The organism is Pseudoalteromonas sp. NZS71_1 (genome assembly GCF_015864305.1).
In the GTDB taxonomy this organism is placed as follows: domain Bacteria; phylum Pseudomonadota; class Gammaproteobacteria; order Enterobacterales; family Alteromonadaceae; genus Pseudoalteromonas; species Pseudoalteromonas arctica.
On record NZ_JADYXM010000019.1, the window covers coordinates 1 to 57671 of the forward strand.

50 protein-coding genes and 1 pseudogene (1 of these 51 running past the window's edge) are annotated in these 57671 nt (G+C 38.0%); 35 read left to right on the plus strand and 16 right to left on the minus strand.

Going from position 1 to position 57671, the window contains the following annotated elements:
• Both I6F43_RS18500 and I6F43_RS18505 read left to right on the plus strand, forming a co-directional pair.
• Nucleotides 1–263: pseudogene (locus I6F43_RS18500) on the plus strand (transposase); the annotation flags it as partial.
• Between the two features lie 440 nt (nt 264–703).
• Entirely contained in the window at nt 704–1147 is a 444-nt protein-coding gene (locus tag I6F43_RS18505) for a hypothetical protein (protein WP_024598369.1), read from the plus strand.
• A gap of 254 nt (nt 1148–1401) precedes the next feature.
• Here the strand turns inward: I6F43_RS18505 and I6F43_RS18510 are convergent, their stop codons facing one another.
• The 5 genes from I6F43_RS18510 to I6F43_RS18530 form a co-directional block, all read right to left on the minus strand.
• Nucleotides 1402–2004, minus strand: a complete 603-nt coding sequence (locus I6F43_RS18510) for a hypothetical protein (RefSeq protein ID WP_024598370.1) — start codon at nt 2002–2004, stop codon at nt 1402–1404.
• 351 nt (nt 2005–2355) lie between these two features.
• Nucleotides 2356–3057: a metal-dependent hydrolase gene (locus tag I6F43_RS18515; RefSeq protein WP_197103507.1), complete on the minus strand. Its 702-nt coding sequence runs from the start codon at nt 3055–3057 to the stop codon at nt 2356–2358.
• 162 nt (nt 3058–3219) lie between these two features.
• On the minus strand, nt 3220–4848 hold the full coding sequence (locus I6F43_RS18520) for a sensor domain-containing diguanylate cyclase (protein ID WP_197103509.1): 1629 nt from the start codon (nt 4846–4848) through the stop codon (nt 3220–3222).
• Nucleotides 4835–5281, minus strand: a complete 447-nt coding sequence (locus I6F43_RS18525) for a hypothetical protein (RefSeq protein WP_165726070.1) — start codon at nt 5279–5281, stop codon at nt 4835–4837. The genes I6F43_RS18520 and I6F43_RS18525 overlap by 14 nt, the downstream gene beginning before the upstream one ends.
• A 2-nt stretch (nt 5282–5283) precedes the next feature.
• The gene (locus I6F43_RS18530; RefSeq protein WP_197103511.1) at nt 5284–6546 is read right to left on the minus strand and encodes a hypothetical protein; all 1263 of its coding nucleotides are present in this window, start codon (nt 6544–6546) and stop codon (nt 5284–5286) included.
• 472 nt (nt 6547–7018) lie between these two features.
• On the opposite strand from I6F43_RS18530, the gene I6F43_RS18535 reads away from it, so the two are divergent.
• From I6F43_RS18535 to I6F43_RS18550, 4 genes are read left to right on the plus strand one after another with little or no spacing between them, the layout of a single operon-like run.
• Complete coding sequence (locus tag I6F43_RS18535) at nt 7019–7735, plus strand: ABC transporter ATP-binding protein (protein ID WP_231614112.1); 717 nt, start codon at nt 7019–7021, stop codon at nt 7733–7735.
• On the plus strand, nt 7735–9183 hold the full coding sequence (locus I6F43_RS18540) for an ABC transporter permease (protein WP_197103515.1): 1449 nt from the start codon (nt 7735–7737) through the stop codon (nt 9181–9183). The genes I6F43_RS18535 and I6F43_RS18540 overlap by 1 nt, the downstream gene beginning before the upstream one ends.
• Nucleotides 9180–10493, plus strand: coding sequence for a DUF3526 domain-containing protein (locus I6F43_RS18545; protein ID WP_197103517.1), 1314 nt, complete (start codon nt 9180–9182; stop codon nt 10491–10493). The genes I6F43_RS18540 and I6F43_RS18545 overlap by 4 nt, the downstream gene beginning before the upstream one ends.
• A 24-nt stretch (nt 10494–10517) precedes the next feature.
• Nucleotides 10518–12629: a TonB-dependent siderophore receptor gene (locus I6F43_RS18550; RefSeq protein WP_197103519.1), complete on the plus strand. Its 2112-nt coding sequence runs from the start codon at nt 10518–10520 to the stop codon at nt 12627–12629.
• An 84-nt stretch (nt 12630–12713) separates the two neighbouring features.
• On the opposite strand, the gene msrA is transcribed toward I6F43_RS18550, so the two are convergent.
• Complete coding sequence (gene msrA, locus I6F43_RS18555) at nt 12714–13313, minus strand: peptide-methionine (S)-S-oxide reductase MsrA (protein WP_165735155.1); 600 nt, start codon at nt 13311–13313, stop codon at nt 12714–12716.
• Nucleotides 13314–13606: 293 nt separating this feature from the next.
• Between msrA and I6F43_RS18560 the strand changes: the two genes are divergently transcribed.
• A complete protein-coding gene (locus tag I6F43_RS18560; protein ID WP_024593951.1) occupies nt 13607–13801 on the plus strand; it encodes a CPXCG motif-containing cysteine-rich protein in 195 nt (64 codons plus the stop codon).
• A 58-nt stretch (nt 13802–13859) separates the two neighbouring features.
• Here I6F43_RS18560 and I6F43_RS18565 read toward each other — a convergent pair whose 3' ends face one another.
• Nucleotides 13860–14060 (minus strand): hypothetical protein, encoded by a 201-nt coding sequence (locus I6F43_RS18565; RefSeq protein WP_007586727.1) that lies wholly within the window; start codon nt 14058–14060, stop codon nt 13860–13862.
• Between the two features lie 107 nt (nt 14061–14167).
• Here I6F43_RS18565 and I6F43_RS18570 point away from each other — a divergent pair, with 107 nt between their 5' ends.
• The 3 genes from I6F43_RS18570 (at nt 14168) to I6F43_RS18580 (ending at nt 16341) form a co-directional block, all read left to right on the plus strand.
• Nucleotides 14168–14650, plus strand: coding sequence for a GNAT family N-acetyltransferase (locus tag I6F43_RS18570; protein WP_197103521.1), 483 nt, complete (start codon nt 14168–14170; stop codon nt 14648–14650).
• Nucleotides 14651–14817: 167 nt separating this feature from the next.
• A complete protein-coding gene (locus I6F43_RS18575; protein WP_024593948.1) occupies nt 14818–15429 on the plus strand; it encodes a MarC family protein in 612 nt (203 codons plus the stop codon).
• A gap of 30 nt (nt 15430–15459) precedes the next feature.
• Nucleotides 15460–16341: an alpha/beta hydrolase gene (locus tag I6F43_RS18580; RefSeq protein WP_197103523.1), complete on the plus strand. Its 882-nt coding sequence runs from the start codon at nt 15460–15462 to the stop codon at nt 16339–16341.
• Nucleotides 16342–17114: 773 nt separating this feature from the next.
• Here the strand turns inward: I6F43_RS18580 and I6F43_RS18585 are convergent.
• Entirely contained in the window at nt 17115–18323 is a 1209-nt protein-coding gene (locus I6F43_RS18585) for a porin (protein ID WP_197103525.1), read from the minus strand.
• Between the two features lie 638 nt (nt 18324–18961).
• Between I6F43_RS18585 and I6F43_RS18590 the strand changes: the two genes are divergently transcribed.
• The 5 genes from I6F43_RS18590 to I6F43_RS18610 all read left to right on the plus strand — a co-directional run bounded on the left by I6F43_RS18590 (nt 18962) and on the right by I6F43_RS18610 (nt 26269).
• Nucleotides 18962–20551 (plus strand): ABC-F family ATPase, encoded by a 1590-nt coding sequence (locus I6F43_RS18590; protein ID WP_076915491.1) that lies wholly within the window; start codon nt 18962–18964, stop codon nt 20549–20551.
• Between the two features lie 161 nt (nt 20552–20712).
• Nucleotides 20713–21195, plus strand: coding sequence for a 5-(carboxyamino)imidazole ribonucleotide mutase (gene purE, locus I6F43_RS18595; protein ID WP_197103527.1), 483 nt, complete (start codon nt 20713–20715; stop codon nt 21193–21195).
• A gap of 2 nt (nt 21196–21197) precedes the next feature.
• On the plus strand, nt 21198–22349 hold the full coding sequence (locus I6F43_RS18600; RefSeq protein ID WP_197103529.1) for a 5-(carboxyamino)imidazole ribonucleotide synthase: 1152 nt from the start codon (nt 21198–21200) through the stop codon (nt 22347–22349).
• 119 nt (nt 22350–22468) lie between these two features.
• Nucleotides 22469–23632 (plus strand): endonuclease/exonuclease/phosphatase family protein, encoded by a 1164-nt coding sequence (locus tag I6F43_RS18605; RefSeq protein ID WP_197103530.1) that lies wholly within the window; start codon nt 22469–22471, stop codon nt 23630–23632.
• Nucleotides 23633–23764: 132 nt separating this feature from the next.
• Entirely contained in the window at nt 23765–26269 is a 2505-nt protein-coding gene (locus I6F43_RS18610; RefSeq protein ID WP_197103531.1) for a S9 family peptidase, read from the plus strand.
• A gap of 92 nt (nt 26270–26361) precedes the next feature.
• Here the strand turns inward: I6F43_RS18610 and rrtA are convergent, their stop codons facing one another.
• Entirely contained in the window at nt 26362–26955 is a 594-nt protein-coding gene (gene rrtA / locus I6F43_RS18615; RefSeq protein ID WP_197103532.1) for a rhombosortase, read from the minus strand.
• 97 nt (nt 26956–27052) lie between these two features.
• Here rrtA and ggt point away from each other — a divergent pair, with 97 nt between their 5' ends.
• The 3 genes from ggt (at nt 27053) to I6F43_RS18630 (ending at nt 31547) form a co-directional block, all read left to right on the plus strand.
• Nucleotides 27053–28831 carry a gamma-glutamyltransferase gene (gene ggt, locus I6F43_RS18620; protein ID WP_197103533.1) on the plus strand — a complete coding sequence of 593 codons (1779 nt, stop codon included), beginning with the start codon at nt 27053–27055 and terminating at the stop codon, nt 28829–28831.
• A gap of 142 nt (nt 28832–28973) precedes the next feature.
• Nucleotides 28974–30668, plus strand: a complete 1695-nt coding sequence (locus tag I6F43_RS18625; RefSeq protein WP_197103534.1) for an NAD-dependent malic enzyme — start codon at nt 28974–28976, stop codon at nt 30666–30668.
• 153 nt (nt 30669–30821) lie between these two features.
• Nucleotides 30822–31547 (plus strand): SIMPL domain-containing protein, encoded by a 726-nt coding sequence (locus I6F43_RS18630; RefSeq protein WP_197103535.1) that lies wholly within the window; start codon nt 30822–30824, stop codon nt 31545–31547.
• A gap of 134 nt (nt 31548–31681) precedes the next feature.
• Here the strand turns inward: I6F43_RS18630 and I6F43_RS18635 are convergent, their stop codons facing one another.
• Entirely contained in the window at nt 31682–33028 is a 1347-nt protein-coding gene (locus I6F43_RS18635; protein WP_165728638.1) for a DUF2254 domain-containing protein, read from the minus strand.
• Between the two features lie 153 nt (nt 33029–33181).
• Between I6F43_RS18635 and I6F43_RS18640 the strand changes: the two genes are divergently transcribed.
• The 14 genes from I6F43_RS18640 to I6F43_RS18705 all read left to right on the plus strand — a co-directional run bounded on the left by I6F43_RS18640 (nt 33182) and on the right by I6F43_RS18705 (nt 48031).
• Nucleotides 33182–33553 carry an MAPEG family protein gene (locus I6F43_RS18640; protein ID WP_007586689.1) on the plus strand — a complete coding sequence of 124 codons (372 nt, stop codon included), beginning with the start codon at nt 33182–33184 and terminating at the stop codon, nt 33551–33553.
• Nucleotides 33554–33567: 14 nt separating this feature from the next.
• Nucleotides 33568–34200 (plus strand): sulfotransferase, encoded by a 633-nt coding sequence (locus tag I6F43_RS18645; RefSeq protein WP_197103536.1) that lies wholly within the window; start codon nt 33568–33570, stop codon nt 34198–34200.
• Nucleotides 34201–34247: 47 nt separating this feature from the next.
• On the plus strand, nt 34248–34820 hold the full coding sequence (locus I6F43_RS18650) for a tRNA-(ms[2]io[6]A)-hydroxylase (protein ID WP_007586685.1): 573 nt from the start codon (nt 34248–34250) through the stop codon (nt 34818–34820).
• A 213-nt stretch (nt 34821–35033) separates the two neighbouring features.
• Nucleotides 35034–36953 (plus strand): pilus assembly protein N-terminal domain-containing protein, encoded by a 1920-nt coding sequence (locus I6F43_RS18655; RefSeq protein WP_024609061.1) that lies wholly within the window; start codon nt 35034–35036, stop codon nt 36951–36953.
• Complete coding sequence (locus tag I6F43_RS18660; protein ID WP_197103537.1) at nt 36950–37627, plus strand: tetratricopeptide repeat protein; 678 nt, start codon at nt 36950–36952, stop codon at nt 37625–37627. Before I6F43_RS18655 ends, I6F43_RS18660 begins: the two co-directional genes overlap by 4 nt.
• Nucleotides 37628–38000: 373 nt before the next feature.
• Entirely contained in the window at nt 38001–38390 is a 390-nt protein-coding gene (locus I6F43_RS18665) for a hypothetical protein (protein ID WP_010552792.1), read from the plus strand.
• Between the two features lie 97 nt (nt 38391–38487).
• Complete coding sequence (locus tag I6F43_RS18670) at nt 38488–39255, plus strand: hypothetical protein (RefSeq protein WP_007586678.1); 768 nt, start codon at nt 38488–38490, stop codon at nt 39253–39255.
• A gap of 6 nt (nt 39256–39261) precedes the next feature.
• Nucleotides 39262–40560, plus strand: a complete 1299-nt coding sequence (locus I6F43_RS18675) for a CpaF family protein (protein WP_197103539.1) — start codon at nt 39262–39264, stop codon at nt 40558–40560.
• Nucleotides 40553–41428: a type II secretion system F family protein gene (locus tag I6F43_RS18680; protein ID WP_197103541.1), complete on the plus strand. Its 876-nt coding sequence runs from the start codon at nt 40553–40555 to the stop codon at nt 41426–41428. The genes I6F43_RS18675 and I6F43_RS18680 overlap by 8 nt, the downstream gene beginning before the upstream one ends.
• Nucleotides 41425–42240, plus strand: coding sequence for a type II secretion system F family protein (locus I6F43_RS18685; RefSeq protein WP_007586675.1), 816 nt, complete (start codon nt 41425–41427; stop codon nt 42238–42240). The genes I6F43_RS18680 and I6F43_RS18685 overlap by 4 nt, the downstream gene beginning before the upstream one ends.
• A gap of 9 nt (nt 42241–42249) precedes the next feature.
• Entirely contained in the window at nt 42250–43416 is a 1167-nt protein-coding gene (locus I6F43_RS18690; RefSeq protein ID WP_165721889.1) for a hypothetical protein, read from the plus strand.
• Nucleotides 43413–46283, plus strand: a complete 2871-nt coding sequence (locus tag I6F43_RS18695) for an ATP-binding response regulator (protein WP_197103543.1) — start codon at nt 43413–43415, stop codon at nt 46281–46283. Before I6F43_RS18690 ends, I6F43_RS18695 begins: the two co-directional genes overlap by 4 nt.
• A 37-nt stretch (nt 46284–46320) precedes the next feature.
• Complete coding sequence (locus I6F43_RS18700) at nt 46321–46746, plus strand: response regulator (RefSeq protein ID WP_024589369.1); 426 nt, start codon at nt 46321–46323, stop codon at nt 46744–46746.
• 460 nt (nt 46747–47206) lie between these two features.
• The gene (locus tag I6F43_RS18705; RefSeq protein ID WP_197103545.1) at nt 47207–48031 is read left to right on the plus strand and encodes an alpha/beta fold hydrolase; all 825 of its coding nucleotides are present in this window, start codon (nt 47207–47209) and stop codon (nt 48029–48031) included.
• Between the two features lie 420 nt (nt 48032–48451).
• On the opposite strand, the gene I6F43_RS18710 is transcribed toward I6F43_RS18705, so the two are convergent.
• The 6 genes from I6F43_RS18710 to I6F43_RS18735 all read right to left on the minus strand — a co-directional run bounded on the left by I6F43_RS18710 (nt 48452) and on the right by I6F43_RS18735 (nt 55309).
• Nucleotides 48452–49411 carry a sugar-binding transcriptional regulator gene (locus tag I6F43_RS18710; RefSeq protein WP_002960874.1) on the minus strand — a complete coding sequence of 320 codons (960 nt, stop codon included), beginning with the start codon at nt 49409–49411 and terminating at the stop codon, nt 48452–48454.
• Between the two features lie 248 nt (nt 49412–49659).
• Nucleotides 49660–50661, minus strand: coding sequence for an ABC transporter ATP-binding protein (locus I6F43_RS18715; protein WP_197103547.1), 1002 nt, complete (start codon nt 50659–50661; stop codon nt 49660–49662).
• 10 nt (nt 50662–50671) lie between these two features.
• Nucleotides 50672–51502 (minus strand): carbohydrate ABC transporter permease, encoded by an 831-nt coding sequence (locus I6F43_RS18720; RefSeq protein WP_024589367.1) that lies wholly within the window; start codon nt 51500–51502, stop codon nt 50672–50674.
• A gap of 2 nt (nt 51503–51504) precedes the next feature.
• Nucleotides 51505–52377, minus strand: a complete 873-nt coding sequence (locus tag I6F43_RS18725; protein WP_007377153.1) for a carbohydrate ABC transporter permease — start codon at nt 52375–52377, stop codon at nt 51505–51507.
• 146 nt (nt 52378–52523) lie between these two features.
• A complete protein-coding gene (locus I6F43_RS18730) occupies nt 52524–53828 on the minus strand; it encodes an ABC transporter substrate-binding protein (protein WP_197103549.1) in 1305 nt (434 codons plus the stop codon).
• 152 nt (nt 53829–53980) lie between these two features.
• Nucleotides 53981–55309 (minus strand): hypothetical protein, encoded by a 1329-nt coding sequence (locus I6F43_RS18735; RefSeq protein ID WP_007377151.1) that lies wholly within the window; start codon nt 55307–55309, stop codon nt 53981–53983.
• Between the two features lie 529 nt (nt 55310–55838).
• On the opposite strand from I6F43_RS18735, the gene I6F43_RS18740 reads away from it, so the two are divergent.
• The 3 genes in view from I6F43_RS18740 to I6F43_RS18750 are tightly spaced (at most 13 nt apart) and all read left to right on the plus strand, a layout consistent with a single transcriptional unit that may run on beyond the window.
• The gene (locus I6F43_RS18740) at nt 55839–56222 is read left to right on the plus strand and encodes a response regulator (protein ID WP_007582739.1); all 384 of its coding nucleotides are present in this window, start codon (nt 55839–55841) and stop codon (nt 56220–56222) included.
• A gap of 13 nt (nt 56223–56235) precedes the next feature.
• Complete coding sequence (locus I6F43_RS18745; protein ID WP_002960884.1) at nt 56236–57141, plus strand: AAA family ATPase; 906 nt, start codon at nt 56236–56238, stop codon at nt 57139–57141.
• 6 nt (nt 57142–57147) lie between these two features.
• Nucleotides 57148–57671, plus strand: partial view of a DUF58 domain-containing protein gene (locus I6F43_RS18750; RefSeq protein WP_197103551.1) — the 5' portion only. The gene runs 463 nt beyond the window's last position; the window shows 524 of its 987 coding nt (coding positions 1–524); its start codon is at nt 57148–57150; the stop codon falls past the right edge of the window.

Consider the following 57671-nt stretch of genomic DNA (forward strand, 5'->3'; position numbering starts at 1 on the left):
TTGAGCTTAAATCGTACCTTGAACTTGTTGAGCTAACAGGGCGAATAATACGAGAGGATAAGCGTGGGCATATTGATAATATGAACCTTCCTTTGTTAGAAAGGCTTAATATATCCCCAGAAAACTGGTTAAAACTCACCACACAATTTACGCGCGTATTCCATGGTGCAGTAGGTAGGCCCACTTCACAAGCAAGTTACTGTGAAAATTTAAAGCGTAAACGGCGATCAAATATTAGCAATTGCGAAAAGCTACTCGCATAAAACTTAAGCTACTCAATAAAACTATTCAGTAATAAATCACAACTGCATTATGCAGTTATTTTCATGCGTGTAACTTAGGTTTAATATGGCTAATGACTCATTTAACGGATGAAATAAAGTAACCCAGTAATAAAAGATAAATTCTTAACCTGAAGAGCGAATTTTTTGGCATAGTTTTGTTTGTTCAATTAAAGTGGCTGTCTAGTTTAGTCGCTAGTTTAGTCGCTGATGGTTAGAATTAAAGCCAGCGACTTGGAATACATTTTTTGCCAAATCAATTGATAATGTGCTAATTTTCATGACGGACGTTCCCTTTTAACTGAGTGAGTTCAATTACCAGTTTGGCGCATTGACGCCGTTTTGGGGAGCGTCCATCTCATCAGCCATCTTAAATTTCAGCTTAGTCAGCAGTGCAGAGCAAGTTTTCGGAGTATTAAAAAATGGACTTTGTTATATGCTTAATTTTATTTTTATTGTTCTATATTTTAGTCAATTATATCCAAAGCATTATTGGGTATTACCCTAAACTAGCTAGAGAATATAAAACGGATTTAATTATTTCTGATTCCTCACTTTTAAAATCAAGCAGTATGTACTTGACGAATGTGGCAGATATTTCTCGTGAGAAAAACAGTGAATATCGGACTTGGCTAAATATCAAATCATTTCAGCAAGGTATATTTATAAGCCAAAAACGGATGTTGATTCTACTATTTCCCAGGAGTTTTTTAATACCATGGGAGCAAATTAGTTTAATAAAAGAAAAAACTAATTTTCTTAAAAATCAATATCTTTATAAAGTCGAATGTAAAAAAGAACCTGTTTATATCATTACGAAATTCGATTTATTAAAAAGCGTAAGTAACAAGAATTTACGAGAATAAATGAAGTCAAATCTTGACTTCATACACCAAAGCTTAACTGAGTTAAATCGCTTTGATATAAGCCATTATCCTCTTTAAAAGCGAAGCGCCTCATATCCTCTTTGTTAATTAGTCTTTAGATTACTAAGAGGGAACAAACTAGGAATGCACTAAGCGTATACTTTAAACGTAAAACATCGGCGAATTAGATCTCTAATATACGCTGATGTTTATAACTTATTTAAGTAAGCACATTACTTGTAAGGTATTAAGCCTCAGTCTGCTTTACGGTAAAGGCTTATTAAACATATTGCTAAAAGTAACGTTGCAATCATGCCTGAAGCGCCAGCAACAGCTGATGGAAGGAATCCATCACGGCCAAAGGTAATTAAAATACCATTGGCAAGCATTGCAACTCCGCCAGCTAAGGCTGTAAGTCCGCCAATTGCTTTGCCGCCTTTAGCTATAAAAGACAGGCCAAAAACAAGAGCTGCTAATCCCAATAATAATTTAGCTGCGTAGTAAATCATGAATGACAAAGAAACCACGCCACCAATTAAAGGTTGTGCGCCTTCTACTGTGCCCGCAACTTTTCCAAATGTAGAAAACAAAGTAAGGCCAATACTCACCTGTACTATGTTAAGTACTGCGCTAAACGCGATAGCCGACCAGCCTAGTTGGGCGTTTTTTGCTTGCACCATAGATGTCCCTGCAAAGGCAACAAGTAAAGTAAATACCAGCGCTTCTAGCCCCCAAGCCACCTGCCTTGAAAAACTAATTTCTGCACTATAAAGGACAGAATAAATACCCTGTGATATCGCCAATACCAATAATAACGATGCTGTAATTAGCATGGTGCGTTTATTCGTAAATTCCATTATTTACCTCTTATAATTTTATATTTAATGCTTTAAAAAGATTCGACAGGTTTGAATACGTCAAACAGGAAGCTTTTTAGCTAATTAGCTTTTACACTTAGCCTATAAGACAGGTAAAGCTATTTAATTATTTCACCTAAACCTATAAAAGTATTAATTAATAATAAATAGGCTAAAGCTTTGGATTTTTAACCCAAAATTAAATTGGTAAAACTGTTTTGATTCAAGCCATTTATGCCCTCTAAAAGCGCAGCGACTAATTCCCTCTCAGTAAATCAACGTTTAACTATCTTAATTATCAAAAGGGTATTAATTTTGAGTATGTGGTTAAACGGCTTAATACTTACTGCGTTAAGATAAAAACGTAAAATGAGACCAGTCACTTAACGCTGTAATAGTTTGCTTTGTAGGGGGCGCAACATAGATTAAACCTGCAATGGCAATAACTGATGCTAGCGTAATTAGCTTATTATCGAAGTCGGCTATTTTTAAAGCTGTTCCGAAAGAACGTTTAATGGTGACATTGCTTAAATCTACACTGTAAATTTCATCCAGCAATAAATGAATTAATCCGCCTAATAAAATAAACCCACCCGTTAACCAGGCAAAGACAGCTGCTTGTGTGGTTGATTGGTCATTCAGTTTCCATGTTACTTGAGTCGTTAATAGCGCGCATAACAGTATAAATAGTAAAGAGTGGCAACTACCTCTATGTACTGTGATCCATTCAAAAATTGGTCTAATAATATATTTCATAAATCCGTAAACCAATAATGGCACTACGATTAACTCGATAAAGCTAATTTCAATAATGAGCTCGGTGGTTATGTAATGCAGTACCAGTAATACAGCGCTGAGTGCGAATAAGTTAAAAATAGTATCGAGTGATGTTGAGTTATCTGAATCTATGTCGGGTAATAAGCCGCCGATTGAGCCTAAAAACCATAACCAGAGTGCGCCCTTTAATTCAATATGTCCTGCAGATAATAAGGTGGCTGAGGCTAAGCCTGTGATGATTACGGCAGTATTAAGATGAGTATTGAAGTTTGCCATTGTATCTCTTGATGGGAAAAAGTAGGGCATTCTATCAATTGAAAAGTTTATTGTTCAATGTTCTTTAAAAATTGGGCTTAAATAACCTTGGCTCTGCTTATAAATCACTCTCTAGTAGCCATTTTTAGTGCTAACTGCGTTGAAAGAGCTCAATTAACCATCTTACTTTTTAAACTCGTCATAAAATGCAATTTGCCCTCGACCTGTTTCTTTTACGTGGTAGAGCATTTTGTCACCATTGATCATTAATTCGAGTAGCTCTTCACCATCATTAGGGCCTACTGCAATACCAATGCTTGCACCCACGGTGCATGTTTTATTTTGTGAAATATAAATGTCTTGTTGTAACTCATTTAGCAAAGCGATTGATTGCTCACGCGTGGCTGCTTTGTTGTAGGTATTAACCTGCCTTGCAACTATAAACTCGTCACCGCCTAGGCGGATGCATATGTCGGTTTCTTGGTTAAAGTGCTTTTTAAATCGGTATGCTATTTCAATAAGTACTTTATCACCGGCTTCGTGGCCGTAGGTGTCGTTAATGGGTTTAAACTTATCTAAATCAATCATCATTAGTACTAGGTGCTGATTGTGTTTAATGCACTCGCGCAGCGCTTTTTTAAGGCGTTTTTCACCGGCTCGGCGATTAAGTAAATCGGTAAGTGGGTCGTGATCGGCTTCAAAGCGGGTTTGAAATTCGCGTTCGGCGCGCTCAGTTACATCATGTAAAATCACTTCAACTAAGTGTTCTTGATGAGCGCTTCGCTTTGTTTCACGTTGCTCTGTTAATCTAACAAATAAGCAGTGCAACCAAATGGTTTTATGGCCCACTTTGCACTCTATATCTAGGGTTGCTTGTGGCGGGTTTTTATCACAACGTATATCTGCAAGTAGGTTTTGTAATTCATCAACGTTATTTAACAGAGCAGGAAAGTGCAAGGTTGATAATTCTTCTTCGCCGGGTACGGTAAAGTAATGTTTAAACGCAGGGTTAAAGGTGGTGATAATATTTTTGTCATCTAATAAACAAATACCGGCGCTGGCTTGTTCAAAAATAAGTCTAAATTTAGCTTCTAGTTCTTGAGTTTTTTTACGAAGAGATTGCTCATTACTAATGGTTAGCTTTAACTCATGCATTAAGGCGTTTATACCTTGCGTTAGCCTGCTTATTTCGTCTCGCTTACCTTGCTTAAACTCTAGCATTGTCATGGTTTCGGGATTGGTAGGGTCAATTGTCGCAAAGCTGTCTGTTAGGTTTTGAATAGGCTGAGTGAGCCATTTGCGTACAACCAGCGACACAAAAAAAGCGATGACGATTGATTGAATCAGCATTAAAATAAATTCTTTTATAAGTGATGACTGTGCTTGTTGTTCAATAAAGTTATCGTCGGGGTATATGGCCAGTACACCTATAAAAGTGTCTTCTATAAAGGGGTGAACTAATTTAATTAAAACAGCTTCTTTTTTCTTGTTAGTAGAGCCACTTGCAATAAATAAATCCATTTCTCCTTTTGGGTTTACCTCTCCTTCTAAGCTTGCGCCTTGCACTAGATCATTACTTAGCAGGCCATTAATAATTTCTTGGCTTAATTCACGGTCGTTTAGGTAGGCTGCTATGGCGGCTGTTTTTCCCATTGTTTGTGCTAACTGCTGCACGAGTAGGTAATTGGTGTTTTTCTTTTCTTTAAGACCCGAGTAATAAGAAAGTGTTGACGATACTAATGTAACTACAATGGCGACAATTGCGATTGATAGAGCAACGCGTACGTAGAGTGCTTGGCTAATTTTTATCAAATGTGTATACCACTTTTACTGCGTCTGTAACTTGCGATTGAGGAATATAACCAATTGCAAATTGTGATGCAGCTATTTTGTTTAACGCATCTTCAACGGATGTTGACGGTGATGGAGGCTTTGCACGCCCTGAAAATAATAACCTTGCCCAATAAGCATTAATTTTTTGCTCATCTTTGTTGACTAGTTGCAGGTAAAAATCATTTTTTAATGTTGATTGCGCCGGTAAATCAAGTGGCTTAGAGGTTTCACCATCAGGAAACGTTAAATAACGGCCCATGTAAATATCAATAACTTCGCGCTTAGACAAGGCGTTAATTGTATTGCTTTTATTTACCACTACTACAAACTCTGTAGATTTGGCATTAACACTAACAAGCAGCAGGCATAGCGGCAGCAACACATAAAGGAGTGAGTTACGATAGCTCATCATTGTTAAAATACCATACTAGCGTTCAAACTGAGCATATGTACTTTGTGGCCTTTGTCGACATCGGCAGGATTACTAAGACTCCATAAACCCGCGCCTTCGGGCTTTATATCAAAGCGGTCTAGTTGAGCTTTTAGCGCTAATCGCTCCGACAGTTGCCATTTTACACCTATGTTAATTGAATGCTGATGAACATAAGGCACCTTAATAGCAGCCTGTGTTGCAAGTGCTAGCTGTTGTATTGGTTCTGAAATTTGATCGGGTATGCCTGGTGAAAAAACAGGTTCGTTTACTTGTATAACATCGTGACGATTTTTTGCTGCTGAAAAGCTAGTGTAAAATATTGCATTGTTTACCCTATAACCAGCGCTAATATAAGTATTGAGTACTGATGGAGCTATTATCCAATCGGATTCCGAAATACCTACTTCAGATTGAATAAGCCAATTATTATGATCGTAGGTTAGTCCAAACGCCGCGTATTCTATACTGTGGCCTTTGGTATTAAATTTGTTAGATATCGTTTGTGCTTGTGGCCATATACTTTGTGGTACTGCGTCTAGTAAGGCTAAAAAATCATCCAATGAGGTTAGCGTATAGTCACCAAAATCAGATTTAGATAAAGAGAAACGTGCGGTCCATGCGTCTAGTGAATAGGTTGCACTAAAGGTGGTTAAATTATCAAAATCAATAAAAAAGTCGTCATTATAGGCTTTTAACTTTGCTGTAGAGCTTCCATATGCGAGCTTTAAACGTAAAAAACCTTCATCAATGGCTTTACTGTATTCAATATCCACACCGTCGTAATTTCCTGCAATGTTTGCAAAAGAGTAGTATTCGTGAGGAGGGCGGATCCACAAATAGGCGTATCCTACATAAGGATATTCGGAGAGTAAGTAAAGGTCGCTGTTTAGCCTGCCAGCACGAATAGCCCAATGGCGTGAGGGGCGGTAACGTACAAAAGCGAGTTCTAAAAAGTTATCAAGACTTTTGAAGCTATGATCTTGTACTACTACTTGAACCACAGAGTCCCAATTTTTTGAGAGCGATATATTAGCTTGCCCACCTAAAATTGAATCACGCGTTGCTGAAAAGCCTGTATCGTTTTCGTTTAAATAATTAGATGCAAAGGCGATATCTGAATCGTCAGTGTAACTGAGTGTTAAAGATGCAAAACCACTAAATTGCACGTCTACTTCATTTGCATCGCTTTTATTAGCAGCAGAAATTACCAATATGGCTATGGCAATTGTACCTCGGAACAACATGTTAGCGCTTATTTTTATGATATGGATAATAAAAAGATAGCACATTTTTTAAAATTACCAACTTACCCAACATAAGATTTTACCAAAGGCGTTAGCATGGTAAAGCTAAAAAAATTACACTCTTTATTCTTGGTTTTTAATTTACGTTAAATTGTAAATAAACACACATAACACCATCATAAATTCCACTTAAAAGTGGCTATTTAAGTTGCTTTAATTTTACCTCCTAAAGTAATAATTTATTAACTAAGTAACCTATTAACTAAGTAACCGTAATTATCTTATTTGTTAACTATTGGGATGTTATATTGTTGCAATTGGCATTTGATATAGTATAACATTCACGCCATCTAATTTCCCTAAATAGAGTTTGAGTGTGACAGCACCTACCGCAATTAATAAAACACCAACAATTGCCCCTAAAACTTTTGATAAACAACTTAGCAATGCAGACGCCGTCCTGAGTGATGCGATGATTGAAGTGAGTTCTTTAAATTTTAGTATTAAAAATAACGCTATTTTAAAAAACTTAAGCTTTAGTGTGGCTGCAGGTGAGGTTTATGCGCTACTAGGTGGTAATGGTGCGGGTAAATCAACCACGTTAAAAACGTTACTTGGGTTTAATAAACCAACCGAAGGCTCTGTAAAAGTAGCGGGTAAAGAGGTGAGTAAAGCGCTTGATTTTGTGCGAGGTAAAACAGCGTATTTGCCAGAGTCGGCTACGTTATATCCGCATTTAACTGCTCGTGAAAATATTGAATATTTTTTATCACTCGCTGATATTAAAAAATCAGATGAGCAAATTAACGCGGCTTTTAATCGTGTTGCACTGCAATACGATGCGTGGGATCGCCACATGCAAACTTATTCAAAAGGCATGAGGCAAAAAACAGCAATTGCACTTGCGATACTGCGTGAAGCTCCGATATTTTTACTAGATGAGCCTACATCGGGCCTAGACCCTGTTGCCATTGATGAATTTAATCAACTTGTACGTGAACTTGCATTAACTGGTGCGACCATTTTAATGGTTACCCACGATGTATACGGTGCCTGCCAAGTCGCTAATCGAATTGGTTTACTTAAAAACGGTGAGCTGGTGGGAGAGTTTGATGCGCCCCAAAGTGGGCGTATTGATACCGAGCAAGTACACGCTGCATTTGGGCATCACGCTAATAGAGGTGCTTAATGAGTATAAATAACTTTTCTAAGGTGGTGATTGTTGCCAAAGATGAGTGGCGTTATTGGCTTCGCTCAAAATTAGCAATGACCGTGCTTGCTATTGGTTTGGTGCTCACGGTTGCTTCGGTGATTGTAACGGCTATTACCATGATGGAGCTAAGCCACACACGGCATGAGTTACAGGCAACTAGCGATAAAAGCTTTGTTGATCAACCCGACCGTCATCCACACAGAATGGTGCATTATGGGCATTATGCATTTAGAACGCCTTCACCACTTAGTACGCTTGACCCGGGTATTGATGCCTACACAGGCAACTCTATATTTTTAGAAGGGCACAGACAAAACAGCGCAATGTTTGCAGATAGTCGCCAAGGGACTGCATTAACTAAATTAGGCAGTTTAACGCCTGCATTTATTGTGCAAACACTCGCACCTTTATTATTAATATTAATTGGCTACAGCGGTATTAGCCGAGAGCGCGAATCGCAAACGCTTTCTTATTTGTTATCGCAAGGTACATCGGGTGTAACGCTAATTGCAGGTAAAGGATTGGCGCTACTTTCTGTTGTGGGCTTAATTTTAACTCCGCTTACGGTATCGGCTTTATTTACGGTTGCTGCGGGCGAAAGCTTACTGGCAGTTGTAAGTTTTGTTGTTGGCTACGCTTTATATTTAACTGTGTGGGTATTACTGATTTTACTGGCATCGAGCGTGTTTAGTAAAAACAGTGGTAGCTTTACCGCACTTGCCTTTGTGTGGATTTTACTGTGTATTGTTATGCCACGCGTAGCAAGTACCAGTGCCTCAACAGCTGTGCCATCTGCCGGTAAAATAGAAACAGACTTTGCTGTAAAAGCACAACTTAGAAAATTAGGCGACGGCCATAACGCAAACGACCCTGCCTTTATGCAATTTAAACAATCACTTCTTAAAAAGTACAACGTTAAAAGTATAGATGAGCTACCCGTTAATTTTAGAGGATTAGTAGCCAGCGAATCTGAAGCAAAATTGACTAACGTACTAAACAAATTTGCCCAGCAACGTATGCAAGCTGAGCTTAAACAAACGAAGGTATCTCGTTATTTTGGTTGGGTTTCACCTATGGTGGCTATTCGGTCGTTATCGATGATAGTGGTAGGGACGAGTATTGAAACTCATCACCGCTTTTTGCGTGAAACCGAGCAGCTTCGTTTTGACTTTGTGCAAGGGCTTAACAAAGTTCATGTAGAAAAGCTTAGCTACCAAGACGATATGAACCGCAATGCCAGTACCGAAGCGACTAAGCAAGCTCGTGTCAGTGCACAAAATTGGCAAGTACTGCAAAACTTTACTTTTAATATAGATAACGCACAAGTGAGAGCGCAGCGAAGTATCCCTGCATTTTTACAGTTATTTATTTGGATTGCAGTGCTGTTAGGCGGTATTAAATTTGTAGGGAAGCGTTTGTTATGAGTTATGTATTAAAACAACTTGCGCGTGAATGGCGTTTTTTACTTCGTCAAAAATATTTAGTGATATTACTAGCATGTACATTTGCTATATCGGGGTTTGCAGTTTTCAGCGGCCTTAGTGAGGTAAGCCAGCAACAATATACTATTGAGCGTTTAAAAACGGCTGATTTAACTGAATTAGCTAACGTACAAAATAAATACAGTGATGCTGGTTCGCTTGCCTATTACAGCTTTCATTTAACGTATTCAGCACCTTCAAATTTAGCGTTTGCTGCTTTAGGCGAGCGCGATATTTATCCGTGGAAACACCGCTTAAATTTACTTGCCCTAGAGGGACAAATTTACGAGAGCGATTCACAAAACGCAGAGCTAGCGCAGGCAGGTAAAATTGATTTTGTATTTGTAATTAGTGCATTAGCACCGCTGATAGTTATTTTACTATTTCATGATTTATTTGCTAATGAGCGAACAAGCGGTAGGCATGACCTATTAGTGACTACGGCTAAGTCGTACTTTGCATTATGGGGGGCGCGTATAGCTGTAAGGTTAATAGCGGTAATAGTGTGTTTAATGTTGCCATTTTATGTAGGTACATTGCTTAGTCATTCGGCCCTTGCTGATGTGGGGTTTGTTACTTTTATATGTGTAATTTACATTGCGTTTTGGACTTTGCTTAGTGTGTGGTGGGGCAAAAATGCCAATAGTGCGCCGCGTGTTGCTTCAACATTAATCGGTTTTTGGGTGTTAGTTGCCTTTATTATTCCTATTTTAGGCGATTTAGTTATAAACAAAACGGTTCACTCACCAAAGGGCGGCGACATTGTGCTTACTCAGCGTGAGGCGGTTAACGATGCATGGGACTTACCAAAGAAAACCACAATGGATGCTTTTGTAGCATCAAATCCACAGTGGAAAGATCATGTTGATATGCAAAGCGAGTTTGAGTGGAAATGGTATTACGCATTTCAGCAAGTTGGAGACGAAAAAGCAGGTGAACTTTCACATGCTTATCGAGATGCAGCGCATACAAAGTATCAACTAGCGGGGATTGTATCGTGGTTTTCACCACCACTATTGCTACAACGCAGTTTTACCCGATTGGCGAGCACTGATGCTTTAGCTGCATTTAGATATGAATACCGTATGCGAGGATTTCATAAAAGTTTGAGGGAGTTTTACTACCCTTGGCTGTTTATAAAAGGCAACCCACCTAAAGCTGCGCTTAAGAGTATGCCTAGCTTTAAAAAAACAATGCTTAATGAGACGGATGAGCCTGACGTTACAGGCGTTAAGCTAAAAGAAAATTTATGAGTCAACTAATTAACAAGGTTTATAATGAATACCAATAAAAATGGGCTAAAGCTCAGCTATTTAAGCGCATGCTTAGTCAGTTTGTTTAGCAGCCACGCTATGGCTGCTGAACAAACCCCAAAGGATGACAGCGTAAATAATAGCCCTATAGAAAGATTGGCAGTGATTGGCTCGCGCCAAGCTTATCAAGGTAATTTTAGCCCTTTAGAAACACCGCAATCAGAATTAAAAATAGACTTAGAAGCGCTTGAAAACGCAGGTGCGATAAATTTAAATCAAGCGCTTGATTTATCGGCATCGGTAGCGCGTCAAAATAACTTTGGTGGGCTTTGGAATAGCTTTGCGCTACGTGGCTTTGTAGGCGATGAAAACTTGCCAAGCAATTACCTTGTTAATGGGTTTAATGCCGGGCGTGGTTTTGGTGGCTCACGTGATTTGTCGGGTATTGAATCGGTTGAGGTGTTAAAAGGTCCACGTGCTGCTTTATTTGGCCGTGGTGAACCTGGCGGTACAGTAAATCTCGTTACTAAGCGCCCAACGTTTGATACAAGCGGCGAGCTAAAGCTAAGCGTAGGCAGCTTTGACACCTACCGCGCTGATGTAGATTACACCACGCCCCTTAGCGACGACGTAGCAATTAGACTGGTTGGTTTTTATGAAGACGCAAAAAGCTTTCGCGATACAATAGAAACAACTAAACAAGGCTTTAGCCCATCAATAACATGGAATATTAATGATAATAGCCAGCTAATATATGAGCTTGAATACAGCGACCAAGAGGTCCCTTTTGATAGAGGCGTATTAGCCATAGATGGCGAACTTGGTTTAATACCACAGAGCCGCTTTTTAGGTGAGCCAGGTGATGGCCCAATAGAGGCTGACGTACTTGGCCATCAATTAGAGTTTATTCATGACTTTAATGATAATTGGAGCGTATTGCTGGGCGCTAACTACCGTGATACCTCGCTTGAAGGGTTTGCTACCGAAACTGGTTTTGATGGCGTGATTGATGGCGAAGTAAATCGCTTTAGGCGCTACCGTGATTACAATGCAAAATATCAGGTATTTAGAGCCGAAGTGACAGGTAATTTAGAGGTTGCAGGGTTGGATCACCGTTTAATAATTGGGGTTGATTCTGATAAGTTCGAAAATGATCAATTTGTTCTTCGTGTACGTGGCGATCAGTATATAAATGTTTTTAATCCTGTATATGGAGCGTATGAGTTACCTACGCCAACGGCCAATACCGATAAGTTAGAAGTGCAAGAGTCGTTAGGTGTATTTATACAAGACCAAATAAGCCTAACCGATAAGCTTGATGTACGTATTGGTATACGTTTTGATGACTACCAACAAACACTCAATAATCGTTTAGCTGATACACAATCAAAACAAAATGAGTCACGTGTTAGCCCCCAGTTAGGTGTTGTGTATGAGGCGAGCGAGTTTGTATCTTTTTATGCCGCTTATGGCGAAAACTTTAGGCCTTTATCAGGCACTGATACAAATGGCGATGGGTTTGAACCAAATCAATCTACTTCAACAGAGTTAGGGGTTAAATTTACTTTAAACGATGGCGCTTTATTTGGCACTATCGCGATGTTTAAAGTAGAGCAAGACAACATGCTGGTGGTTGACGATCCCACTGCATTTACTTTTGCTGCAATAGGCGAAGCACAAAGCAAAGGCATAGAGATTGATATAAACGGTGAGCTAACGGATGATGTAAGCCTATGGTTATCGTATGCGTATGTTGATGCAACTATTGAAAACTCATTTTTTGATGCTAACTTTGGCTATACAGTAGAAGCGGGAAGCTCTTTATTAAATATTCCTGAGCATCAATTTAGTTTACAGCTAGTTAAATCGTCTGAGTTATATGGTAAAGCCGTTAAATTTGGTGGAGGCTTGGTTTATGTAGGCTCACGAAACGGCTTTTTTGGTACCGATTTTGAGCTGCCAAGTTACACAACAGCGCGTGTATTTGTTGATGTTGATGTAACTGAGTCAATTGGCATGCGTGCAGAGGTAGACAATCTGTTTGATGAAACCTATTACACTAACTCATTTGCTGATGCGTGGGTTCAACCGGGGACACCGCGTAGCGTAAGGTTAAGTGCGACTTTTAAGTTTTAAACGTACACATTAAAATCATACAAATGAAAGGGCTGCTTTTTTTAAGCAGCCTTTTTTGTGACTTAAGACGTTTAATAATAAATACTAGTGGGTTGCTCTGTCGCCCCAAATATCTTCTAGGCGGCTATCGCGACCACAACGCCAACGATAGGTGTTGTAACGGATTGGGTTGTTTTTGTAATAATCTTGATGAAAGCTTTCTTTTCCTTTAATAGGGTAAAAGGTACTTGCGTTTAGTATTGGTGTAACCACAGTTTGATTAGGGAACTCGGCAACTACTGCAGCTTTTGTTTTTTCAGCTAATTTACGTTGTTCGTCGTTTTCAACAAATATAGCACTTAAGTAACTAGGGCCTTTATCGCAAAATTGGCCTCTGGCATCAAAAGGATCAATATTAACCCAGTAATGATCAAGTATGCCTTTGTAGCTTACTATGGCTGGGTCGTAAGTGATTTCTACGGCCTCGTAATGGCCTTTATGATTACCATTGTACGTTGGATTTTTAAGTTTACCGCCAGTAAAGCCCGATATTACATCGGTTACGCCTTCTAGTTTTTCAAAGTCGCTTTCCATACACCAAAAGCAACCACCGGCTAACACGGCTTTTTCGGTTTTAGCTGCATGAGTAAATGTGCTAAACAATATTGCGGCAGATGTTAATGCGAGTGCGAGTGATTTTTTCATAAAATTATCCACCTGTGGAGTGAGTTTATAAATGCTTGTAAAGTTAGACCCGCTAAATGCTAATACTATTTCATTGTAGAGGCATTGTATTATCAGGCTAACACTTATCTATGGTGTAAAATAATGTGCTTAAATGAGTTTTATAGTGTTAGGGCTTGTCGTTAGATCACTTTATAAGTGAGCAGCATGGTTTAATTAGTTTAGCCATATAAGCGTCATTTAATGGGGTGTTGAATTATGCTGGCTTGTTCATTAAAGTGACAACATTCGAGATATAAATTAGCAGGTGATAAATGAACCAGTTAACTGAAAAATCAATAAGCTGCCCTTATTGCGGCGAAAGTATAGAAGTATTACTTGATGCAGCAGATATTGATGAGCAATACATAGAAGACTGCCAAGTATGCTGTAAGCCTATTTCGTTTGTAGTATTTGAAGATGAAGATGAGTTAAACGTTAATGTTTACAGTGAAGACGAAGCGTTTTAATGAGTTAATTAGATATGAGGCTGCAATTTTGCAGCCTTTTTAATGCGTATGTGTTTGGTTAGCTATTTTGTTCTCGCGCTAGTTGGTTAGGGAGAAGTTCTTCTACTATTTCGCGTGCTGGAAGTGTGTAACGTGTGCCGTCAAACATTACTGAGGTAAACTCGTTAATATTAGTAATGCCTGTTAAGGTCCAGCCTTCGCCGCGCTTTGGGCAATATACTGTGGTAGTGGGTTGTATTACTTGAAAATCGTCACTCATTACGTTCTCTTACTCTTTTTGCTTTAAAGATAATGCTTGTTAATGGGGTATGGTAAGTTAATAATGCCTGCCCATAAAGAGCTAATTTAACTAACCACTTAAATAAAATGTTTAATACCACAAAGCTTGAACGCGTTACGCTGCGTTTAATTACCCACAAACACGCTGCGTGTTTATTTAATATTTTAAACCACCCGCATGTGTCAGAATTTAACGACTACGAAACACCGCTCAGCAAAACACAAATCAAACAATTAATACAAGATGATATTAGTGCCTATTACGAAGGCGAAGTGATTAGAGTTGCAATTGAACATAATACATCTGGAAAGTTAATGGGTACTTGTGGGCTTTATAATTTAACACCGTGTAAAAGTAGTGCGTTTATAGGATTTGAGCTGCACCCCGACTTTTGGGATAAAGGCGTAATGTTTGAAGTAGTCACCGGTTTTATTGAAACGCTACTTAAGGATATTCCGCTTAAACATTTATCGGCTGAGGTGAGTGCACACAATGCACGTTCACATAATTTACTTATTAAGTTAGGTTTTAGTTTAAGAGAAAATTCTATTTGGCATAAATCACTTTAACGAATGACGGCAATTATAAGTGCTTATCTTTTTTCAATCCTGAAAGGTCAACGCCTCCAAGTGTAAATAAAATACAAAAGATAACGGCTTTCTATTATAGTTAAGCGTAAGCAAATGAATTTGTTACCCGTGTTTTATTAAATATTTACGCTTAACAAGGATTTTATATGCTAGAAAAACTATCTCAAGATGCGCTTGTTATTTGGGCAACCATTGACCCCATAGGCACTATGGCGCTGTTTGCTGCGCTTACTTCTCATTTAACAGATCAACAACGTCGTAAAACAGCCTTTAAAACGGTGCTTTACGCTGGTTGCGTACTATTGGGTTCTATTTTAATAGGGCAGCTAATACTTAATGCGATGGGAATTAGGTTGGTGTCGTTTCAGTTAGGGGGCGGAATTATATTGTTTTTGTTTGGCCTGCAAATGATATTTGGAAACGATTCTAACAAAGCTAAACAAGACCCCGATCACGATATAGCAGTGTTTCCGCTAGCTATACCTGCAACAGCAACTCCAGGCGCTATTTTGGCGGTGATACTACTTACCGATAACCACATACACCCAATTACCACACAAATAGGCACAGCGCTTGTTACACTTGGTGTGTTGGGTATTACATTAATACTATTGCTGCTTTCGGGTAAAATAATTAAGCTTATTGGTACTGGCGGCGCGTCTATTTTAACGCGTGTGATGGGGATGATTTTAGCCGCGTTTTCGGTTGAGCTTATTATGACCGCGCTTGAAATAAAACAATGGGTTAAGCTCGATTAAATAACTCCTAAACATTTAAAGGAATGCCGCATGGCAATAAAAATAACAAAACACTATTTTATTAATTTAAGTTTAGCCGTAGTAATTTTTGCTATCGGTATTTTAGCCATACGTTATTACAACCATTATGTATCGGCTTATACAGATGTAACAATTAACTCAAGCGTGCTTGATGAGTCGCGCAAAGTGTTTATAAGATTACCTGCTAATTACAATCCTAAAAAAGCGTATCCGTTAATTATTAAAACCGATGGAAACTTTAATTTAGATACATGGGATAAAGCACTTACAAAACAAGCTAAGAACGAAAAAGGGGATAAGGCTATATTGGTGTCTATTCCTAATTTATTTTTTACAGATACACGTAATCGCGATTTAGTGCCTCCTTATGCTCGCCAAGATGTAAATACACAAGCGCGACCAGAGGGAGAAACACTTATAGAGCCAAATGGTGAAGCCGACAAGTTTTTAGCGTTTATTGAAACTGAGTTATTCCCTTATTTATCAGCAAAATATAAGCTTAGTAATAACCGCGTATTAAGTGGTTTTTCGGCCGGTGGCAGCTTTGTACTTTATGCACTGCATACAAGGCCTGAACTGTTTAATGGCTACTTTGCATTTAGCCCAGCGGCTTGGTATGACGATATGACAGTGGTTAATAATGTAGAAGCATTTTTAACTACTCAAGCAAATAAAATTAAGTCGCCTACTTATTTATACCTTTCGGTGGGTGGAGCAGAGCATCCGTTAATGTTAAAAGCGTTTGATAATTTAGAGTCTGCTTTAACAGCAAATCCTAATAATAACCTTGTGTGGCAAAGCGCTATAAACGAAGGTGCTGAGCATTCAGATAATCCAACATTGAGTGTATCAAAGGCATTAGCTGGTTATAGTAAGTTTATTAAAAAGTAGGTTAGATAGGTTTAACCGGTGGCTGTATGCATATACAGTTACCGGTGTTTTAACTATTTATGATAACGAATCAGCTTCATAGCACTTTACTTAGTTTAATGTTATTAACGACTTACAAAGGGAGATGTTTTAATTTATTTTTACACAGTAAATACGCACACTGTGTTTATATACAGCACGTAGGTGTTGAGTTAGAATACAGGCAGTACCTATGAGCATATGTGATCAGCAATAATCAGTGCAAGCACTTTGCAATTTCAATATAGTTTCACCATCTTTATATACTCTGAATGCAATTAATATAACTAAGCTGGTGGCTTTACAGTGAAAGAACACATCATACTTAATTTTATTATAATGCTAAGCTTAGCAATAGAGTCAAATTGAAAAAAAGTAATCAGGGAGGTAGTGCAAATAATCAAGTCTACGGTAACTTCAGCCAATAAAGATATAGATGCGAGTAGTTAACCTATTTGTGATTCGTTAAAATTTTGCTCGTTCATTGTATTGGGCAGCAAACGGTAGACGTAAAAAATAGGGGCATCGTGAGTTGATGGTATTACACATTAAAAAAACAATACCAGTGCGGCTGTTAATGCATTTGTTGAAATAGCCTTAAATGCAAAACCAAATATTCAACAAAGCATGGCGAAATAAAAAAAGCCCAGTTAAAAAAGTTAAAAGGGCTAAAAGGGTTGTGCTTAGGGAAGTTGTAGTCGTTTTTAAACTTATATTTAGAGCTTATATTTAGAGCTTATATTTAGAACTTATATTTAGAACTTATATCTAAAACCAAATGCTATACCGTCATCTTCCGACTGCTCCATTTGTGCTTGTTGATCGTCGTTATCACTTTCAAAGTCACTAAAGTCTTTACGCGCTTCTACGTAGGCAATAGTGTCTTCGTCAATTAAGTAGTGAAGGCCAATAACAGCAAACTGACGCTTAAATATATCGTCTGGATCGGCGTTAAAGTTTGGCTGAATTACGTAGTCATCACCGGCATCAAACACGTTGTAGGCAATAAAAGGGCGAAAATCGTTATCAAAGCGGTAAGATGCAAATGTTTCTATACCTATTGCGTCATCAATTAAGCGACCAATATTATCGGTGTCGTGGTTTTTGTTTTTATTTATGTTGGCAGCAACATAAAGGCCGGGCTTATCAATGTTGCCCCACATAATGCCTGCACCGTAAATTAAATCTTCAACATTGCGAGTAGAACCATCGCCAAACGTTAAATCAAACTCACCACGGTTAACACCGGCTGTAAGTGTTAGCATGTCAGTTGGGGTATAAGTTACAGACGCACCAAATGTGTAGTTAAATTCAACTTCTTGGGCTGCACTATCGCCAGAGTTCCATAGCGTTTCGCATTCTTCTTCTGAAATGTCGGTTACGTCACAGGTATAAAATTCGCTGTTTTTAAGCTGTGCTTGTACTGCAAAACTAAAATCGTTATAGCTATTGCGGTACTGCACTAACTTATCACCACGGCCAGTGCCATTTACAGCGCCATCGTCTTTGTTATAGGTGTAAACGCCAGCTGCATTACCATCCCATACAAAGCTATTATTTGTGCCATAAACTACGTCGTACCATGCACCCCATTGTTTACCAATGGTAAGTTGACCGTACTTTTCGTGTGAAAGGCCTGCGTAACCTAAACGGTTATACAAAAACTCGTCCTGAATTGATTCAAAACGATTGTTATAAATTATATCGCTGCTGCCAACAGGGTTTACACCCCATTCTACGAGTGCAAGGGCAGTCCAGTCTTTCTTGAGCTTTCGGGTAAAGCCAAAGTTAATGCGCGAAGTACCGTTAACAACTTCGGTTTCGTTTTGTGTGTTAATTACACGCACATCAAGATATCCACCTACTTTTAGAGTGTTTTTATCATCTTTGTATAACTCTACCGCCGAAACAGCGGGTGCTAATACAATACTTGCGCTAATCAGTGTCGCTAATTTTTTGCTCATCTTGTGTGTTGCCCTGTGTAAATTTCAGTGTTTTTACGTAGGTAAAAATTCAGATTTGAAGACTAACAAAGCAATAAAGAGCTCAAAAGTGAAAAATACTCAACAAAATTGACAAGCAAATTCTATTGATATTCACTAGAGGTTAATTTTGTTTTTCAGGTGTTGCAGAAGTTTGTTTTTATATTGAATATATAGGTAAATAGGATGGTAAATTTGTGGTGTGTTAAAAATTTAATTTGAATTAATTTCATCTTGTTCAAAAAATAGCGACTAGTGCAAAAGCTCTAAAAGTGCTTTATTTTCATAAATATAACTTTTTATTGTTACTGCGTGTACAAAAATGAGTTAAGTAAACACACAAACACGTTAAAAGTGTTTTTACTCTAATTCAGTATACGTAATTCTAAACTCCCTAGACGTATTAAAGTGAATATATTGATGAATTTTTACTTGTGTAAGCTGAATAAAAATTTACAAAACCATTTAATTTAATCTGTTATTTGAGTAACCCACTATACAGTGCTTATAAATGGCTAAAACGCGTTAGTTTGCCTTTAAACTTTCATAGAAAAACAGGCGGTTTTGGTTTAAACTGCGCGCAATTTAATTACATCCATACTCCCTTGGAGGGTAGCGCTATTATTAGTACAGCTAATGTCACCATGCAATTTGGTGCTAAACCATTATTTGAAAATATCTCAGCAAAATTTGGCGATGGAAACCGTTACGGTTTAATCGGTGCAAATGGTTGTGGTAAATCAACATTTATGAAAATTTTAAGTGGTGAGCTTGAAGCGTCTTCAGGTAATGTTAGTACTGATCCTAATGAACGCGTTGCTAAACTAAACCAAGACCAGTTTGCCTACGAAGAATACTCAGTAATTGATACTGTGATCATGGGTCACAAAGAGTTGTGGAAAATTAAACAAGAACGCGACCGTATTTACTCTTTACCAGAAATGAGTGAAGACGACGGTATGAAAGTAGCCGATCTTGAAACTGAATTTGCCGAAATGGATGGTTACTCTGCTGAATCTAAAGCAGGCGAGCTTTTATTAGGCGTAGGTATTGGCACAGATCAACACTTTGGTCCAATGTCAGAAATTGCACCTGGTTTTAAACTACGCGTGCTACTTGCACAAGTGTTGTTTTCAGACCCAGACATAATGCTACTTGATGAGCCTACCAATAACTTGGATATTTACACCATCAAGTGGTTAGAAGACGTGTTAAACCAACGCGACTGTACCATGATAATCATCTCGCATGACCGTCACTTTTTAAACTCTGTGTGTACTCACATGGCCGACATTGACTACGGTGAGCTACGTATTTACTCAGGTAACTACGACGAATACATGTTTGCAGCAACGCAAGCACGTGAGCAACTACTTAGCGAAAATGCGAAAAAGAAAAACCAAATTGCTGAACTTCAACAGTTTGTATCACGTTTCTCTGCTAACGCATCTAAAGCTAAGCAAGCAACATCGCGCGCGAAACGTATCGACAAAATTCAGTTAGACGAAGTTAAAGCGTCTTCACGTCAAACGCCGTTTATTCGTTTCGACCAAGAAAAGCAGTTATTCAGAAACGCGCTTGAAATGAATAACCTAACGCAAGGTTTTGACGACAACACGTTGTTCTCTGGGCTTGAGGGTTTAGTAGAAGTTGGCGAGCGTATTGCTATTATTGGTGAAAATGGTGTTGGTAAAACAACATTACTTAATACATTAGCAGGGCGCTTAGCTCCTAAAGCCGGTGAGTTTAAGTTTTCTGAAAACGCGAACATTGGTTACTACGCGCAAGATCACGCAGATGAGTTTGCAACCGACATGAACTTGTTTCAGTGGATGGAGCAATGGCAACAAGAAGGCGACGACGAACAAGTGGTTCGCAGCTTCTTAGGTCGTATGTTGTTCTCTCAAAACGATATTAAAAAGTCAGTTAAAGTAATTTCAGGTGGTGAGCAAGGCCGCATGCTGTTTGGTAAAATTATGATGCATAAACCAAACATATTGCTAATGGATGAGCCAACAAACCACATGGATATGGAATCTATTGAAGCGCTTAACTTAGCACTTGAAGCCTACGAAGGTACATTAATGTTTGTATCGCACGATCGTCAATTTGTATCATCGGTAGCTACCCGAATTTGGGAAGTTAAAGATGGTAAAATCATTGACTTTAGAGGCAACTACGCAGAATACCTAGCGAGTAAAGAAGCTTAATTAGCTATTTACCCGTTAACCCTAAAAAGCCATGTTTAAACATGGCTTTTTTTGTTTTTGTGGCTTTGTATTAGTCGCAATTAATATGGCTTTGGGTATAATACCCGGCTTAAACAGGACATAAGTCCGCTATTTTAAAAATACATTACTGAGGAGTATTTATGACTGTTGGCATTATTATGGGTTCTAAATCAGATTGGCCAACCATGGAACATGCAGCACTTATGCTTGAACATTTTGGCATTAACTACGAAACTAAAGTCGTGTCTGCACACCGCACTCCTCAATTACTTGCTGATTACGCAAGTTCAGCCGCAGAACGCGGTATTAAAGTTATTATTGCTGGCGCTGGCGGCGCGGCTCATTTACCAGGTATGGCTGCTGCTTTTACGTCGCTTCCTGTACTGGGCGTGCCTGTAAAATCAAAAGCATTAAATGGTGTTGATTCACTTTTATCTATTTGCCAAATGCCTAAAGGCGTTGCAGTGGGCACACTTGCAATTGGTGAGCCGGGCGCAGCAAACGCAGGTTTACTAGCCGCACAAATTTTAGGGTGTCAAAATCCAGAAATTTTTGCAAAAATTGAAGCGTTTCGTAAAGCTCAAACCGACACTATATTAGCTAATCCAAACCCTGCAGAGTAATAATGAATATTTTAATATTAGGTGCAGGGCAACTTGCACGTATGATGAGTCTTGCAGGCGCGCCGCTTAATTTAAACGTGGTTGCATACGATGTAGGCAGCAAGCAAATTAAGCATCCGCTAACTGGTGAGGTTTATAGCACGTCACTTGAGCAAGCAATATTAAACGCTGATGCAATTACTGCAGAGTTTGAGCACATTCCTGATGACGTACTAACACTTTGCTGTAACAGCAATAAGTTCTACCCAGGGAAAGCCGCTATTAAAACCGGTGGCGATCGCTCGCTTGAAAAAGCATTGCTTGATAAAACAAACGTAACTTGTGCGCCGTATCAATTAATTACTGAAAAAGCGCATCTTGAACACGCAGTTAAAATCCTCGGCAAGCCACTTGTTATTAAAACATGCCAAGCGGGTTACGATGGAAAAGGCCAATGGCGTTTAAAATCGGATAGTCAAATAGACGAAATTTGGTCACAAATGGCTGATTTTATTGCATCGGGCACCGAGCTTGCGCCACATACAATTATTGCTGAAAAAATGATCCCGTTTGATCGTGAAGTATCTATTATTGGTGCGCGCGATAAATACGGTAACGTTGCTATTTATCCGCTAACAGAAAACGAGCACACAAATGGTGTATTAACGCTTTCTATTGCCGGTAAAAATAATCACAACGTTGAAGCGCAAGCAAACGATGCATTTACAAAAATAGCAAACGAGCTTAACTACGTTGGCGTATTAGCAATTGAGTTTTTTGATGTACAAGGCACGTTACTCGTTAACGAAATTGCACCGCGTGTACATAACTCAGGCCACTGGACGCAACAAGGCTGCCATTGCTCACAGTTTGAAAACCACATGCGTGCTGTTGCAGGTTTGCCGCTTGGCAATACAGAGCTTAAACACATTACCGCGATGATAAACGTACTAGGGCAACCTAATATCCCAGCTGACGTACTAAAATATGCAGATGTGACTAGCCACTGGTACGGTAAAACTGCAAAACCAGGTCGTAAAATGGGCCATATAAACGTATCGGCCACTAGCATGAACGATCTAGCAGATAAATTAGGTGAGCTTACTGAATATCTACCTGAGCAAGATTATCCAGGTATTTTAAAAGCGGCGGCAAATTTAATACTAAGCCAATAATTTCTAATTATAGAATTAATTTGTTAATACCGGCTTGAGCCGGTATTTTTTTGTCATAAAAAAAGCTTTTGAATATGTAATACTGTTAAAGTCTAATTTTAAATTTGTGAAGTAAAACAATGAAACTAAAAACAATATATGGCGCCCTAGCCATTGCTACATTATTTAGCTTAAATGCATTTGCATCAGACTCTCTTCGTGTTGCTACTTTTAATGTAAGTATGGATGCGACGAATCACACGCCTAAAGGTGAGCAAGTTAAAAGTGATGCTTTAGTTAATGCACTTAAAGCAAACCACCAGCAAATTAAGAACATAGCGGAAATTATTCAACGAGTTCGCCCTGATATTATTTTACTTAACGAATTTGATTACATCCCAAAAGAGCAGGGCATTGAATACTTTAATGAGCACTTTTTAAATATAGGTCAGCAAAAACAAGACGCTATTAACTACCCTTACTCTTACATTGCTCCGGTAAATACAGGGCTTGCCACCGAGTTTGATTTAGATAACGATGGCAAGAAAAATGGCGTGATGGGCGATGCACAAGGTTTTGGCTTTTTTGAAGGGCATTACGGTATGGCTATTTTGTCAAAATACCCAATCGATTTTGATAAAGTAAGAACCCTTCAAACCTTTAAATATAAAGACATGCCAAATGCACTAATGCCAGTGATGCCTAAAACAGGTGAAAACTGGTATAACGCACAAGAATGGCAAGCGCTTAGACTCAGCTCTAAATCGTTTTGGGATTTACCTATTAACGTAAACGATAAAACCATTCATGTTATTGCATCTCACCCAACACCGCCTGTATTTGACGGTAAAGAGGATAGAAACGGCAAGCGTAACCATGATGAAGTAAGGCTAATTGCCGATTACGTTTCAAACGCTAAGTATATTTACGATGATAAAGGCGAAAAAGGCGGTTTAAAAACTTACTCTCGTTTTGTTATCTTAGGGGATTTAAATGCCGCCCCTGAGGGTGATAAAGCCCGTACAAACACCACAGATCAACTACTTAAAAATCCACTTATTAACGCTCAATTTGTTCCAAAAAGTGAAGGCGCTAAAGAGCAGTATGACGTGCCTTATGCACAAAATTACAGTGCTAATTGGCAAGCGCGTGTTGATTACGTACTACCGTCAAACTATGGCTTAAAAATTAAGGACGGTGGTGTATTTTGGCCTACTAAAACGAGTAGTGAATATCGTTTAATTAAAGACAGAAACGCATCGAGCGATCATCGACTGGTGTGGCTTGATTTAATCGTTGAATAACGTCCACTAATAAAGGGGGCGTTAGTAAACTGAGCTTTACCCTGTTTAATGGCTATTTATCTTAAAAAATTGCAATAACTTGAGTGCTTCTGCTTAAATACGGCTTAATTATAATAACCGTATAGAAGCACTATGATTTTTAATCTTTCTTCATCTAAAACGTTAGTGGCCTTAGCTGTTGCCTCAAGTGTCATGCTTGCAGGTTGTAGCGCTACCGCTAACACCTCTTCAACACAGCAAAGTGCATTACCAGCAACTAAAATTGCTGCGGTTGTAAACACGCCAGCAGATATCGGCTCACAAAAAATAACGCTAGAACAAGCAATGGCCGATCCGGATTGGATGGGTAATCAGCCAGAGGGTGCTTACTGGGCGAGCGATTCGGCTACTATTATTTATGCTCAAAAAGAGCAGGGTAATGCACTACGCGATTTATTTAGCCAATCGGTTACTAGCCAAACAGCAGAGCAAGTAGCTCTTAATAAACTTCATACTGTGGGTTCAAATAAAGCCGTTTATTCTAAAAATAAAACAATGGCGGCCTACACATTTAAAGGCAATGTATTTGTTAAAAACCTAAAAACCGGCGAACTTAAACAAATTACAGCTACATCAGCGGGCGAGTCAAAGCCACAATTTTTAAATAATGGCGATTTAGTTTACCGCCAAGGCAATGTATTTTTTAAAGTTGATTTAAAAACAGGCTTAACGAGCGAGCTTGCTAACTTAAAACTTGCTGATGAGCCAAAAGGTATTGAAGAGCCAAGCACGTATATTGCTAAAGAGCAGCATAAATTGATTAAATTTGTGGCGCTTCAACAAAAAAATAAAAAAGATAAGCAAGCTCGCAGTGAGCAAATTAATGAACAAAACGATTCAATTGCTAACACAGCTTATTACTTAGGCGAAGGAAATACCGTTGCAGAAGCGCAGCTTTCGCCAAATGGTGATGCGCTGTTAGTCGTTGTACAAAAGCAAACAGACTGGCGTGGTGATGGCGATATTATGCCCAACTACATTACAAATGACGCCACTATAGAACCTAAAAAAGCACGCCGCCGTGTAGCCGACGCTAAAGAAGAAACCTCAAAGCTTGTCTACATCAATTTAACTAACAAAGAGCAAACATCACTTAGCTTTAATACCTTACCGGGCTTTGACGAAGATGTTTTAGCCGCAGTTAAAAAAGAAAATTATGCACGTGATGGTAAAACATATAAGTCTAAAAAGGCACCTCGTGGTATTAACCTTATTATGGACTGGGGTTTTGAGCAAAGCCCAATAGTATGGAACGACGATGGCTCACAAGTAGCTGTAATGCTTGAAGCGTGGGACAACAAAGACCGCTGGCTTGCAACGGTAGATTTTAAAAACAACAAACTTGTGTCGCAACATCGCCTGCATGACGATGCATGGATTGCTTACGCATTTAACGACTTTGGGTGGTTACATAACTCAAACACGCTTTATTACCTATCGGAAGAGTCAGGTTACAGCCAGCTTTATAAAAAGCCTGTAAATGGTAGTGCAATCGCACTAACACAAGGCCAATTTGAGGTTTCTAACTTAACGCTTACCAGCGACGACAGCGCAATTTATTACAAAGCGAATGTTGAGCATCCAGGGCTTTACGAAATTTACCGCGTTAACCCGCAAACAGGTAATAGCGAGCAAATTACTGACTTAAACGGCATGACTGACTACACGTTAAGCCCAGATGAAAATAAGTTACTCCTTAAGCACTCTACAATTACCATGCCTAATGAGCTTTACGTAGCAGATGCTAAAGCCAATACAAAAGCAACGCGCTTAACGCATACTGTGTCGGATGAGTTTTTAGCTAAAAAGCTAACAGCCCCTAAAATTGTTGCCGTACCATCGAGCCATACTGATCAACCAATATATGCAAAAGTATATTATCCAGCAGATTACGTTGAGGGTGAAGTAGGCAAAAACCGTAAAGCGGTTATTTTTAACCACGGCGCAGGTTACTTACAAAATTCACACATGGGTTTTTCGGTTTATTTTCGTGAATTTATGTTCCATTCATTGCTCGCTGATGAAGGTTACATAGTAATGGATATGGATTACCGCGCATCTAAAGGTTACGGCCGTGATTGGCGCACCGCGATTTATCGTCAAATGGGCACACCTGAAACACAAGATTTAGCCGATGGCGTTAAATGGATGGCGCAAAATGCCAACGTTGATACCAAAGCCGTAGGCACTTATGGTGGCTCTTACGGCGGCTTTATGACCTTTATGGCATTGTTTACCGCGCCTGAGTTATTTCAATCGGGTGCCGCACTTAGACCTGTTACCGATTGGGCGCATTACAACACAGGTTATACGGCTAATATATTAAACCACCCTGATGTTGACCCGATTGCGTATGAGCGCAGCTCGCCAATTTATTATGCTGAGGGTTTAAACAAGCGTTTATTAATTAACTCACCAATGGTTGACGATAACGTGTTTTTTCAAGATTCAGTGCGTTTAGTGCAGCGCTTAATAGAGCTTGAAAAACAAAACTTTGAAACAGCTATATTTCCTGTTGAACCACATGGTTTTGTACAGCCTTCAAGCTGGTTAGACGAATACCGCCGTATTCATAAGTTATTTAAAGAAACACTTTAATCTTTAACTCTTAAAGTATAAAAACAAAAACGCCGCATTAGTTTGTTTAACTAATGCGGCATTTTTATTGGATTGAACAAAATCTAACTTTATTATTTCTTTTTAAAGTTCTTTTTAAAGAGCTCTATAACCAATGGTATGGCAAGCAGAGTCCCGCCAATAACACCAATTAAATGTGCATCAATAGCCACAGTGGAGTTAATAAGCTTTCCTATATCAGCATTAGGGCCGCTAAATTGTTCAAACCCTATTTTAATCCATACGCCTATGAATAATAAATAACCCGATTTGAGCCCTACAGTTATATCTTTTACTGCACCCCAAATAATTACACCATGTAGTAGGGCACTTAATCCGGTATAAATATGTATGCTTGGGCAAAACCAATACACGCCGAGTCCACACCACAGTGCTAGCGCAGTTGTATTAAAAGCGTAGCGAGTAGGTGATGTGTATTCGCCATGTAAAAGCCATATTAATAAAACACCACTGGCATTTAATCCCAAATGAGCCCAATTAGCATGAACAAATTGGCTTGAAAAGATTCGCCATAGTTCACCTTCATCAATTAGACTTCGGTTAAATTCAAGTAAATTATTTAAATCAAATGCAGCAAAAATGGTACTAAAAAGCAGCAGAATAATAGGCGGTAATATATAACGAGGTTGAATAGGTAAATTAAGCATTTTATTATATTTTTTTAGTCAAAATTTTTGCATATTGTGCCCGTTTAACTTTAAGATGCCAAATACAACTACGTAATTAAGTGTTTTTAGTATTTTTATGCATTTTAAACTTAACTCATTATTTGCCATTGGACTGTGCGCAGTATCGCTGCCTTCATTTGCACAGCAAGCAACTCAAATTGAAACTCGCGAACCTGAAGCCGCTACCGGATTAATCCATAAAGAAGTAGTGCAGGGTAATAAATACATGGTTGCTGCGGCAAATCCATATGCCTCAAGAGCCGGTCAACAAATTTTAGCCCAAGGTGGCAGTGCCGTAGATGCTGCCATTGCTACTCAACTAGTGCTTACTTTAGTTGAGCCGCAATCGTCAGGTATTGGTGGTGGTACATTTATGATGTACTACAACAAAGCAAACAATAAATTGACTAGTTTTGATGGCCGCGAAACAGCACCTGCAAATGCAGACGAAACGCTGTTTTTAGATAAGCACGGTAAAGCCGTTAAATGGATTGAAGCTGTAGTAGGCGGACGCTCTGTTGGTGTACCTGGTATTTTACATGCCTTTGCAAGCGCGCATAAACAATACGGTACATTGCCGTGGGAAGCGCTTTTTAAACCGGCTATTGAACTTGCAGAGCAAGGCTTTGTAATTTCGCCGCGTTTACATGGCTTATTAGCACGCCAGTTAAACCCAGGCGTATTGAGTATGCCGATTATTAACGAATACTTTTACCCAAATGGTAAGTTAATTGAAGTAGGTAGTGTTAAAAAGAATCAACCGCTTGCTGATTTATACAAAGACATTGCAAAGCAGGGCATTGATGCATTTTACAAAGGCGAAAATGCTAAAAAAATGGTTAATGCTGTACAGCACTCTAAAATAGCCCCTGGTAAATTAAGTGTGCAAGATTTAGCCGATTACAAAAGTAAAGAACGCGATGCGGTATGTATACAATACCGTGCTTATAACGTGTGTTCTATGGCGCCACCAAGTAGTGGCGGTGTAGCAGTACTACAAATGCTTGGCCTACTTGAGCATAAAGATATGAGCGTACTTAAACCAAATGGCGAAAAAGCGATTCATTACTTTAGCCAAGCTTCGCGTATTGCATTTGCCGATCGCGATATGTACATGGGCGATCCCGATTTCACGCAAGTACCTACACAAGAGCTCTTAAACAAAGATTATATTGCCTCACGCGCTAAATTAATTACCGAAACAGACCAAAAAGCCGTAGCCGGTAATCCAGTAGGATACCTAAGTTATGCAGTGGATGATTCATACGAGTTACCTTCTACTTCGCATGTCTCTATTGTAGATAGTAAAGGTAATGCAGTTTCGATGACTAGTTCAATTGAAATGGCGTTTGGCTCTACGGTTATGGTTAATGGCTTTATTTTAAATAACCAACTAACTGACTTTTCGTTATCGCCACGTAAAAACGGTAAGCTCGTAGCAAACCGTGTAGAGGCTGGTAAACGCCCGCGTAGCTCTATGTCACCGGTAATGGTATTTAATAAAGATGGTAGCTTACGTTTAATTGTAGGCTCACCTGGTGGTAGTCGTATCATAGATTACGTTGCACAAGTTGTTGTGGGTGTTATTGACTGGAATTTATCAGCGCAAGACGCCATTAACTTACCGCGTACAACAAATCGTAACGATTACACCAGCCTTGAAAAAGGCACAACCATTGAAGCCATTGCGCCTGCGCTTACTAAACGCGGCCACAATGTACGTATTATAGATTTAAACTCAGGCTTACACGCAGTTGAAGTTAAAAATAATACCTTATATGGTGGTGCCGATCCGCGCCGTGAAGGTGTTGCGTTATCTGATTTAACCGATAATAACGCCACTATACAATTTTAAATTATGTATAATATGCATGTGGGCAGTGAAGCCCGCATGTATTTTCTCTCAATGGTCTGACTAGCTTAATTGTCGTTGCAATTAAACCTTTAACACTGATAATGACAGATCATAACTTAAGACTCCGTTAAAGCCTGGAAATATGACAACTAATACTGATCCTAACTACTTATATATTCATCATTCTGGCCCTGGCCTAATTGAAACACCGCTATTAAATAAAGGCAGTGCCTTTAGTAAAAAAGAACGCGAAAATTTCAATCTTGCTGGTTTACTTCCTCCTCGCTTTGAAACAATAGAAGAGCAAGTTGAGCGTTGTTATCAGCAGTATTCTAGCTTTACCGACAACCTTAATAAACATATTTACTTACGTGCGATTCAAGATAACAACGAAACACTTTACTACCGTTTAGTGCGTGACCACCTTGAAGAAATGATGCCAATCATTTACACGCCGACAGTGGGGGATGCTTGTGAAAAATTCTCAGACATTTATCGCAGCGCGCGTGGCTTATTTATTTCGTATGAAGATCGTTACCAAATTGACGACATTTTACGCAACGCTACCAAAGGTAAAGTAAAAGTTATTGTTGTAACTGATGGCGAGCGTATTTTAGGCCTAGGCGATCAGGGTATTGGTGGCATGGGTATCCCAATTGGTAAATTGTCACTTTACACTGCTTGTGGTGGTATAAGCCCAGCATACACATTGCCTGTAATGCTTGATGTGGGTACTAATAACGAAAAGCTTTTAAACGATCCTATGTACATGGGCGCACGCCATAAGCGTATTGCTCAAGACGAATACGATGAGTTTTTAGATTTATTCATTAAAGCAGTTAAACGTCGCTGGCCAAATGTATTACTTCAGTTTGAAGATTTTGCACAACCAAATGCAATGCCGTTACTTAAGCGCTACCGCAATGAAATTTGTAGCTTTAACGATGACATTCAAGGTACTGCGGCTGTAACGGTCGGTTCTTTACTTGCTGCGTGTCGCGTTAAAAATTCAACCCTAAGCCAACAAAAAGTAGTTTTTGTGGGTGCAGGTTCTGCTGGTTGTGGTATTGCTGAACAAATTATTAGCCAAATGGTTTTTGAAGGTATTACAGAAGCTCAAGCGCGTAGCCAAGTATTTATGGTTGACCGTTTTGGCCTACTTTCAGAGGGGATGGAAGGCTTACGCGATTTCCAACAAGCACTTGCACAACCGCAAGGCTCGTTAAGTGATTGGACTTACAGCGGTGAATACGCATCACTTCTTGATGTTATGCACTGTGCACAACCAGACATTTTAATTGGTGTTTCAGGCCAACCTGGTTTGTTTACTGAGCAAGCTATTCGTGCAATGCACGCCGGTTGTGAACAGCCAATTATTTTCCCATTAAGTAATCCCTCTAAGCAGGTAGAAGCGCACCCTGCTGATGTGATTAAGTGGACTGACGGTAAAGCGCTTGTTGCAACAGGTAGCCCGTTTGATCCGGTTGAACACAATGGCGAAACGTTCCCAATCCCACAATGTAACAATAGCTATATTTTTCCTGGTATTGGTTTAGGGGTTATTGCAGCTAAAGCAACACGCATTACAGATGCTATGTTAAGTGTGTCTAGCGAAATGCTTGCAGAGTCGTCGCCGCGTGCAAACACAGGTAAAGGCAGTTTATTACCAGCCCTGACTGAAATTGAAACGCTAAGTAAGCGTATTGCATTTGCCATTGCTAAAAAAGCAATCGAGGAGGGCGTTGCTCTTGAGATTACTGATGATGCGTTATGGGCAGCAATCGACAAAAATTACTGGTTACCAAAATACCGTAACTATAAACGTTGTAGTGTTTAATAACGGTACCCGTAATTTAAAGTAAATGAGGCTGTACGCTAAGTTACAGCTATTAACAAAAAACAGGCAATTGCCTGTTTTTTTGTGCTTGTTCATATTTAATTAACCACGTAAGGTCTTTAATAGCATTTACAAAATTAAAGGATCGACTTAATGAATACACTGACTCTTGTTTTAGGTAGTGCACTGGCTTTTAACGTACTTAGTTTTGATGCACTTGCGGCTGCAACTCCCAATGCTCCTCATATTTATGTTAAAGGCGAAGCTACTCTTACCACAATGCCAGATTACGTACAGCTTAGTGTAGGTATTACCGAAGTTGATAAAGACTTAATTGCTGCTAAAAATAAAACCGACTTAACCATCGCTAAAGCAATTAAGCTCGTAAAAGAAATTGGTGTTAAAGAGGGAGATATAAACGCCGGGCAAATTTCAATAAACCGTGATAGCCAATATAACCGCACTACCGGTAATCAAGAATTTAAAGGCTTTAAGGTTTCTCGTACATTAACTGTAAAACTTAGCGATATAAATAAATACCCTGAATTACTACAAAGCTTAGTTAACAACGGTATTAACGAAATTAATCAAACGCAATTTTTAGCAAGTAACTACAACGAGCTGCACAAAAAAGCGCAAAAGTTAGCAATTAAAGATGCACGGGATGCAGCAAAAGAGTTTAGTGAAGATTATGGCGTTGATTTAAAAGGATTGTACAGCGCATCACTGAGTCCACTCAATGTGCAGTCGCAGCCTTATATGCGCGCAGAAAAAGTAATGATGGCTGATAGCGCACCAAGTAACTATGTACCTGATGCCTACCATGCTGGAGAGATTAAAGTAACAGCCTCAAGCTATGCTGTGTACTACATAGATTAAAATATAGGTTCTTCCTAGGGACGATTAACTCTATGTTGCTCGGTTTTTACTTAGCCCACTAGGTTACAAACCTCGCGCCGCGATTTAATCGCCCCTAGATTGAACAAATTTCAATCCAAATAATTCAACACGCCCTAGTGGTGCTCAAAACGTGCCACCAACTTCTCACCTTGCTCTTGGCTAATACGCGCTATTGAGTTAAGCATATTAGTTACTTCGCGTCTGTCGTATTCATTAGTTACATGTTCATTTATGTCATCAACAATTGCATTTAAATAATTAAATAAACTGTTGCGTGCATCGGTATCTTTATGGGCAACAAACAAAATGTTTTTAAATGCCTCAAGCACGTTTGTCATTACGTATGCATCGCCTTTGGCGTAATTACGCAGCGGTGTAAAGTTGTCGTGTAATAACTCATCAAAGCTTGTTTCATGAAGGTATAACAATGGGGCATTATCACTGTGCTTAAACGAGTAGTTAATATCGTTAATTGAAAGTCGTTGGATAAGTAAAATACTCAGCATATCAATTGATTTAACCGCAGTACCGGGATCGTTTATGCCCGGGCTCATTGCCTTAACCGCAATTTCGGATATTTGCGTTAACCCATAACGGTAATGATCGCTAATGTACTCTTCTATATAAAAAATAAAGCAGTCGAGAATTTTATTTATCAGCTCTTCATCGTTTGCTATATCTTTATTACATTTTAAGAACGGGTAACCTTTAACTGTAAAATAGCCTTGGTTAACAGAGATATAAACCTTTATATCTTGCTCTGCCAAAATGGCACACAGCTTATCGGTATGTACGCCTTTATAATATCCCTCTGTTTTACTGCTTACCGAATGCCACTTGCTAAAGTCTGGAAAGTCTTCAACTGGGTTCTCTTGTTGTCTTAGTATTATTGTTTTAATTTCGTTTTTAGTTTGGCTAAACAAGCCATTTAATACGTTATCAACCTGAATGGCACGAGAGATTGAATGTATAAAAAACACAAATAAACCTAATGAAATCAAGCCAAAAACAAGTGCAAACAACACACCAATTGAAGGAATAGCCGTACTGCCACCTTCAAGTTTATTAATGTTTATAAGCATAATAATTGAGTAAATTATGCTGCCTAAATAAAAGCCCAAAACCATTTGGTGTGATTTACGCGTAATAAGCCCAGGCACTACGCGGGGCGATAAACTCGCACTGGCCGAATTTAAAACCACCATTACCATCGAAAAACTAAACACAGTAAGCGAAATAATACTCCCCGCTAAAGTGCTTAAAATAGTACGCGCGTTTTCGGCGCTATCAACAAGTACAACCGATATAAACGATTTCAGCTGCTCAATAGGGGCTAAATATTCAACCGACATAGTTATAATGGCAAATACTAAAAAGCCCACTGAAAGCATAGAAGGGTAAAAGCCAATACTGTTAATCATTTCACGGTAACTGTCGGCTACTTTGCGAGGTACAAACATAAAATCCTTATGTAATTTTCTACTTACTTAATACCCTTAGCTTAGCATAGGCATTTATTAAACTTCTGATAATGCTGCTCAAATTTATATGTTATTATCACGCCCACAATAATAAAGCGCATGCTTATGCGATAAAAATAACAGGAAAACGCCGTGATCATTTCAACTTATGCTGCATTACTTGCATTCTTTTACATTTATTTGAGCTTTAACGTAATAAAAGTGCGCCGCGCGGAGCAGATATCTCTTGGTGATAATGGTAACGCAACGCTACAACGTGCTGTGCGTGCCCACGCTAACTTTATGGAGTACGTGCCAATTGCTTTAATTTTACTTTTTTTGGCAGAATACCAAGGGCTTGCTAGCCATTACTGTCATATATTAGGTGGTGCGTTATTAATAGGCCGTGTGTTTCAAAATTTAGGCATAGTAGAAAAGAGCCTGAAATATCGCCAAATTGGTACCATTACTACATTTTTAGTGATTATTGTTAGCGCCTTTGTATTGCTAGTAACACGTGGTTAATTAAAGAAAAGTTAATGAGCAAAATATTTATAATAGGTTTACCGCGTACCGGCACTACTAGTGTGTGCCACGCATTTTTAGAGCTTGGTATTACAACAGCGCATACCGCATATACTAATGCTTGTTTTGAAAATGCTAACGCGATTGCCGACACTCCCATATTTAATGACTTTAAAGCGCTTGATATTCATTACCCACACTCTAAGTTTATTTATTTAGAGCGAGAACTTGGTGCATGGCTTGTATCAATAAAACAGCTTTTAACGCGTATGCACACTAATTTAACCCGTGCAGATGGGGGCTTTAATATTCATATAAAACGTTGTTATTTAAATACGTTTAGTGAGCTTTCGCTTAATAATATTAGCGACGATAGTTACTTAGCAGACTGTTATAAAAAACATTTTAATGATGCTCAAACGTATTTTAATAACCGCGACAACGATTTTTTATCCATTGATATAGCAAAGCCTGATAGCTATAAAAAGCTATGCAATTTTTTAGCGTTAAAAAGTGATAAAACTGATTTTGAAAAAATGAATATGGGCGGCAAAGTTACCGCGTGGAACGATATTAAACACCCGTTAAAAGTTGAATCTACCGCTAAAGGACGGATAGATAAATTACTGCCTTACAAGATTTTTTAAATCAAATACGTTAAAATCCCCGCATTATTATTTAAGTTGTACAGAACATGTTTGAATTAAAATACCACACCCCATTTGAATGGACCGAAGTTGTCCTTGCTGACTTTAATACTTTTTTACAAGATCACGCCGCTGCAGAAAAAAAAGCATCGGGTATGGCTATGTCTATGCTTTCGCATTATCCAGACAAACGTAAATTAGTAAAAGCTATGACCGACTTAGCGCTAGAAGAATTAATACACTTTAAACAAGTACTTAAATTGCTTTTAGAGCGCGATGTAAACCTAGGTGACGACAAAAAAGATCCGTACATAAAACAAATACGTGCACTGTTTAGACATGGTCGTGATGGTTTTTTAATGGACCGATTACTGGTTGGCGGTGTAATTGAAGCACGTGGCCACGAGCGTTTTTCTTTAGTTGCACAAGCACTTCCTGAAGGTAAAGAAAAAGATTTTTATGTTGCTATTGCTAAGTCAGAAGAAAAACATAAAAACCTATTTGTAGAACTAGCTTACGAATACTTTGAAAAAGAAGAAGTTGATGTTCGTCTAGAAGAGCTGCTTATAGCTGAAGCTAAAATCTGTGAAAGCATCCCGTTTACAGCCGCTTTGCATTAATTAAAACTAGCGTAAAGCGTATTTTCACTCGCTTTGCGCCACACACCTCTGCTCTTATTTCTTTGTTAACCTCTTCATGAATTGTTGATTTGCAATTTGCGAATCAAAATAATAAAAAACACGTTTATACATCTTAATCCACTGATTATAAATACAAAAACCCTTGGTCTCATACTTGCTACCTATACAGTAAGCAAATTGAGGGAAAGGCTTATGTTAAAATTTATTTTTATACTATTACTAATATCTTTTACCGCTATGGGCAGTGAAAGTCATTTAGATTATATAGAAAATGCAAATGGTGAGCGGGTACAAAAAGTATCGCACTTAGTTAAATGGACGCATACTCGCTTTGTGTTTACCCGTGATATTTCTCGTATTGCACTTGGCCACGAAACAACACTTGATGTGAACGTGGTAAATGGCCGTGAGCTACTAATTTTAGCTAAAAAGTTGGGCCGTACATCTATGATGGTGTGGTACGACGATAAAAGCTCTGAAACATTTTTACTTGGCGTAACCGAAGACTACAGCGTACTAGAAAATGCCTTAAACGACATCCATCCTGACGTACAGCTAACCATAGCGCCTGATCGCCATGCTGTTGTATTACGTGGTGAAGTACCTACTATAAATTATCGTCATGCCGCTTATGAAGCTGCAAAAAACTACCTTTATGCCAGTAGCTCACAAGCATCACAACCCGTTATCACCTCAAATCCTAACCAAGGTATGTTTAATTCACTTGCTCAACGCTTGCAAGGCTTGGGTAACGCAAACGGCGGCAGCTCTCAAAACTCGAGTAAAGTCGCTATTATTAATTTAATAAAAGTAACTCAAGCACCCAAGCCAAAAGAAGAGCGTATTAGCGAAGTGATTAAATCAATGGGCGCAGATAAAGTGACCATTAAACGCATCTCGGTTGATGAGTTATCAAATGACGACAACGATGTGTTTTTACTTTCTGGCTCTGTAAAAAACCAGATAGAGCTAGTGCGCTTATTAAATACAATTAATAAATTATTCGAACCAGAGCAAGCATTACAAACTCAGGGATCTCCTCTTGATCCTAATAATTTAATGGGCGGCGCAACGCAGGATAAAAGTTCAGGTATTGAAGTACTTGCCAACGAGTCGGGCGGTTTAATAAATGATGCTACCTCAGGATTAAATTTAAGTAATGTAAGTTCAAACATTGCAAGAGCAACGTTGCTTTCAGTGGCTGGCGGTAAAGTTTTGTCGAGTATTGAAGTTGAAGATTTACCGCAAGTGCGTGTATCGGTGCAGCTATACGAAGTAAATCAACGTAGGTTAAAGCAATGGCGCCCAGATATTAGCGTGCTCTCTAATGGATATGAAAAAGAAGCGGGCTTGTTTGGTCGTGACGGTATGACTAATCGCGAATCTGGCTCTGCAACAATAGAAAATGCGCTGCAATTAATTGGTGGTCAATTAACTAATAACTTACAGCTTTCAACCTCACAGTTTGCTATTGATATGTTGTTTTCATTACTTGAACAAGAAGGTATATCGCGAACGCTTTCTCGCCCTACAATCACGGTTTTAGCCGGCGAAAGTGCCGTATTTAAAGTCGGTGGTGAAGTACCTGTACCTACAAGTTATAGCCCATCTGGCATTACAAGCGGTCAGCAAGGTAGTAGTGGGTCGGTGTTTAGTGGTACAGAATTTAAATCATTTGGAGTTGAATTAAATGTACGCGCTATGGTTGACGACAAAGACAGAATAACACTTGATCTAAACCCAGTAATTTCACTACCCGATACCACGTTAACTGCCGAAATTGCACAAAGCACAGGCAGCAGTTTAAACAGTAGTGCATTTAATACACGCAGCATGCAAACGTCAACGCGTTTAAAAGATGGTCAGCCTCTTATTATTGGTGGCTTAATTAGCACCGATAACAATGCAAGCCACGACTTTGTACCTGATGGCAACGGCAATAGCATGCTAGGCAAGTTAAGTGAAACAACCAGCAAAAGTGAAAACAACCGCGAGCTTATAATTGTTGTAACTCCAAATCTGGTGCGTGAACCAATTAACACATTACGTTCGTGGGAACAGGCAAATATCGACACCCAGGTACTTAGCTATATACAGGAGCAAGGGCTATGAAAATATTTTATATTATTTTACTGCTTACTTTATCGGGTTGCGCTCATATTGATTACAAGCCAACAGTAAATCCTTACAACGCGCTGGGTGACATCGTTAAAAAATACCAATTAAATGCCCAACCATTAAAGTGTGAAGGTATAAATGCTAGTAACTGTTTGAACTTAGTGCATGAGGTGAATCAGCTCATGCTTGAACACCCCGATAACACGGCAATACTTTCAATATCTGCATATGTACTTTATAAAAGTGGCCGTGCTAATCAGTCTCAACAGGTTATAAACACTTTGCTTAATAAAGCTAACCCGCCTTTAAACGCAATTACTTTAGGAGTCACTTTAGCAATAGAGCAAGGTAATTTAGCTAAAGCAAAAAGCATTGCCCAATACGGAGTAGATGTTTTTGGTACGCATGCTTCACCATACCTGCAAATGGCCTCTATACATTATGCCCAGGGCAACTACGTTATAGCTTCAAACTACTTAGAGCTTTCGGTTAAGTTTGGTTTAAATAGTACCGCCTATTTTTACCATAAAGGGTTAATTGAAGAAGCTAACAGCAATAATTTATTGGCCTGTGGCTACTATGAGCAAGTTTTACGTGCAGAACCCACGCATAAAAAAGCACTTGCTAGGCGCGGTAAACTCTCCGTTTTAGGTAATTGTTATTCTTAAGGCCTTCGGGCCTTTTTTTATACCTAAAATTTGGCATTATTTAGGAGCCAAAACCACTTTATTATTTATCAAAAATAGGAGTAAAGCTTACGCTCATCCTACGTTTTATACGTAACCTCACAAGACTGCTTTTAATATTTAACCCTTACACTATCCATCAGTTTTAATAATACTTTCAATAACGTAAACCTAGCATTATTTATCTAAAATATTTTTAATATTGATTTGCATTTTGCAAATCAAAAATGAAAATATCTAATAAACAGTAACCATTAAAAACATAACCAACTGTATTTAATAGTTATTTATAGCTGGCATGGTCCTCGCAATATGTAAAGTGAGCATAAGCTCTTCTAATTTAAAGGCTACGATTATGAAAACTATTAAACATAACTTAAATAGCAAAAAGCAAAAAGGTTTTGTACTAACGTCAGAGCTAATCATTCTTTCTACTTCAATGGTAGCAGCACTTGTAATTGGTTTATCTACATTACGTGACTCGGTAACCAGCGAACTTGAAGATGTAGCTGAAGCAATTGGCTCACTTGACCAAAGCTATGTATTTGACGGCATGATTAACGCCGAAGGCACTGCTGAAGTGTCTGGCTCTGGGTTTGTAGATTCAGTTGATGTGTACGCAGGCGATGGCAGTTCATTCACTTTTGTTGCATCAGACTTTAGTGAAAGTGCCGCACTTGTTAATGCAACACCAAGCGGCGATGCTGCAACACGTACAGCAGCAGGCGGTTCACAAGGTAACTAACGCAAGGTACCCAATATAAGGCAACCAGGTTTGAATACCAAGCTTAAGGCTCACTGCCACAAAAGTGTGGCAGTGAAAGTTACTCTGGAGGAATATTATGAAAAGTAAAAGTAACAAAGGCGCAACCACTGCTGCTCTCACATTACTCATCACCTCTGGCATGTTAGCTTCGGCTTTGGGAATTAGACAGGTAAACGATGAAAATAGCGTAACAGCCTGGGTAGTAAACAAAAATATGTCAGCCGGTCAAACAGTAACCGTTCACGATGTAGAGCAAAAAAGTATAGATCCAAGTAACTATTCAAATATTGCACTGAGCGTTCAAAACCCACGTGCATTAATTGGTCAAAAATTAGCAACTAACAAAATGGTTGAACAACCCTTGTTCGACACCGATTTTATTAGAGCGAAAAGCCAAAATTTATCAGAAGCCATACCGGCAGGGCGTGTTTTATATACTTTAAAACTAAACACCTTAGATATTCCGCTTTCGCGCATACACAAAGGTGACCGACTCGACATAGTCGCTAAAACTAATCGCTTAGTAAGAACAGTTGCCCGTGATGTACAGCTTATTGGTGTTTCAAAAGGTCCTAAATCGCAAGCCGCTAAAAGTGGCGTAATGGATAATTTAGCTAAAGAGTCTAATTCTGCTGCGGGCGGTGTTTCATTAGTCCTTGCGGTACTTCCAAAAGATGTTTATTCGTTGGCGGGTATAGATAACGCCGACAAAGTTTCAATTATTGTGCATAGCGCTTATGACATTGAACAAGGTCGTTTGCAAAACTTTTCACGCTTACAAACCAGTCGCACAATCGAAGTGGTTAAAGGCGTTAAAAACGAAGCTGTATATGTAGCTAAGTGAGTTTTTATGTTTAATTTATCAAGCAAACATGAAGAAGTTCAAACCAGTTTAAGTACCTTTGAAGAGCTTAAAAAGCTATTGCACGATGCCGTTATCGAAGAGTACGAACAAGAGCCAGCCGCGCTTTTATCAAGTAATGTTCTCGAAAAAATCTCTGCATTGTGCAGTGAAATTCCACAATTTAATCAATCTTCATTTAATCAACACCAACAAGAGCAGGTTGTTCAGGCTGTATTTGATGAAATTCAGGGCCTTGGCCCTATTGCACAATTTATGCTGGACGATCAAGTAAGTGATATTTTAATAAACGACACGCAAGATATTTGGATTGATAAACAAGGCAAACTACTTTGCACTGCCAGTAAGTTTGATGACGAACGCCATTTACGCCGATTTGTTGATCGCTTACTTGATGGTTGTGGCCGACAAGTCAATGCGCTTATGCCAATTGTTGATGGCAAACTAAAAGATGGTAGCCGAGTTCATATTATTGTACCGCCTGCGTGTACCAGCGCAGCTATTGTATCGATTCGTAAGTTTAATCATAAAAAAATAAACGATGACTTTTTAGTTAATAATCATTTTTTAGATAAAAACATCTTATCATTTTTAAAAAGCGCAGTTAAAACAGGCGTTAATATTTTAGTGTGTGGCAATGCCGGGGCAGGTAAAACATCATTATTAAACGTACTTGCTAACTCAATTAACCCAAATGAACGAGTTGTAACCATTGAAGAAAGTGCTGAGCTTAATTTACATCACAACCACGTTGTGCAATTAGAAGCCCACGACACAAACAGCGATGGTAAAGGTGCAGTAAGCCTAAGAGATTTAGTAAAAGCAGCCCTTAGAATGCGCGCAGATAGAATACTTGTTGGAGAGGTACGCTCTGGCGAAGTAATTGATATGCTCCAAGCAATGAACTGTGGTCACCAAGGTTCGATGACGACCATACATGCTAACAGTGCAAATGATGCCGTTATTCGTTTATCTACCTTAGTGCAGTTACACAATGCACAACTGAGCGATACCCATACAAGTTCGCTAATCGCGTCGAGTATTCAACTTATTGTGCATGTTTCTCGCTCAACTAATGGTACCCGAACTCTAAAAAGTGTTGGTGAAATTAAACGTGTTAATGGCGGCGCACATTTTAGCCCGCTTTATAGTATTAATGAAGCAGAGCCAGTACAAAGTGAGTTAATAGATAACTCAAGTGTTATTGAGTTTATGAAAGGCCAAGGCGCAAATGCACAAGAATTAAAAGCATTACTGCACAATAACCCGGAGGCTAACAATGACTAAACTTGATTATTTATTAGCTGTAGCGGCGGTTATAACCTTTGTACTTGCAACTAGTGTGTTGGTTTCTTTGTATGCTAAAAATAAAAGCAGCCAAGGCACTAAAAAAGTAGATATTTTAGAAGAAAAAGACGTACTTACTCTGTCACTACGAGTGCTAGGCTTAAACATAAGTAACGCCTGGTTTATAAGCATGGCGTGCTCGCTCTCTAGTAGCTCATGGTTTTTAGCTAAATTATATTATCCAGAGGCATCAACCAGCGCGTTTATTATTTCAATCGTGGTTTTTGTAACCTGTTTTATAACTGTGATTGACTTGGCTCATTATAAATTAGCAAAATTTGAGCATCATTTTTTAGAATTTATTGAAACCGTACAATCGTGTTTAAGCACTGGGCTATCGCTACAGCAATCAATGCAGTTTGCTGATGAACATGCAGACCCATATATAAAAAAACAAAGCACCTTACTAATACAACGCATGAGCATGGGTAGTGATGCCGAAACGTCGTTTGCCCCTTTAATTGAAAGATACAACTGCGAAACCGTAAGATTGTTTGCTCATAGCATCATTACACATACACAAAGCCAGTGTGATTTAACCGACATGCTAAAAAGCGTATGCAACATGATGTCGCTTCGGACCCTCGACCGCCAACAGCTAAAAGCTAAGCTTTCGGGCACTAAATACGCTGCTGTATTTAGTGGTTTTTTACCTTACGCACTAATTCCTTTATTTAGCTATACCGATCCAACCTGGTTTGAACCATTATTAAACGACCCTAATGGTATTGCATTTATAACGGTTGCGCTTCTTTGTCAGCTATTTGGTTTTTTATGGCTACGCCTTAGCTTAAGGGTAACATTATGATTGATATACTTTTACTTATCGGACTTTTAGTAAGTATGGGGTCATTTATCCATATTCATAGGCAATCTCTTAAAGTTGAATTAGATAAACCCGATACTAAAAACATTAATTGGTATCCGCTAATCATCATCTCTAAACGTCAACTAAGACAAGCAGGGATTCAAATTAATAAAATATTAATAAGCCTGTACTGCTTCAAAGTGGCTGCTACTTTTAGTGCATTTACGGTTATAGAGCTAACAGGTTATGAGCTGAGCCAATCGATTAAATTGTTACTGTGTTTTATGTGTTTTTTTGCACCCGAATGCTGGTTTTTATTACGTAAAAATCAACGCAAAACCACTATTAATAATAGCTTAGAGTTTTTTTTACGGGTGTTACTGGTTTACATGCGCGCTGGATTTTCACTAGAGCGCTCATTTGCACTGGCGGTTGATCATGGATTAAGTCAAAAACACCCATTATACAAAGAGCTAAAGTTATTTTTATTCGAACTAAGCGCAGGTAAAGATCGTGAATTTGCATTTAATTCACTTTTTGAAAGAACCGGCGTATTAGGAATTAAAAAGCTCGCTAACTTAATGTTAATAGGGTCAAAACTTGGTACGCCACTTATCCAAGCAGTAGAGGCTCAACTTGAAGGCCTAGCTCTAAAAAAGAACATTTTACTCGCTAAAAAGGTAAACAAAAAAGCGATGCATACGACCTTTCCCATTATCTTAATTTGTTTTCCGATGTTTTTGGTATTGGTGTTTTTTCCCGCAGCATTACAAGTAATGAACGTACTTAAAATGCTTGTAGAAGTATTATAGGAGCCTGATATGAAAAAGCATTATCAACAAGGGTACATACTTACTATTGAGCTTATATTAATTATAACAATTTTAATTATTGGCTCAATTGGTGGGGTTATTTTAGTCAGGGATGCCCTTATTAAGCGCCATCAAACTAAGGTAGATAATCAAATTACTGTCGTTGATGCTAATAATAGACCACTCGGTATTGCAGTAAGTTTTGATGAGCACCAAGCCCCACTAATTTTTTATACAGACCGGGGGGCAAACAGCACATACAGAGCGCTAATTGGCATACGAGATGATAGGTTTACCTCACGAGAAGCTGTTTATTACGATGCTCCAAATTGCCAAGGTAATCCGTGTTTAAAGGGCTTAAGCGATGAAGCAACAGACAGCCAAGGTGTGAGTAAACTAAATAATACCGGTAATGTAAGTTATATAAATGCGCTGCAGCAAGGTCCAAATTATGCAATAGGGCAGTTAGGTAATACCGTTATTGGTCAGTTATTAAGAAGCACGCCACAACAATGCCCAGCTAATAGTGAACAAATTCTATCTCGTTATGTATCGCAAAAAGTAGTAACAGGCTCACCTTGTGAAAGCTTTGAAATAGATAAGCAGCCGGCCGACAGCAGTTGTTTAGTTGGGGTAACAGCTTTAGGTAATCCACTTTTAGGTACAAGCGATCAAGGTTTATCGCAATCGTGTGATACATGCCAAACGGGGTACGAATCGCAAGGTGACATACTTGATTTATATTTGCCTCAGGTAGAACCGCTTTTAAATACAGCCCTTAATGCGCTGTCATTAGTTGGTATTGGAACAAGTGTTGATATAGAGCTAGGCACTATATGCTGCCCAGAAGGGACACGCTTAGAAGAAGATGAAAACATTGTAGAGACACTCGTCTTCACTATTTTACAAACTACATTTGAGCTCGCCGGTATTGATTTAGTAAATAACCTTATTATTAGTGAAACACTGAGCTTAATAGGGATTGAGCCAGGCATTACATATTGCAAAACATCACTTAATTTAGTTAATGCAGAACAAGTAATTAATATCACTACAGGCGAACCTGCACTTAGTAGCTTAACACCACCATTTAAAGTTTTACTGCCCGTACATAGCGGCCAAAACAGTACAACGTGGATACATACTCCCCCAAAAGGGGAAGGAGAACGTCAATGAACGCCTCAAATATATTTACCTCACATGCTAATTTAGCAGATACACCAACTGATGAAATATCAACAGAAATTAAAGAAACGCTAACGCTACTAAAACAGTTTTATGACGTTGCAATTGTTAAATTTATCGATTTTAGAGAAGTTTATTCAGAGCAGTTAATAACCTGCAGCGATAAAGAAAGCGTCGAAAATGAGTTATTAAGCTATCAAAAACGCTGCACACAAGAAAAACTATATTTATTTGAAGATACTTTTTTTGATGATGTATCAAACAACACTCACAAATTAATTCGTTTTTATGCACAATATCCAATTTATAGTGTCACTAATAAATTGATAGGCGTAGTGCTGATGGCCGATTTAGCACCTAAAACATTAATAGGTTCACAAAAAGATCAGTTTATTTCATTTGCTCAATTATTGCAGACACAGTTAAATAAAAATTCAGATTCAGTAAGTAATCAAAGTACTAATCCTGAGAAAAAGAATTATGGGGAAAAGTATATTCATGTATTTAGTTTAGCGCCCGTCGCATTCTTAATTGCATTAGTATTATGCTCATTCACTGCATTACTTCTTTATACTATAGAAAAAAAGGAGCTGCAAAGTAATTACAATGAACAAACTCAGCAATTACGTAAAACGTTATTTAATGCTTTAGAGCGATTTGATAATCAAGGATTATATATATCGCAAAAAGATTTAGTTATCGCAGGTTTTTTACAAAGCCAAAATAACCATACAAAAGAACAACTTAATAATTTAGTGCAGAGTCAGGTTTCACAAAGCTTAACTTATAAAGGGTATGTTGTGTTTGATTCTGAGTATAACCAGCTTGCACTTTGGTCAAAAAATAATTTTGATTTAGCCGCGTATGGGTTTACAAACTGGTTAAAAAAATTCAATAAAAGAGCGAACAAACAAGCAGTAGAAGTATTTACGGTTGCTGATACGGCTTTCTTAATTTCTGAAATAAAAATAAAACAAGGCTCTATTTATACACTTACAGCATTTGATTTAAGTAAGTTTTTAAAAGCCGTTATTGGCAAATTAAACACTGAAAATTATAACGTTTTTATAGCAACACCACAGTTTACTTTAGGAAAACAAGGAGAAGTAAACCCGAGTATAATTAAAAATAGTATTAGCGCTTTAAGCAGTCGTTTTCCACCTACTTGGCGCTTGCATGTGCAACCAATGAATAAAATAGTACGACCACAAATAACTAAATACAGTTTAATCAGATTAGGGTTAATCTCTTTTTGTGTATTCGCGTTTGTGTATTATTTTTTACGTTTGCCAAGGCGTTTACACAGTGAAATAAAACAAAAAAATCAGTTAATACTCAATAGAGAGGAGCTTTTTTCAAGTTCTCTGGATGCACTGCCGCATGGGTTTGCTATTTTTAATAGCCACGAATTTCCTGTGATTACCAACAATGCTTTTAATCTTTTATTTGCACAGGTGAATAAACAAAACAGTCAGCTATCGTATAGCCAGCTGATAAGTATTGCGCAGCAGCATAATATTATAAATCATTACCATGAACATCATAAGCTTGATGATGATCGTAACCAATTAATAGATATAGGTTTTACAGACGGGAAGTGGATAACTGTATTACAAAGACATACAGATTTTAATGGTTTCGTTTGCTACTTTAGAGATGATACAGAGGCACATCAAAAAGAATGTTTACTCGCTGATGTTCTCGAAAAATCAAAACAGACAAATCAATTAAAAGAAAAATTTGTTACAAGGCTTAGCCGTCAGTTGAAAACGCCTTTATCATCTTTAAAGTCATTAATTGAAATATCTAAAGATCCAATAAGCTTTAACGAATTTAAAAACAATGTGGGGAATATTTCTGATGTGTGCGACCAGCTTGAAAGTGTGATTCAACAGCTCGTAAATATAAATAAATCAGAGATAGGTAAGTTAAAGCTTCAGGCCAAAAACGTAAACCTAAATCAAATGATCAATAATAATATATCGATTTTAGCTAAAGAGGCTGAAAATAAAAGAATCGTTCTTAAAAATAATATTACGCCTGAATTAACGGTCGCAAGCGATGAAAAGTTAATTTCTCAATTGGTTATTCAGTTAGTGACTGAGGTTTTGGATTCATCAAATAATACAACGCTTTCAATTAACGCTCAGATTAAAAATGAAAGTAAACGTAATTACTTACACCTCGATTTTTCATTAAGTAATTTGATCGACAGTAGTAACTTTATAACTGAGCTTAAAAGTATATCGGGTGATGATATAACGCGCTTTATAGATGATAAAGACGTGTCATTAGAGTTAAAGTTTTTTATTTCAATATTTAAAATGTTAGGTGGTAAAGCGATAACTGTAAGTAGTAACGCGAATAAATCAACGATATCACTTTCTATGTTGGTAAACATAGCAACCAAACAAGGTAAGGGTAAAGACAACGAGCAAGAAGCACCAAGTAGCTCGTTAACAAATACTGATTTAGTAACTAACAAACACCAAAACACGCTATTACTGGTTGATGACGATCCTCTTGTTGAGATTGTAATTAGAGCAATGCTAAAAAATGAGAATATTAAAATAGATTACGCGCGCAGTGCAATAGAAGCAATGTTGATGGTATCGCAAAACAGTTACGACATTATTTTAATGGACATAGTAATGCCAGAATTGTCGGGAACTGACGCTATGTTAAAAATTAAAAAACACAGTGACAATTTGAAAACTAAAATAATTGCGCATACATCGACACCCGATACAGATTCAAAATACGTTAACCAGGGCTTTGATGACATGCTATTAAAACCAGTAAAACAAGGTGTATTAATAAACCAAATAACACGCATTTTAAAAGATAAGTCGTTATAAGTTAGCGTATATTACTGGAACAGTAATGAGGTAAAAAATGAAAAACACTATTGAAAATATGACTGAAGTTATCGAGTTTAAAGTAACGCCAATAAATAAAACTAAACGACTGCTTTTAGTAGATGATGACTTGCTAATAGAAATAGTAATTAGGAAAATGCTTAACGAAGAAAATATTTTAATAGATTTTGCATCAAGTGCTATAGAGGCACTACTTATGGTTTCTCAAAATATTTACGATATTATTTTAATGGATATAGTAATGCCGCAATTTACAGGTACCGACGCAATGCTAAAAATAAGAAAGCATGCTGACGCATCAGCAACAAAAATTATCGCTCATACATTTAGTGAAAACGAAAATAGTGATAACAAGTATGTGAAGCTTGGGTTTAACGGTCTGTTATTGAAGCCAGTTAAGCAAAGTGTATTAATAGAAAATATTAGATCTTTCTTGGAATGATAAATAGAAACAGTAGGGCGGTTAACTATTTTTTATTTATAGCTTACTAAAAAATTAAATTATAACTTTTGAAAGCACTAATATTTATTAGTGCTTTTGTGTATATGAACCTTTAATTTATTTAAATTTGTAAAAGTCCTTTAATAAGAATAATTACTTCAAATTATTCCTTCAAAGTATTACAAACTTCGCTTTTGTAATTGTTGCATGTATACGAGTCATCGTTTCACACTTCTTAAAGCGGTTTGATAAACACAATTGTTAAACGCTGTAATATTATAAAGTCAGTAAATTTATTTAGCCTAGAGCCCACGTATCGCAAGGGTTTAACTTTTAAAACATTAAGATTTTTTAATAACTAATAAATACTCATCTTGGGACGGAATTTGCTTTATAAGGTTATATTCCAATTTTATAGTTCACGAAATATTATAATTTTTAAAGTTAAAGAGGCAAAATTATGAACAAGACACAGTACGTTACAGTAGAAGGTCATCAAATTGCTTATCAAGAAATGGGACAAGGAACACCTTTATTATTGATACACGGAATACCAACCAATAAATTTTTATGGCGAAATGTGATGCCAAAACTTGCATCAAAATATCGAGTAATAGCGCCTGATTTACTAAACTTTGGTGAATCTGATATGCCAATTAACACCGATGTATCTATAAATGCGCAATGTAGAATAATGTGTAAGTTTATGGAAGAACTCGGTATTTCTAAAGTTAATATTGCTGCACATGATATTGGTGGTGGTGTTGCTCAATTAATGGCTGTAAATCATCCGGATAAAGTAAACGGGTTGGTTTTAATTGATAGTGTATGTTTTGATTCTTGGCCAATACCAGAATTTGAACCTTTGCTAGAACCAGGTGTAGAAGAAAAAACAACTGTAGCTGAATTTGTGGATACATTAAGAGATTTCATGCCCAAAGGTGTTTACGACTCGAGCGTAATGACTGAAAAATTAATGAAAATGTATTTAACACCCTGGAGTAACGAGAAAGGAAAAGCTGCTTTATTTAATAATATGCGCAGGCTTAATAAGGAATATACCGAAGCAATTACCGGCGACCTTAAAAGCTTACCTCATGAAACACTCATAATATGGGGTAAAGAAGATCAGTTTCAAAAGCCAAAGTATGCACCAATGTTAGAAGAAGCGATTCCAAATTCATCACTGATCTGGTTAGATAAAGCCGCTCACTGGGTTGTTGATGAGCAACCTGAAAAAGTTGCTGAGCTGATTAGTGATTTCATGAATGATAAAACATTCTAGTGAATTAGCAGGAAGGCTAAAAAGCTATTTATTTCAATGCGTTAAGCTTTACTAGGTGAAGTAGCGACTAGGTAATCATTGTAATACCGCTTAATTATATTAATAACTAAGCGGTATTTTTATATGCTTCAGTAACAAATAACGAAAATAGGGAAAACATTAATTTTTAAAATAAGTAGGTTGATGCTTATAAAATAGTCAAAATAACGCGTTTCTACGTTAATTAATGAAGGTGAGTAGCTTAGTTATGTATTTATTTATGCTATTTAACATAATATAAATTATAGGTAGTTAATACATATATAGAAAGAGCGCTTAAATGCGCCCTTGCTATGTCCAATACTAGACGGTATCGGACATTAAGTGATTTTATTACAATAACAGGTATTACTAATACAGATACTTTATTTATCAATTTGTTTAATCAATACTTAATAAACGCTCAGCTGTATATTCGTTAGTAATTAATCCGCTGATCATGTTTGACCTTACTGCGCCCAAAATGGCTAACACTTTTTCTTCACCAGCAGCTATCGCATAAATCTGTTTGTTAGCATTTGTTTTTAATGGCGTACTTGCTACACGCTGATTAACTGTGCAATCTAAAAGCTTACCGTTTTTATCAAACACCCAACTAATCATTTCACCAACGGCACCAAGATCTTGTAACTCTTTAAGTTCTTGCGCATCAATAAAACCATCTATATGTAATGGCGACTTTTCACCTAAGCTACCAATACCCACAAATGTTACATCGGCATCTTTAGCGAGTTTTAAATTACCGGTAATATTTTGTTGTGCATGTAACTGTTCTTTTTCTTCAATACTTCTTGGTAAAACTGGCAATGGCATTGGGTAATGTTTTGCATTGGTGTGTTCGGCCATTCTTACTACAACATCATAAGGTGAAGCCGATCCATCCAAAGCCATATTACCTAGCATTGCTACAATTTTATGTTGCGGACAATCAACAGTTCTTAGCTCATCTACACATGAACGTAAAACTCGACCGGTTCCCATAGCAAGTACTTTGGGTTGTTCTGATTTTAAATGACGTTCTATTTCAGCCGCGCCAGCTTGAGCCAAACCAAGCGTGGACGATGGTTCAGATGGATCGCTCGGTACAACTTCACACGAATCTAACCCAAAACGGCTTTTTAATTTTTCGGCCAAGTCCATACATTTAGCAATCGGGTGGTCAAGTCTAACTTTAATTAGACCTTGGCTCACAGATAATGCGACCATTCTTTGTGCAGATTGACGAGATATATTTAGCTTTTTAGCAATTTCATCTTGTGTGTTACCGCCAACATAATATAACCACCCTGCTCTGGCTGCATCATCTAGCTTTCTAATTTCTGTATTTGATAGCTTTACCACGTAAACCTCTTAAAATATAAGGAAAACTAAATCCTTATTTTCATTACATAATTTTAATTATATGTGCTGCTATATAAATTATTTTATTAATTTTGGAATATCTATTTATCAATAACGTTTTTGTTATTTATAATTGTAAATATACCATTCCTTAATAAAAAATACCTAGGTTTCATAGGATTATGTAATTAGAATTTAGTTAATAGCACCCTTATAAAGGTGCTATTTAAGGTAATTAAAAATTGGCTTTAGCGAATAGTTAAACCGTTATTGTCAAACTTTAATACTTTATCTGCCGGTGCGCTTAGGTAAATACTGTCGCCATATTTTAATGGGCAATCACCATCCGCTTTTACTGTTACGGTCCCTTTGCCTTCAATATTTATATGTAAAAAGCTCTCCGATCCTAAATGCTCAATTACACCTACAGTTCCAGTCCAAGTACCTTGCTCAGTAGAGAGTGTTATATGCTCTGGTCGTATACCAATACAGCTAACATTCGCATCTTCATTTTGTGGAGCATCTATAAAATTCATTTTTGGCGAACCAATAAAACCAGCTACAAATTTGTTTACAGGGTTTTTATAAAGCTCTAAAGGTGTGCCTACTTGTTCAATAATACCGGCATTAAATACCGCGATTCTATCTGCCATTGTCATGGCTTCAACCTGATCGTGTGTAACATAAATCATTGTTGTAGCTAAACTTTTATGTAATTCAGATATTTCTAAACGCATATTTACACGTAGTGACGCATCAAGATTTGAAAGTGGTTCGTCAAATAAAAATGCCGAAGGCTGACGAACAATTGCGCGCCCTATCGCTACACGCTGGCGCTGACCGCCCGATAATTGCCCAGGCTTTCGGTCTAAATAATCAGTTAAATTTAGAATTTTAGCGGCGTTAGCAATTTTACTTTCGATTTCTGCAGGGCTTACCTTGGCTCTTTTTAAAGGAAAAGCAATATTGTTATGCACGGTCATATGCGGATACAACGCATAGGATTGAAACACCATTGCTAAGCCTCTTTTTGCAGGCGGTGTTTTTGTAGCGTCAATGCCATCAATTTCTATATTACCACTGGTGGTATCTTCAAGACCTGCGATCATACGAAGTAATGTAGATTTACCACAGCCAGATGGACCGACAAAAACGATGAACTCACCGTCTTTAATTTCTAAGTCGAGCGGTTTAATTACGTTTACTTCATCAAAGTTTTTAGTGACTTGTTTTAGTGTGATGCTGCCCATGTGTATTCTCCTATTTTACTGCGCCGAAACTTAATCCACGCACTAATTGTTTTTGACTAAACCAACCAAGTATTAAAATTGGCACAATGGCCATGGCAGATGCTGCCGATAACTTAGCGTAAAATAACCCCTCAGGGCTTGAGTAACTGGCAATAAATGCCGTTAAAGGTGCAGCATTTGCAGCGGTTAAAATAAGTGTCCAAAACGCTTCGTTCCACGATAAAATAACATTTAGCAATAACGTTGAGGCTATACCTGGTAAGGCTATTGGCAATAAAACATGAAATATTTCTTCACCAATTGTTGCGCCATCCATACGTGAAGCTTCAAGTATTTCGTTTGGTATTTCTCTAAAGTAGGTGTAAAGCATCCATACCATTATTGGTAAGTTAATGAGTGTCATTACAATCACTAAACCTAATTTTGTATCGAGTAACGCAAAGTCACGAAACAATAAATAAATCGGAATAAGTACGCCTACTGGCGGTAACATTTTGGTTGAAAGCATCCACATTAATAAATGCTTTGTTTTTTTAGTTTGTACAAACGCCATAGACCAAGCTGCAGGTACAGCAATTAATAAACCCAGTAAACTTGAACCTAGTGATATAACTACAGAGTTCCAAAAATGGGTAAAGTATGGCGAACGTGACAGTACATCGCGGTAGTTTTCGAGTGTCCAATCGAATGCATATAAGCTTGGACTTGCTGAAATTGCTTCAGCTTCCGTTTTAAAGCTGGTGATTAACGTCCATAAAATTGGAAAGAAAATCATGCCGCTTATTGTCCATGCAGCAATGGTATAAATTAGTTTGGAACGACGGCTATCTTTTATAGTCATAATTAACCCTCCAAGTTTTTGCCAATTAAGCGCATTAAAAATATAGCGACTATATTTGCAATAATAACTGCAACTATGCCCCCTGCCGAGCCACCGCCTACATCAAATTGAAGTAGTGATTGCGTGTAAATTAAGTACGTTATATTGGTCGACGAATAACCAGGACCACCGCTGGTTGTAACTAATATTTCGGCAAAGATTGACAGTAAAAATATAGTTTCGATTAAAATAACAGCGGTTATAGCGCGCGATAAATGCGGCAAAACGATGTAAAAGAACTTACTAAATGGCCCAGCTCCGTCTAAATCAGCCGCTTCTAGTTGTTCGCGGTCTAATGACTGTATTGCTGTTAGCAGTATTAATGCTGCAAATGGTAACCACTGCCAAGACACAATTATGATGATTGAAAATAACGGCATTTGAGCAAAAAAGTCGATAGGTTCAAAGCCAAGCCAAATTGCAAAGTGTGCAAATAAGCCATTAACTGGGTTCATTAGCATGTTTTTCCATACCAATGCCGACACAGTTGGCATTACAAAAAATGGGGCTAGTACCATAATGCGAACGTAGTTTCGTCCCCATATTGCTTGGTCTAGTAAAATAGCTAAGCCAATACCACCACAAATAGTGATCAGTAAAACCCCAGTTACTAGGTAAAGCGTGTTAAAAAATGATTCAAAAAAAGCCGGATCAGTTAGAAAAAACTCATAGTTTAAAAATCCTACAAACTCTTTATCCCCTGGAACGAGTAAGTTGTAATCAATAAATGAAAAATACAGTGTCATACACAGCGGAACTATCATCCAAGCAAGTAATAAAATTACACTAGGAAGAAGCATAAACCGAGCAAGCGTGCGCGAGTTAGTTGTTGCCATAAAGGTGACCTTAAAAAAGCCAATTCTATTTACTTGTTAACTATCAAGTGAAAATCAGAAACCCTTGATAGTGTTTATAACTAACAAGTAAATAGAATTGACATAAAATATTGGGTAAGTTTGAGTACTTACCCGCCCATTACATGCTATTTAGGATAGCGAGCTTTACGCATTGTTCGCTCAACGAGGTGCTGAGACGTACTAAGCGCTTGCTTAACGGTCATTTGGCCAGTTAATGCTGCTGAAAATTGTTGCCCAACAGCTGTACCAATTCCTTGAAACTCAGGAATAGCAACAAACTGAATACCTACATAAGGCACCGGTTTAACGGTTGGATTTTTAGGATCTGCAGATTGAATAGAATCTAAGGTAATTTGCGCAAACGGTGCTGCGTCCATGTACTTTTGATTACTGTAAAGTGATTTACGTGTACCTGGCGGTACTTTTGCCCAACCTTTTTTGTCGGCTACAAGTTGAGTGTATTCTTTAGATGTTGCCCAGCTAATAAATTTCATTGCGGCATCTGGTTTTTTGCTGCTTGCCGGCACGGCTAAAGTCCAAGACCATAACCAGTTACCGCGTTTACCTAGACCGTTATCTGGCGCAAGGGCAAACCCGACTTTATCGGCAACTTCTGAGTCTTTTTTGTTAGTAACAAATGCGCCTGCAACGGTTGCATCAATCCAAATACCACATTTTCCGGTTTGGAATAGTGCAAGGTTTTCATTAAAACCGTTTGCAGATGAACCCGCAGGACCAGATTCTTTCATTACATCTACATAATACTGAAGGGTATTTTCCCACTCTGGGGTATTAAACTGTGGCTTCCAGTTTTCATCAAACCAACGCGCACCAAACGAATTAGCCATTGATGTAATAAGCGCAACGTTTTCGCCCCAACCTGCTTTACCACGTAGACAAAGGCCATAAACACCTTCTTTTTTATCTGTCATCGCTTTAGCAGCTTTGCGTATAAAGTCCCATGTTGGGGCTTTAGGCATAGTTAGCCCTGCTTTTTCAATTAAGTCTGTCCGGTACATAACCATTGAACTTTCACCATAAAATGGTGCAGCATAAAGTTTGTCGTTAATCGTTAAACCGCTTCGAATTGCTGGGATTAAATCATCTAAATCGTAGTTTTCACCTAAATTATTTAACTCTTTTAACCAATTTTGTTTGCCCCAAATTGGTACTTCATAAGTACCTATGGTCATAACATCGTATTGGCCACCTTTTGTTGCTACATCGGTAGTGACACGTTGGCGAAGAATGTTTTCCTCTAGAGTAACCCATTTTAGGTCTATATCCGGGTTTTGGCTGGTAAAGTTACTGCTTAATTCTTTCATGGTGATCATGTCACCATTGTTAACAGTCGCTATTGTAATTGTTTCTTTTGCCGCAGCGCCCATGCTTATAAAGCCACACGCGAGCATAATTAATTTATTTTTCATCGGGTATTCCCCATACACGTTATGTTTTAACAAGTGCTATTAAATTTTAATCTATTGCCAATTCTATTTATGGCAGTTTTAACGCATAAAACTGCCCGCAAAGTGCCTTTTTAGGTCCTTTGTTTAAATAGTTAGACTAGTTGGATAATGACTTAAAATTTAACAGATATTTCAGAAGTGAAGCCGTCAAATCCTTTACCGATTTGGCCGCCCGAATTAACACCTTCTTCTTGGTTAACATACTCAACTTTTAAAAGCGTTTTATCGTTAAACCAGTAACCTGCGGCTACTTGAATACGCTCTACTGTGTTGTCTGTTTGTTCAATTAAGTCGGAAGTGTTTTCGGCTTCTGCATAACGAGCCGCTACATATAGCTTTTTAGGGATTAGATATTGTTGTGCTTCAAACACGAAGTACTCAACCGATGAGTCACCTTCTATTACACTGTTTGAATCAAAAGTAGTGCCATTTTCATCAGCTATGCCGTTTGTACCAAAGTAGGTAATACCGGCAACTGCATTACCAGCGGCATCTGCAAATGTGTAATCATCAGATGATTTACCAACCATAAAGATTAGACTAGTTTCATCAGATGGTTGATAAGCTAAGTTAAGCTGGATGATTGATTGCTCAAGCCCTGGCATTGCGCCAACGTGAGTGTCACGCTCGTTTGAAGGTGACGCCGAGAAATTATAGTTTTCACCATCGCCAAAGCGATAGTTTGTTGTGGTTACACCATCAAGACTGGCTACGCCATTTTCAAAACGCAACTGGTCGCCTTGATTCGCTTTTAATAAGTTTAAGCCTGCTTTAAAGCCACCTTCAAATTCTAGAGTACCTTGAAGTCGGTAGTTATAACCTCTGTCTTCTTGAAACGCTTCACCAAAACTAGAAGTCGTAATGTGACCTGTAACATTATAAGCACGTACTACACCACTATCGAAAGTTTCGCTGTAACTTAGCTGTGCACCGTTTTCTGCGGTTGCGTAATCGGTAATACCATTACCAATAAGTGCATTACTTTGGTTATCTGCGCCGTCTTGAAAACCTTTAAATTGAAATGGTGAGCCACCAATGTTACCTAAACGCAGTGTTAAATTTGCGTTTTCTTTTGGTGTGCCATAAAGACCTAGTAAGTCAAATTCAACACCTGCAAAATCGTTGTGAAATGAAAAGTCACGATCTTCGCCACCAAAGTCATTAGGCTCTTCTGCAATATCTATATCGGCAGTGATGAACTCGTTAATATGAAATTTAAGCATTAGATTAGCTCTAATACGGCCAAATCCTGACTCTTGTTCTTCATCTTCTGGACGAAATGCGCCATCTTTAGCTTGAATTGACTGAAAGTTTTGCATTAGTAAAAAGTCTACGTCAACGCGATCTAAATATTCAGAAATATCAGCCTGTGCTGGAGCCGATGTAGCCATAGCTGCCGCTATGAGAGAAATTGCAAATTTAGTCTTTTTATTATTCAACATAATAAGCTCTTTATTTAGTGTGGTGTGTGATGCCAACTTTATTAAATTGCATATTCATTTAATGAAATTGGTATTAATTCAGTGTGTGTAGATGAGGCTGGCTGAGCAAAACATTAAATAGTTAATGAAATTGCATTTGTGAGCATAAGCTCATCTGGTGAGCATAATCACAGAATGAATTTAGAAGGTCAACGATTTTTTATTACAAAACGTTTACAAAAAATCGAATTTATATGTAAATATTTTTGAATCAATAAGTTAAGTAGCAAATTTGTTACATCAAATTTTGAGGAAATAAAGTGTAGGATTAAGGGATTTATCGTATATACGTCATTATTGTTCAATACAATTAATGAAAATATAAGTTAGTAGAAGATATGAAAGCAGGTAATCCTTTAAAAATAGGTTGTTGGGCAAACCTATAAACAGTTTATTTATTAGTGTTTTTTAAGTAACGTTCTTGAGCTTATGATGGGGTTAGCTTAGTATTAAAGCACTTAGATGTATTCAAAATAGAAGTAACCTACATATGGAATTTGTTCGCCCGCTAGAGCCCATCCTCATTATTGATGACGTTAAGGAAATTCGTGATTATCTAAACCAAATTTTAACTGACTTAGGGTTTGAAGATATATTAGAAAGCGCTGATTTTAGCTCTGCTAAACCTATTATGAACAATAAACCGCCAGGCGTAATATTTGTAGATGTAGATTTACCTGACTCTAACGGTGCAGATATATTGGAATACATTAATAGTGCTTATCCGCACACTCATGTTGTTATGTGCTCTGGCCACAATAGTCTCGAAAACGTACAAAACACGTGGGAAATGGGCGCTAAAGGCTTTATTGCAAAACCTTTCAACACAAAAAAAGTAGACACTGTAATGAAGCGTCTTGAAATAATAGAATAATAATAAGGTTAGCATGCATAGTACTGTTACTGCGATTATAGAAGATCTTTCGAGTGTTATATTTGGTAAACAACAACAAATAAAACTGGCACTTACATGCTTATTTAGCGAAGGGCATTTACTCATTGAAGATTTGCCAGGTATGGGAAAAACCACTCTTTCTCATGCATTGTCAGCTGTGTTAGGTTTATCGTATCAGCGTATTCAATTTACCAGTGATCTTCTGCCTGCTGATATTTTGGGTACTAATGTGTTTAACTCTACCGAGCACAGTTTTACGTTTCATAAAGGCCCTATTTTTAGCCAAGTTGTTTTAGCTGATGAAATAAACCGCGCAGGGCCCAAAACACAAAGTGCGTTGCTTGAGGCAATGGAAGAGCAACAAGTAACAGTTGATGGAAAAAAATATACGCTGCCAAATCCATTTTTTGTGATTGCAACACAAAACCCGCTTTACCAATCAGGTACTTACCCGTTACCTGAGTCGCAATTAGACCGTTTTTTAATGCGTATTAGCTTAGGTTTTCCACCTAAAGAAGCCGAAAAACGCTTAATTTTGAATATGCAAAAACGAGATTACAGCCAATTACCTAAGCGTATTAACCAACAAGAGTTAGCGGCAATTCAAACCCAGATAAGCCAAATTACTTTAAGTAGCCCGGTTATTGACTATATTATAGAACTTGTTAATTACACACGCACAAGCAACGCTTTTGCATCTTCGTTATCACCACGTGCCAGTATGGCTCTTGCTAAAGCGGCTAGGTCGTGGGCCTTTATTGATGGTCGTGATTTTGTAATGCCAGAAGATGTTCAAGCCGTATTTGCAAGTGTGTGTCAGCATCGTTTAGGTTTGCATAATGAGTCAGGTGAAGCGCAAGTAAACGATATTTTAAAAAACGTTTTAGTTCCGGTATAAACTTTTATGCCAAAAAAAACAGCTAAGCGCCCTTCCTTATTTAAGTCATTTAAGCGAAGTGTATTTAATAAGTTATTAAAAAATAAGCATTTAAAAAACTCAATTACACTTGAACACAGAACAATTTATGTATTGCCATCGTCCCTAGGTTGGTACTTTGTAATTGTGGCTATTTTAAACTTTGTAATGGGCATTAATTATCAAAATAATTTAATTTTAATAATGTCTTATCTTATGTTTGTGGTGATGATTATTGCTGTATTAATGGGCTACAGTAACGCTAAAGGCTTAACGGTTAAATTTAAAGATGCATTTAACAGTTACGCACCTCAAAAACCGAGTATTGTATTTGAATTACAAAGCCCTTCAGTAACCCAATCTATTAATTTAACATATCAAGGTAGTGAGCAAACTCACAAACATACCGACGAAGTTGATAGTAAGACTCAGTTACTTACACTCAACTTACCCTACAGCTCACGCGGTAAGTACTCAGTGCAACGTATTAAAATAGCGAGTAACTATCCCTT

Excerpts from the sequence above, each read along its gene's own strand:
- I6F43_RS18505 (WP_024598369.1), top strand. The coding sequence starts at position 704 with ATGGACTTTGTTATATGCTTAATTTTATTTTTATTGTTCTATATTTTA.
- I6F43_RS18510 (WP_024598370.1), bottom strand. The coding sequence starts at position 2,004 with ATGGAATTTACGAATAAACGCACCATGCTAATTACAGCATCGTTATTA.
- I6F43_RS18515 (WP_197103507.1), bottom strand. The coding sequence starts at position 3,057 with ATGGCAAACTTCAATACTCATCTTAATACTGCCGTAATCATCACAGGC.
- I6F43_RS18525 (WP_165726070.1), bottom strand. The coding sequence starts at position 5,281 with ATGATGAGCTATCGTAACTCACTCCTTTATGTGTTGCTGCCGCTATGC.
- I6F43_RS18530 (WP_197103511.1), bottom strand. The coding sequence starts at position 6,546 with ATGTTGTTCCGAGGTACAATTGCCATAGCCATATTGGTAATTTCTGCT.
- I6F43_RS18535 (WP_231614112.1), top strand. The coding sequence starts at position 7,019 with ATGATTGAAGTGAGTTCTTTAAATTTTAGTATTAAAAATAACGCTATT.
- I6F43_RS18540 (WP_197103515.1), top strand. The coding sequence starts at position 7,735 with ATGAGTATAAATAACTTTTCTAAGGTGGTGATTGTTGCCAAAGATGAG.
- I6F43_RS18545 (WP_197103517.1), top strand. The coding sequence starts at position 9,180 with ATGAGTTATGTATTAAAACAACTTGCGCGTGAATGGCGTTTTTTACTT.
- I6F43_RS18550 (WP_197103519.1), top strand. The coding sequence starts at position 10,518 with ATGAATACCAATAAAAATGGGCTAAAGCTCAGCTATTTAAGCGCATGC.
- msrA (WP_165735155.1), bottom strand. The coding sequence starts at position 13,313 with ATGAAAAAATCACTCGCACTCGCATTAACATCTGCCGCAATATTGTTT.
- I6F43_RS18560 (WP_024593951.1), top strand. The coding sequence starts at position 13,607 with ATGAACCAGTTAACTGAAAAATCAATAAGCTGCCCTTATTGCGGCGAA.
- I6F43_RS18565 (WP_007586727.1), bottom strand. The coding sequence starts at position 14,060 with ATGAGTGACGATTTTCAAGTAATACAACCCACTACCACAGTATATTGC.
- I6F43_RS18570 (WP_197103521.1), top strand. The coding sequence starts at position 14,168 with ATGTTTAATACCACAAAGCTTGAACGCGTTACGCTGCGTTTAATTACC.
- I6F43_RS18575 (WP_024593948.1), top strand. The coding sequence starts at position 14,818 with ATGCTAGAAAAACTATCTCAAGATGCGCTTGTTATTTGGGCAACCATT.
- I6F43_RS18580 (WP_197103523.1), top strand. The coding sequence starts at position 15,460 with ATGGCAATAAAAATAACAAAACACTATTTTATTAATTTAAGTTTAGCC.
- I6F43_RS18585 (WP_197103525.1), bottom strand. The coding sequence starts at position 18,323 with ATGAGCAAAAAATTAGCGACACTGATTAGCGCAAGTATTGTATTAGCA.
- purE (WP_197103527.1), top strand. The coding sequence starts at position 20,713 with ATGACTGTTGGCATTATTATGGGTTCTAAATCAGATTGGCCAACCATG.
- I6F43_RS18600 (WP_197103529.1), top strand. The coding sequence starts at position 21,198 with ATGAATATTTTAATATTAGGTGCAGGGCAACTTGCACGTATGATGAGT.
- I6F43_RS18605 (WP_197103530.1), top strand. The coding sequence starts at position 22,469 with ATGAAACTAAAAACAATATATGGCGCCCTAGCCATTGCTACATTATTT.
- I6F43_RS18610 (WP_197103531.1), top strand. The coding sequence starts at position 23,765 with ATGATTTTTAATCTTTCTTCATCTAAAACGTTAGTGGCCTTAGCTGTT.
- rrtA (WP_197103532.1), bottom strand. The coding sequence starts at position 26,955 with ATGCTTAATTTACCTATTCAACCTCGTTATATATTACCGCCTATTATT.
- ggt (WP_197103533.1), top strand. The coding sequence starts at position 27,053 with ATGCATTTTAAACTTAACTCATTATTTGCCATTGGACTGTGCGCAGTA.
- I6F43_RS18625 (WP_197103534.1), top strand. The coding sequence starts at position 28,974 with ATGACAACTAATACTGATCCTAACTACTTATATATTCATCATTCTGGC.
- I6F43_RS18630 (WP_197103535.1), top strand. The coding sequence starts at position 30,822 with ATGAATACACTGACTCTTGTTTTAGGTAGTGCACTGGCTTTTAACGTA.
- I6F43_RS18635 (WP_165728638.1), bottom strand. The coding sequence starts at position 33,028 with ATGTTTGTACCTCGCAAAGTAGCCGACAGTTACCGTGAAATGATTAAC.
- I6F43_RS18645 (WP_197103536.1), top strand. The coding sequence starts at position 33,568 with ATGAGCAAAATATTTATAATAGGTTTACCGCGTACCGGCACTACTAGT.
- I6F43_RS18650 (WP_007586685.1), top strand. The coding sequence starts at position 34,248 with ATGTTTGAATTAAAATACCACACCCCATTTGAATGGACCGAAGTTGTC.
- I6F43_RS18655 (WP_024609061.1), top strand. The coding sequence starts at position 35,034 with ATGTTAAAATTTATTTTTATACTATTACTAATATCTTTTACCGCTATG.
- I6F43_RS18660 (WP_197103537.1), top strand. The coding sequence starts at position 36,950 with ATGAAAATATTTTATATTATTTTACTGCTTACTTTATCGGGTTGCGCT.
- I6F43_RS18665 (WP_010552792.1), top strand. The coding sequence starts at position 38,001 with ATGAAAACTATTAAACATAACTTAAATAGCAAAAAGCAAAAAGGTTTT.
- I6F43_RS18670 (WP_007586678.1), top strand. The coding sequence starts at position 38,488 with ATGAAAAGTAAAAGTAACAAAGGCGCAACCACTGCTGCTCTCACATTA.
- I6F43_RS18675 (WP_197103539.1), top strand. The coding sequence starts at position 39,262 with ATGTTTAATTTATCAAGCAAACATGAAGAAGTTCAAACCAGTTTAAGT.
- I6F43_RS18680 (WP_197103541.1), top strand. The coding sequence starts at position 40,553 with ATGACTAAACTTGATTATTTATTAGCTGTAGCGGCGGTTATAACCTTT.
- I6F43_RS18685 (WP_007586675.1), top strand. The coding sequence starts at position 41,425 with ATGATTGATATACTTTTACTTATCGGACTTTTAGTAAGTATGGGGTCA.
- I6F43_RS18690 (WP_165721889.1), top strand. The coding sequence starts at position 42,250 with ATGAAAAAGCATTATCAACAAGGGTACATACTTACTATTGAGCTTATA.
- I6F43_RS18695 (WP_197103543.1), top strand. The coding sequence starts at position 43,413 with ATGAACGCCTCAAATATATTTACCTCACATGCTAATTTAGCAGATACA.
- I6F43_RS18700 (WP_024589369.1), top strand. The coding sequence starts at position 46,321 with ATGAAAAACACTATTGAAAATATGACTGAAGTTATCGAGTTTAAAGTA.
- I6F43_RS18705 (WP_197103545.1), top strand. The coding sequence starts at position 47,207 with ATGAACAAGACACAGTACGTTACAGTAGAAGGTCATCAAATTGCTTAT.
- I6F43_RS18715 (WP_197103547.1), bottom strand. The coding sequence starts at position 50,661 with ATGGGCAGCATCACACTAAAACAAGTCACTAAAAACTTTGATGAAGTA.
- I6F43_RS18720 (WP_024589367.1), bottom strand. The coding sequence starts at position 51,502 with ATGACTATAAAAGATAGCCGTCGTTCCAAACTAATTTATACCATTGCT.
- I6F43_RS18725 (WP_007377153.1), bottom strand. The coding sequence starts at position 52,377 with ATGGCAACAACTAACTCGCGCACGCTTGCTCGGTTTATGCTTCTTCCT.
- I6F43_RS18730 (WP_197103549.1), bottom strand. The coding sequence starts at position 53,828 with ATGAAAAATAAATTAATTATGCTCGCGTGTGGCTTTATAAGCATGGGC.
- I6F43_RS18735 (WP_007377151.1), bottom strand. The coding sequence starts at position 55,309 with ATGTTGAATAATAAAAAGACTAAATTTGCAATTTCTCTCATAGCGGCA.
- I6F43_RS18740 (WP_007582739.1), top strand. The coding sequence starts at position 55,839 with ATGGAATTTGTTCGCCCGCTAGAGCCCATCCTCATTATTGATGACGTT.
- I6F43_RS18745 (WP_002960884.1), top strand. The coding sequence starts at position 56,236 with ATGCATAGTACTGTTACTGCGATTATAGAAGATCTTTCGAGTGTTATA.